This is a genomic window from Pseudomonas qingdaonensis (genome assembly GCF_018398475.1).
GTDB lineage: Bacteria > Pseudomonadota > Gammaproteobacteria > Pseudomonadales > Pseudomonadaceae > Aquipseudomonas > Aquipseudomonas palmensis.
Genome location: NZ_CP074676.1, coordinates 2,557,685 through 2,615,355 on the forward strand (window position 1 = coordinate 2,557,685; position 57,671 = coordinate 2,615,355).

Here is a 57,671-nt window from a genome sequence, read left to right on the forward strand (position 1 = left end):
GGCGCTGGCGCGCATCGTGCCCCGCCTGCAGCGCAAGCTGGGCGGCCCGCCACAGCGTCGGCGCGCCCCGGCAGCGATCAGCCGGCTGGACCTGTGCCTGCCTGTCGATCTGTCGACGCTTGGCGTGGAGCAGGCGGTGCAGGTGCACCTGGCGGCCGATGACGGGCCGGTGCACTACGTCGAGAACACCCTGTTCAACAGCCTGTTCGGGCTGCTGTGCTGGGAAGCCATCTTCGCGCCCGTGCCCGGCGCGTTCTTCCACCCGTTCCAGAGCGGCCCGCTGGACCTGCACGATGCCGGCTTCCAGGCGCGCCGCGCCGAGCATTTTGCCGCCTGCCTGGGGCAACTGGACGATGAGCGCTACCGCCACACCATCCTGGCCAACTACCAGGCCAAGCACGGCCTGCAATCACCCTTCGTGTACTGGGAACTGCTGGATGCCACGCTGTTGCAGCAGGCCCTGGACTGCCTGCCGGCGGCGCACCTCAAGCGCTGCTTCGAGCGCCTGCTGGAGGATATCCAGGCCAACCGCGCCGGCATGCCCGACCTGATCCAGTTCTGGCCCGGGCAACGGCGCTACCGCATGATCGAAGTGAAGGGCCCGGGCGATCGCCTGCAGGACAACCAGCTGCGCTGGATCGCCTTCTGCACCGAGCACGGCCTGCCCGTCGAGGTGTGCCACGTGCAGTGGGCACAGCCGGCAGCATGAGCTACAAGGTAGCGGTGCGTGCGCTGTGCGAGTTCACCGCCAAGGTCGGTGACCTGGACCTGCGCTTCACCCCATCGCCCTCGGCCCAGGAGGGCATCACCGGCCACCGCACGGTGGTCACGCGCCGGGGCCGGGGCTATGAGTCGGAGGTGGCGTTGGCGGGGCAGTTCGAGCAGTTGCAGGTACGCGGGCGTGCCGACGGCTACAACCCGGCGCTCAACCGCCTGGAAGAGATCAAGACCTACCGCGGCGACCTGGCCAGCCAGCCCGACAACCACCGCCAGCTGCACTGGGCACAGGCCAGGGTGTATGGCTGGCTGCTGTGCCAGCAGCGAGAACTGGCCGAGGTGAACCTGGCGCTGGTGTACCTGGACGTGGACAGCGACCGAGAAACCCTGGTGGAGGCCCGCCATACCGCCGCCGAACTCGAGCAGTTCTTCATCGCCCAGTGCACGCTGTTCCTGCGCTGGGCCCAGCAGCAGATGCAACGCCAGGCCTTGCGCAACAGCGGCCTGCAGGCGCTCGCGTTCCCCCACGCCAGCTTTCGTATCGGGCAGCGCGAGCTGGCCGAAACCGTGTACAAGGCGGTAAGCACCGGCCGCTGCCTGATGGCCCAGGCCACCACCGGCATCGGCAAGACGCTGGGCACACTGTTCCCGTTGCTCAAGGCGATGGTGCCGCAGCAACTGGACAAGGTGCTGTTCCTGACCGCCAAGACGCCGGGGCGGGCGCTGGCGCTGGAGGCCGTGCAGCGGGTCATGCACGCCAGCCCCGAGCTGGCCTTGCGTAGCCTGGAACTGGTGGCACGGGAAAAGGCCTGCGAGTTTCCCGGCACCGCCTGCCACGGCGAAGCCTGCCCGTTGGCCAAGGGTTTCTACGACCGCTTGCCCGCCGCCCGCCAGGCCGCCGCGCAGCAGCCGGTGCTGGACCAGGCCCGCCTGCGCGAGGTAGCCCTGGCGCACCAGGTGTGCCCGTACTACCTGGGGCAGGAGATGGCGCGCTGGGTGGATGTGCTGGTGGGCGACTACAACTACTACTTCGACCAGAGCGCCTTGCTGTTCGGCCTGGCCCAGCTCGACCAGTGGCGGGTGGCGGTGCTGGTGGACGAGGCGCACAACCTGGTGGAGCGTGCACGCCAGATGTACAGCGTGAGCCTCGATCAATGGCAATTGAAGGCCCTGCGGCGTGATCCCCCGGCAGGCATGGCCAATGCCTTGCAGCGCCTTGACCGGGCCTGGAACGCCGTGCACAAGGACCAGGACGTTCCCTACCGCGCCACCGGCCAGTTGCCCGAGGCCTTTCTCAAGGCGCTGCAGCGTTTTGTCAGCCATGTGCAGGACAGCATGAACCAGCAGCCTGCCGGCGTCGAAGGGCCGCTGTTGCAGCTCTTCTTTCAGGCTTCGCAGTTCCTGCGCCTGTGTGAGGTGTTCGACGAGCATTTCGTGTTCGACATCAGCAAGCGCGACGGCCCGGGCCGGCGCAGCCTGTCCACCCTGTGCCTGCGCAACGTGGTGCCGGCGCCGCTGATCGGCCCGCGCATGGCCGCTGCGCGCAGCGTCACGCTGTTTTCCGCCACCCTCAGCCCACGCCACTACTACGCCGACCTGCTCGGCCTGCCGGCCGACACCGCGTGGCTGGACGTGACCTCGCCGTTTGCCGCCGAGCAGTTGCAGGTGCGCGTGATCAGCAGTGTGTCGACGCGTTTCCAGCACCGGCAGGCGTCACTGGCGCCGATCGTGGAACTGATCGCCGAGCAGTACCGCCTCCAGCCGGGCAACTACCTGGCGTTCTTCAGCAGCTTCGACTACCAGCAGCAGGTGGCGCGGCTGCTGGCCGAGCGCTACCCGCACATCGTGCAATGGTCGCAGTCGCCCGGCATGGACGAGGCGCAGCGCAAGGGCTTTCTCGAACGCTTTGTCGAAGACGGGCAGGGCGTGGGCTTCGCCGTGCTGGGCGGGGCGTTCGGCGAAGGGGTCGACCTGCCGGGCACCCGGCTGATCGGCGCCTTCGTTGCCACCCTGGGGCTGCCCCAGGTCAACCCGGTGAACGAACAGCTCAAGCTGCGCATGGGCGCTCTGTTCGACGCGGGCTTCGACTACACCTACCTGTACCCCGGCGTGCAGAAGGTGATCCAGGCGGCCGGGCGGGTGATACGTGGCACTGAAGATCGCGGTGTGGTCATGCTGATCGACGACCGTTTTGCCGAGCCCCGGGTGCAGCGGATGTTTCCCGGCTGGTGGGCACCGCAGTACAAATAGTCGCGGCGGGCGGGATCGCCGCCGTCGCGTTGTGGTCGAAGTGCCAGTAAACTGCGTATTTTCATCACCCTGTACATCTTTACTTGAGGTTTTGCATGAAGCTCAGTCCCTTGGCGGGTAAACCGGCGCCAGCCTCCGTGCTGGTCGATATCCCCCAGCTGCTGACCGCGTACTACACCGGCCAGCCCGATGCAGGCGTCGCCACCCAGCGCGTTGCCTTTGGCACGTCGGGGCACCGCGGCAGCTCCGTGGACCTGGGCTTCAACGAAGCGCACGTGCTCGCCATCAGCCAGGCCATCTGCCTGTACCGCAAGGCGCAGGGCATCGACGGGCCGCTGTTCATCGGCATCGACACCCATGCGCTGTCGACCCCGGCGGCGGCTACCGCACTGGAGGTGCTGGCAGCCAACGGCGTCGAGGTGATGCTGGCCAAGGATGACGAGTACACCCCGACCCCGGCCATCTCCCACGCCATCATCTGCTACAACCGTGGCCGCAGCCGTGGCCTGGCCGACGGCATCGTGATCACCCCGTCGCACAACCCGCCGCAAAGTGGCGGCTTCAAGTACAACCCGCCCAATGGCGGCCCGGCCGACAGCGACGTGACCAAGTGGATCGAGGCCAAGGCCAACCAACTGCTGGCCGATGGCCTCAAGGGCGTGCAGCGCATGGGCCATGCACAGGCCCTCAAGGCCAGCACCACGCACCGTCACGACTACCTGGGCAGTTACGTCAGCGACCTGGTCAATGTGATTGATTTCGATGTGATTCGTGGTGCGGGCCTGCGCCTGGGTGTCGACCCGCTGGGCGGCGCCGGGGTGCGTTACTGGTCGGCGATTGCCGAGCACTACAAGCTCGACCTGGACGTGGTCAACACCGAGGTCGACCCCACGTTCCGCTTCATGTGCGTGGACTGGGACGGCCAGATCCGCATGGACCCGTCCTCGCCTTACGCCATGCAGGGCCTGATCGGCCTGCGCGATCGGTTCGACGTGGCGTTCGGCTGCGACCCCGACCATGACCGCCACGGCATCGTCACCCCGTCAGGCGGCCTGCTGGCGCCGAACAACTACCTGGCGGTGTCCATCGACTACCTGTTCCAGAACCGCCCGCAATGGCGCGCCGATGCGGCCGTGGGCAAGACCGTGGTCAGCAGCGGCATGATCGACCGCGTGGCGGCACGCCTAGGGCGTCGCCTGTACGAAGTGCCGGTGGGCTTCAAGTATTTCGCCGATGGCCTGTTCGACGGTTCGCTGGGCTTTGGTGGGGAGGAGAGCGCCGGCGCCTCGTTCCTGCGCAAGGACGGCACGGTGTGGAGCACCGACAAGGACGGCCTGATCCCGTCACTGCTGGCGGCAGAGATGACCGCCCGTACCGGGCGCGACCCAAGCCAGGCATACGAGGCGCTGACCGAGGCGCTGGGCAGGCCGTTCTCCACCCGGGTGGATGCCAAGGCCACGCCGCAGCAGAAGGCCCAGTTGGGCAAGCTGTCGCCGCAGCAGGTCAAGTCGACCACGCTGGCAGGCGAGCCGATCGAGCAGATCCTCAGCCATGCGCCGGGCAACGACCAGGCGATTGGCGGGTTGAAGGTGATGACGGCCAACGGCTGGTTCGCGGCGCGGCCGTCGGGCACCGAAGACATCTACAAGATCTATGCGGAGAGCTTCGTCGACGACGCGCACCTGCAGCGCCTGGTGGGTGAGGCGCAGGAGCTGGTGGACGCTGCCATCGCCTAAAAGCTTCGCGGGTCAAGCCCGCTCCCACAAGGTTTTGCGGCGTTCGCAAACCCTGTGGGAGCGGGCTTGACCCGCGATGACGTCGGTACCTACGCCACATCCACCAGCACAATCTCGCTGTCTTGCAGCGCCACCACCCTGAGCACCTGCTCATCCTCCACCGCCACCCCGTCGCGGGCCTCGGCGCGCAGGCCGTTGACCTCGATCACGCCCTTGGCCGGCACCAGGTAGGCCCGGCGACCCGCATCGATGCGGTACTCGGCGCTTTCCCCGGCCTTCAGCGTCGCCGCCACCAGCCGCGCATCGGCGCGGATCCCCAGGCTGCCTTCATCCCCCTCGCGCCCGCTGGCCAGGGTCACGAACCCTTCGCCGCGCTCGCCCTTGGGAAACGGCCGCACGCCCCACGACGGCGCCTGGCCCACACGCTGGGGCACAATCCAGATCTGGAAGATCCGCGTGTCCACGGCCTCCACGTTGTACTCGCTGTGGGTGATGCCGGTACCGGCGCTCATCACCTGCACGTCACCGGCTTCGGTACGGCCCTTGTTGCCCAGGCTGTCCTGGTGGGTGATCGCGCCTTCACGCACATAGGTGATGATCTCCATGTCGCGGTGCGGGTGCGGCGGGAACCCGCTGCCGGCGGCGATCAGGTCGTCGTTCCATACCCGCAGCGTGCCCCAGTTCATGCGGCGCGGATCGTGGTATTCGGCAAAGGAGAAGTGATGGTGGGCATCCAGCCAGCCATGGTTGGCGTGGCCAAGGGTGTCGAAGGGGCGCAGTTGCAGCATGCTCGTGTCCTCGGTAATCAGGTGGATGGCGCTGATGATCCTCTCGATAAACATCGAAAAAAAGCGTAAATATCGGCTAAATATGATCGTTATATTCGATATATAACCTGCGGTAGTTTCGCCGCTTCGTCGCCTAATCCACTGATCTGAAAGCATTCGGCTGGTGATTTGGTCGTGATAAGGCGAACATGGCCGCTGATTGAATTGATTGCCGGAGTCGGTGTGTCACACGAGCGTCCCAAGCTACCCACGGATCTAACCCCACCCGCGCAACTGCCCTGGGTCAGACGTCTGGCCGCACGCCTGCTGGGCCGTGGCCTGAGCCGGTTGCAGGCACAGCACCGCGATTCGTGGTTCCAGGGCCATGCCAACGGCCAGCGCACCGGGCATGCCGACGGGCTGCGTGAAGGCTATGAAGAAGGGCGAGTGGACGGTTTCGAGGCCGGGCGCCAGGTGCTGGTGATCCGCGATACGCGCCCGGATGCCCACGGCGTGCCGGGGCTGGACGATGCCCTGTTCGACGACTGGCGCCTGCCGCTGACCCCCGAGCTGAAGAAGCGCTTCAAGGCCGATGTCGCCGCGCGCCTGCCGGCCCACGCCCAGCCCAGCGCGGCGCAGTGGAAGATGATCTTCAGCGACACGCCGTCCACCTGCGTGATCGCCGGCGCCGGCGCTGGCAAGTCCACCTCGCTGGTGCTGCGTATCCTGTTGCTGCGCCATTACCTTGGCTTCGAGCTGGAGGCCATGACCGTGGTCACCTTCACCCGCGAGTCGCGCAAGGACTTCATTGCCCGCCTGGTGCAGGTGTTCGGCCTGTGGCAACTGGCCCTGAGCCCGGTGCAGGCGCGTGAGCTGGTGCGCACCTTCCATTCGCGCATCCTGCCGCTGGTGCGCAGCCTGCCGGGCTTCAGCCAGGTGCGGGCGTTCGAGACCCTGGGCAGCGAGCAGCCCGGGGGCAGCGAGGCGGGCGTGGACAGCAACCCGTTCGACCTGCGCATCAACGATGCCCAGCGCCAGCAACTCAACCTGTGCTACCGCGACCTGCTGCACACCAGCCCGCGGTTCGCCGAGCTGATTGCCGGGCTGCGTCGCGAAGCCCTGCAGCTCAAGGCCCTGGACCGCGACCACCCCGACGTGCAGAAGCGCGTGGCGGTGACACAGCTGTCGTCCGGGCGCGACGAAGAGCTGTGCGACGTGATCGAAGACCTGTGGTTCCAGGCAGGTGCCTGGCCGATCAAGGGTATCGAGCCCAGCCGCGAAACCGTCGAAATCAACGGCAGCCGCTTTCATTTCCACGGCCATATCGCCGAGCTTGACGCCTGGGTGGTGCTGGGTTTCGACCCCAAGGAGAATCAGCAGTACAAGCGCCCCGGCGCCAAGCTGCCGGTGTGGGCCGAATGGGTGATCAAGCGCACGCTGTTCCAGGCGTTCTGCGACAAGCCGGTGATCTGGCTGGAAAACTACGCGGCGGCCAAACGCCTCACCGCCTCGCTGGCCGGTGATGCAGTGGCCGGGCCAGGCTTTGACTACAAGGTAAAAGGCGAGCTGGGCGCGGCGCCCTTGCTGGATGCATTCGTCGGCGCTGCCGGGTTCATCGAGAACCTGGGGCTGGATGTGAGCGTGGCGGTGGGCGGCATGAGCTTCCCGCAGGGTGACACCGACGCGCTGTTCTTCGAGGCCCTGAGCCTGTACTGGAAGGCGCTGGAGGCGCACCTGCTGGCACAGTCGCCGCCGATCATGAGCTACAACCGCATGTTCGCGCTGTTCGGCGAGAACAACCCGGAAAACCTGCGCCTGCTGCCCGACCCGATGCTGCGCCCGTTGTCGCACCTGATGATCGACGAGTTCCAGGACGTGTCGCCGCAGATCGTCTCGTGGCTGCGCGCCTGCCTGCGCGAGATCCGCCGGCGCGGCCCGGCCATGCACGTGGGGCAGGTGGCGCAGCATTCCTCGCTGCTGTGCGTGGGGGACGACTGGCAGTCGATCTATGGCTGGCGCGGCAGCTCGCCCAAGTACTTCATGGAGTTCGCCAAGCAGTTCGTCGCCCCCAGCACCACCCGCGTGATGCTGGCCGACAACTACCGCAGCCACCAGCACATCATCGATGCAGCCGAGCATATCGTTAAGTCGGCCCCGGCAATTGCCGGCAAGAAGGCCCGTGCCTGCGGCCCGGCGGCCGAGCAGCCGGTGCCGGTGATGGTGATGGAGCGCGACGAAGCCACACTGGCCCGGCAGTTGATGGACCACTACCGCGATGGCGAGTCGGTGATGCTGCTGTACCGCAAGAGCGTCGACAAGTCGGTGATTGCCGAGCACCTGCAGCCCTTGCTCAACCACGAGGCCAGCCTGCCGGCGGCGCAGCGGCGGTTCCGCCAGCTCACCTACCACAGCGCCAAGGGCCTGCAGGCCGATGCGGTGTTCATGCTCGGTGACTGCCAGCACCTGACGCGCTCGCCGTACAAGAACCAGGTGTACCGCCAGGCCGGGCTGGGCCGCGCGGGCGACCCCGAAGGCTACGACAACGCCCAGAAGGACGAGATCCTGCGCCTGGCCTACGTGGCCATCACCCGCGCGATCAAGCACTGCTACTGGCATGTGGAGACGCCGACCGGGGAGGCGGCTAACCTGCCCCGGGCGTCTGTTCAGGTGGACGGGAACAAGGCCTGCTTCGAAGACCTGCGCGGGGCGCAGCCTCAGGACGCCTCGCGGTAGGGGTTGCGTGGGTCGTGCAGCCAGTCCAGGAACGGCTTGCCGGTGTCCTGGGGCACCATCTCGATGCAGCCCTCCACCGGGCAGGTGATCTGGCACAGGTTGCACCCCACGCACTCGGCGTCGATCACCTCGTAGCGGTGCCCGCCCTCGGCCTTGACCAGGCTGGCGATGGCCTGGTGCGAGGTGTCTTCGCAGGCAATGTGGCAGCGCCCGCAGCCGATGCAGGCCTGCTGGTCGATCCTGGCGATCACCTGGTAGTTGATGTCCAGGTACTTCCAGTCGGTGGTGTGGCCCACCGCGCGCCCGCGAAAGTCCTGCAGGCTGTGGTAGCCCTGACTGTCCATCCAGCGCGAGAGGCCGTCCTTCATTTCGTCGACGATGCGAAAGCCATGCAGCATCGCCGCGGTGCACACTTGCACCGAGCCGCAACCCAATGCAATGAACTCGGCGGCATCCCGCCAGCTGCCGATGCCGCCGATGCCACTGATGGGCAGCCCGTGGGTGGCCGGGTCGCGGGCGATCTCGGCCACCATGTTCAGCGCGATCGGCTTCACTGCCGAACCGCAGTAGCCACCGTGGGTACTGGCCTCGCCGACGATCGGCAGGGCGATCATGCGCTCAAGGTCGACGCTGGTGATCGAGTTGATGGTGTTGATCAGCGACACTGCGTCGGCGCCGCCGCGGTGCGCGGCGCGGGCCGACTGGCGGATGTCGGTGATGTTGGGGGTGAGCTTGACGATCACCGGCAGCGAGCAGTAGGTCTTGCACCAGCGTGTCACCTGCTCGACGTACTCCGGCACCTGGCCCACCGCCGCGCCCATGCCGCGCTCGGGCATGCCGTGGGGGCAGCCGAAGTTCAGCTCGATGCCGTCCGCCCCGGTGGCCTCCACCAGCGGCAGGATGGTTTTCCACGCGTCCTCCACGCACGGCACCATCAGCGATACGATCAGCGCGCGGTCGGGCCAGGCCTTTTTCACTTGGGTGATCTCGCGCAGGTTGATCTCCAGCGAGCGGTCGGTAATCAGCTCGATGTTGTTGATGCCCAGCACCTCGCGGTTGGGCCCGAAGTGCGCCGAGTAGCGTGACGACACGTTGACGGCGGCGGGGTCTTCGCCCAGGGTTTTCCAGACCACGCCACCCCAGCCGGCCTCGAACGCACGTATCACGTTGTAGGCCTTGTCGGTGGGCGGTGCGGAGGCCAGCCAGAACGGGTTGGGCGCCTTGATGCCAGCGAATTCGATCGACAGGTCTGCCATTTATGCGGCCTCCACGTTGAGGGTCAGTTGGGCATGGATGGCCTCGGCGGCCCGCTTGCCGTGCTGTACGGCCTGTACGGTGAGGTCCTGGCCCAGGTGCGTGCAGTCGCCGCCGGCGTACACGCCCGGCAGGCTGGTGCGCAGGTTGTCGTCCACGCGGATACGCTCGCCATCACGCTCCAGTTGCAGGGCCTGCGGGTCGCTCAGGGCCTGGCCGTCGAAGGCCTGGCCGATGGCCTTGAAGATCGCATCCGCCGCCAGTTCGAAGGTTTGCCCAGTGGTTTGCAGACGCCCGTCCACCAGGTGCGTGCGGGCAAAGCGCATGCCGCGCACCCGGCCCTGGTCGTCGAGCAGCACCTGCTCGGGCTGGGCCCAGGTCAGCAGCCGTACCTGGTTGGCCTTGGCGATGTCCTGTTCATGCTGGGTGGCGCCCATGTCCTGCAGGCCACGGCGGTACACCAGGTTGACGTCATGGGCGCCCAGGCGGGCCATCTGTACTGCCATGTCGATGGCGGTGTTGCCGGCGCCGAGCACGATGCAGCGTTCGGCCAGGGGCAGGGTGCTCAGGTCGTCGGCCTGGCGCAGCTCGCGGATGTACTCGGTGGCGCTGAGCAGGCCGGGGGCGCCTTCGTCGGGCAGGCCCAACTGGCGGCTGGCGGCCAGGCCCAGGCCGAGGAACACCGCGTCGAACTGCTGTTGCAGCTCGCCCAGGCTGAGGTTGTCGCCCAGCACCTGGCCGTGGCGGATCTCGATACCGCCCACCTGCAGCACGAAGTCCAGCTCGCGCTGGGCGAAGTCGTCCACCAGCTTGTACTTGGCGATGCCGTATTCGTTGAGGCCGCCGGCCTTTTCCCGTGCTTCGAAAATCACCACCTCATGCCCGTGCCAGGCCAGCCGGTGGGCGCAGGCCAGGCCTGCGGGGCCGGCGCCGACCACGGCGATGCGTTTGCCGGTGCTGGGCGCACGCTGGAACGGGTGCTCGGCGAACTCGGCATGATCGACCGCGTAGCGTTGCAGCAGGCCGATCAGCACCGGGGCGCATTCCTGGGCGTTGTTGCGCACGCAGGCCTGCTGGCAGAGGATCTCGGTGGGGCACACCCGGGCGCAACTGCCACCGAGGATGTTGGCCGAGAGAATCTTGATGGCCGCGCCCTGCACGTTGTCCTGCTGGATGTTGCGGATGAAGGAGGGGATGTCGATGTCGCTGGGGCAGGCGTCGACGCAGGGGGCGTCGTAGCAGTACAGGCAGCGCGCGCTTTCCACGGCGGCCTGGCGCGGGGTGAGGGGCGGAGCCAGGTCGCTGAAATGCGTGGCGAGGGTGGCGTTGTCGTCTTGCGGGTGCGGGAGATGGTTCAAGGCGTTGATCACGGTAGTGGCCTCTTTGTTTTTTTATAGAAACCGGGGCGCTGGCGCGCCCATCGCGGGTCAAGCCCGCTCCCACCGGGATCGCACGACACCTGTGGGAGCGGGCTTGACCCGCGATGCTTTAAAGGCTCAGCGCTTGACCGCGCCGGGCCTGCACTGCTGCGCACGCTTGCTCAGCAGGTCGAACACCGCCGGGTATGCCGGCCGTTCGACATAGCGCCCGGCGCCGCGCTCGGCGCGCAGGTCGCCGTCGGCCCACACCAGCTTGCCCTGGCTGATGGTATGGCTGGGCACCCCGCGCACTGTCTTGCCTTCGAAGATGTTGAAGTCGACATTCTGGTGGTGGGTCTTGGCCGAGATGGTGCGCGTGCCGTGCGGGTCCCACAGCACCAGGTCGGCATCGGCGCCGACCCGCAGCGCACCCTTGCGTGGGTACAGGTTGAAGATCTTGGCGGTGTTGGTGGAGGTGAGGGCGACGAAGTCCTGCATCGACAGCCGGCCGGTGTTCACGCCTTCGTCCCACAGCACCGCCATGCGGTCCTCGATGCCCGCCGTGCCGTTGGGGATACGGCTGAAATCGTCACGCCCCGCGGCCTTCTGCTCGGCGCAGAAGCAGCAATGGTCGGTGGCGGTGGTATGCAGGTTGCCCGATTGCAGCCCGTGCCACAGGGCCTCCTGGTGCCCGCGCGGACGAAACGGCGGGCTCATCACATAGCCGGCCGCCGTCTGCCAGTCGGGGTGCTGGTACACGCTGTCGTCCAGCAACAGGTGCCCGGCCAGCACTTCGCCGTACACCGGCTGGCCCTTGGCGCGGGCATAGGTGATCTCGTCCAGCGCCTCGCGGGTGGACACGTGCACCAGGTACAGCGGGGTGCCGAGGGTTTCGGCAATGCGGATGGCACGGCTGGCCGCTTCGCCTTCCACCTGCGAAGGGCGCGACAGCGGGTGCGCTTCGGGGCCGGTGATGCCCTGGGCCAGCAGCTTGCGCTGCAGGTGGTACACCAGCTCGCCGTTCTCGGCATGCACCGTGGGCACCGCGCCCAGCTCCAGGCAGCGCTCGAAGCTGCCGACCAGGGTGTCGTCGGCGGCCATGATCGCGTTCTTGTAGGCCATGAAGTGCTTGAAGCTGTTCACCCCGTGGTGGTTGACCAGCTCGGCCATTTCCTCGCGCACCTGCTCGCTCCACCAGGTGATGGCCACGTGAAAGCCGTAGTCGGCCGCCGATTTCTCGGCCCAGCCGCGCCACTGGTGAAAGGCTTCGAGCAGCGATTGCTGCGGGTTGGGGATCACGAAGTCGATGATCGAGGTGGTGCCGCCGGCCAGGCCGGCGGCGGTGCCGGTGTAGAAATCCTCGCTGGCCACCGTGCCCATGAAGGGCAGCTGCATGTGGGTGTGGGGGTCGATGCCGCCGGGCATCAGGTACTGCCCGCTGCCATCGAGCACGGTACAGCCGGCGGGGACGTCGAGGTTGTGGCCGATGGCCTGGATCAGGCCGTCTGCGCAGTACACGTCGGCCGGGTAACTCTCGTCATGGGTAATCAGGGTGGCGCCACGAATCAAAAGCGTCATCACGAAGCTCCTCGCAGGCTTGACCGGTTGCTACCGGCTCTAGATTTTTGTCGTGATCGGCGCCGGAGTAATCCTGTCATCGCCGTCAAGAATTGAATCTAGTTGGCGATCCGGGATTGGGCAAGATTATTTTTTATATGCTTATTCTGTTTTCAACTTATTGAAAAATAAGAATAAAACTTCTTTTTACGGGTTAGGAGAGGTTTCTGGCGAGTCCTGTCTTGCTTGACAGGATGCGTAAATGGTCAAGATTTCTCAGATCACCTGACCGTGATTGCCTTACCTGCACGCGCAAGACTCCGGCGCCTCATCGCGAGGTGCACATAACCAGAAAAGTGGAGCGGCCAATGCACCAGACCCGATCGCAAGTGAGCGAGCGTGACGGCTTGTTCGAGCTCGACGCCGGCACCGACGTCCTCGACAGCCCTCGCTACAACCATGACATCGCCCCGACCAAGGTGGGGCAGCGCACCTGGAACAAATGGCACATCACCGCACTGTGGGTCGGCATGTCGATCTGCGTGCCCACCTACACCCTGGGCGGGGTGCTCACGGCGTATTTCGGCCTGACGGTGGGCGAGGCGCTGCTGGCGATCCTGCTGGCCAACACCATCGTGCTCATCCCGCTGACGCTCAATGCCTTCCCCGGCACCAAGTACGGCATCCCGTTCCCGGTGCTGCTGCGCTCCTCGTTCGGCATCATCGGCTCCAACGTGCCGTGCCTGATCCGCGCGCTGGTGGCGTGCGGCTGGTTCGGTATCCAGACGATGTTCGGCGGGCTGGCCATCCACCTCTTCCTGGGCTCGTTCTGGCCGGAATGGAAGGCGCTGGGCGGCACCGGCGAGGTCATCGGCTTCATGCTGTTCTGGTGCCTTAACCTGTGGGTGGTGCTGCGCGGCGCCGAGTCGATCAAGTGGCTCGAAACCCTGTCGGCACCGCTGCTGGTGCTGGTGGGTGCCGGGCTGCTGGTGTGGGCGCTGCCCAACGTGTCGTTCAGCGAACTGCTGGCGCAGCCGCCCAAACGCCCCGAAGGCTCCAGCGTGACCGGCTACTTCTTCGCCGGGCTGACCGCCATGGTGGGTTTCTGGGCCACGCTGTCGCTGAACATCCCGGACTTCAGCCGCTACGCCCGAAGCCAGAAGGACCAGATCCTGGGGCAGATCTTCGGCCTGCCGCTGACCATGTTCCTGTTTGCCGCGCTGGGGGTGGTGCTGACCGCTGCCTCGGCCTCGCTGGTGGGCGAGACGGTGTCCGACCCGGTGAGCCTGATCGGGCATATCCAGAGCCCGCTGTGGGTGGCGCTGGCCATGGCGCTGATCATCATCGCCACACTGTCGACCAACACCGCGGCCAACATCGTTTCGCCCACCAACGACTTCCAGAACCTGGCGCCCAAGTGGATCGGGCGTACCACCGCCGTGCTGCTGACCGGGCTGGTGGGCCTGCTGCTGATGGCCCATGAGCTGCTCAAGAAACTCGGCCTGATCGTCTCGGACGTGAGCCTGGAGTCGGTGTATTCCAACTGGCTGCTGGGCTATTCCAGCCTGCTGGGGCCGATTGCCGGGATCATGGTGGTGGACTACTTCCTGCTGCGCAAGCAGACCCTCGACCTTGCCGGGCTGTACCGCGATGACGTGTACCCGGCCTGGAACGCGACCGGCTTCATCGCCTTCGGCGTGCCGGTGGTGCTGACCCTGTTGTCGCTGCACAGCCCGGCGTTCAGCTGGTTCTACGACTTCGGCTGGTTCACCGGCTCGGCGCTGGGCGGGGTGATCTACTACGCCCTGGGTAGCCTGAAGGGCGCGCGTGCCACCAGCCTCAAACCCACCGTGTAACCCCACGGCCCGCAGAGGCCGGCCAAGCAGGAGATGCTCATGCAAACCGCTAAGGACGTTCTGCAAAGTACCCAGGCCCACATCGATGGCGAGCGCCTGTGGCAGTCGCTGATGGAGCTGGCGCAACTGGGTGCCACCGCCAAAGGCGGCGTATGCCGCCTGGCCCTGACCGACCTGGACCGCCAGGCCCGCGACCTGTTCGTGCAATGGACCGAGGCTGCCGGCTGCACCGTCAGCGTGGACGGGGTGGGCAACATCTTTGCCCGCCGGCCCGGGCGCAACCCGCAACTGCCGCCGGTAATGACCGGCAGCCATATCGACACCCAGCCCACCGGCGGCAAGTTCGATGGCTGCTTCGGGGTGCTGGCCGGGCTGGAAGTTCTTCGTACACTCAATGACTTGCAAATAGAAACTGAGGCGCCACTTGAGGTTGTGGTGTGGACCAACGAGGAGGGCTCGCGGTTCGCGCCGTGCATGATGGGCTCGGGCGTGTTCGCCGAGAAGTTCACCCTTCAGGAGACGCTGGCCAAGCGCGATGCCCAGGGCGTGAGCGTGGGCGAGGCGCTGAATGCGATCGGCTACGCCGGCACCCGCGCGGTCAGTGGGCACCCGGTGGGCGCCTATTTCGAGGCGCATATCGAGCAGGGGCCGATCCTGGAGGACCAGCGCAAGACCATCGGCGTGGTGCTCGGCGCGCTGGGGCAGAAATGGTTCGACCTCACCCTGCGCGGTGTCGAGGCCCACGCCGGGCCGACCCCGATGCACCTGCGCAAGGACGCCCTGGTAGGCGCCAGTGCGGTGGTGGCGGCGGTCAACCGCGTGGCTCTGGAGCATCAGCCCCATGCGTGCGGCACGGTGGGCTGCCTGCAGGCGTACCCGGGCTCGCGCAACGTGATCCCCGGCGAGGTGCGCATGACCCTGGACTTTCGTCACCTGGAGCCGGCGCGGCTGGACTCGATGATCGCCCAGGTGCAGGAGGTGATCGCCGCGACCGCGCAGCAGCATGGGCTGACCTACACGCTGACGCCCACCGCGGACTTCCCGCCGCTGTACTTCGACAAGGGCTGCGTGGAGGCGGTGCGCAGCGCGGCGCAGGGGCTGGGCATGTCGCACATGGACATCGTCAGCGGGGCCGGGCACGACGCGATCTTCCTGGCCGAACTGGGCCCGGCCGGGATGATCTTCGTGCCGTGCGAGGGCGGCATCAGCCATAACGAAATCGAGAATGCCGACCCCAAGGACCTGGCGGCCGGGTGCGCAGTGCTGCTCAGGGCGATGCTGGCGGCGGCGCAGGCGGTGGCGCAGCGTGAAGCTGCTTAACTACATGAGTTTGTTGGCTTATCTGATTGATATATATGAAATAAAAATCACAACTTAAAGTGGTTTCTAGGTTGTGGATGCTGGCCTCTTCGCCAGCAAGGCCGGCTCCTGCAACGCCAGTAGGAGCCGGCCCTGCCGGCGAAGGGTTCACCAGGCCCGGCAACAGCCCAGCGTTTTTTTGTCGATTGCCCGGCGCAGCCTGTATAAACTGCACGCCACCTTGCTGGTCGCTACCTGAACCGGCAGCTGAAACAAGAGAGTCGAGATGGGCGCACAGTGGAAAGCCAAGCATAGAGAAGTAGCAGCCAACGCCAAGGGCAAGATCATGGGCAAGCTGTCCAAGGAGATCCAGATCGCGGCCAAGGCCGGTGCCGACCCGGACATGAACCCGCGCCTGCGCCTGGCCGTGGAACAGGCCAAGAAGGCCTCGATGACCAAAGAGACCCTGGAACGCGCCATCCGCAAGGGCGCGGGCCTGGATGGCGACGCGGTGCAGTACCACCACGTTACCTACGAAGGCTTCGCCCCGCATCAGGTGCCGCTGATCGTCGAATGCCTGACCGACAACGTCAACCGCACCGTGGCGCAGATTCGCGTGCTGTTCCGCAAGGGCCAGCTGGGCGCTTCGGGTTCGGTGGCCTGGGACTTCAACCATGTCGGCCTGATCGAAGCCAGCCCTGAAACCCCTGATGCCGACCCGGAAATGGCCGCCATCGAAGCCGGTGCACAGGACTTCGCGGAAGGTGAAGAAGAGGGCTCGACCCTGTTCATCACCGACACCACCGACCTGGACGCGGTACAGAAGGCCTTGCCGCAACAGGGCTTCAAGGTGATCTCGGCCAAGATCGGCTACACCCCCAAGAACCCGGTCAGCGGGCTCAGCGACGAGCACATGGCTGAAGTCGAGGCATTCCTGGAAGCCATCGACGACAACGACGACGTGCAGAACGTGTACGTCGGCCTGGCGGGCTGATAACCCACTTCGTCGGCAAGGCCTGCTCCTACGCCTCTTGCAGGAGCCGGCCTTGCCGGCGAAGCACCCGTTCAACCTGCGCAAAATCCGGCCTTGCCAGCACTTGCGGTTGAACACAGCTCGCCTGCAAGTCCGCCAGTTCCTCTGACGCCTCCCCGCAACACGCCAGCAGTTCCCCCAGCAACACCCCGAACGCCCGCACCTCGATACGCTGCAATGCGTCTGCAGCAGCACTGCCATCCTGCGCAAAGAACGATGCCGCGCCAAAGTCCCCGAGCACCGCGTTGCCCTGTGCATCGCACAGGATGTTGTGCGCGTACAGGTCGCCGTGGGTGATGCCGCGCTGGTGCAGGTGCGCCGCGACCGACGCGATGGCCGTCGCCAGCCGGGTTGCGGCTTGCAGGCCAAGGCACAGGTCAGGCGGGTAGACGTCTCGGGTGCAGGTTTGCAGGCTGGGCGGCCCGGCCAGGGCAGACAGGTGGGTGCCCACCAGCGCCATCAGCAACCCCGGCACCTGGTGCGGGTGGTTGGCTACCTGCCCCAGCAGCGGGATCAGGTTCGGGTGGGCGCCAGCTGCCACGCACGCCTGCATTTCGTTGAGCGGCGAGCCATCGCTGGTCATCTGGCCCTTGTACAGCTTGAGCGCCGCCTTTCGACCCGCCACCTGCACGCGGTGAATCACCCCGGAGGCGCCCTGGCCCAGCACCTCGCCCAGCTCGAGGGCGTGCCAGTCGATGGCGTCGCACCGGCCCGGCGCCTGCGGCGCCGCAAGGCCCTGGGGCAAGGGGTTGCCGGCATACGCCAGCCACGCCAGGCGGGGCATCGTCAGCAGCCACTGGGGCAGTTCGCTCAACCGGTTGGCCGACACCCGCAGCAGTTCGAGCCGCTGGCACCGCGCAAGGCTGGCCGGCAGGGCGCGCAGGCGGTTGCCCGCCAGCATCAGCTTTTGCAGCTGCTGGCAGTCGCCCAGTGCGTCGGGCAACTGTTCAAGGCAATTCTCGGTCAGCACCAGTGCCCGCAGGTTGGGGCCCAATGCGGCGGCCGGCAGGTGCGTGATGCGGTTGTTGCGCAACCCGACCATTTCCAGGCGCAGGCACTGGCCTACGCTGGCCGGCACCTCGGTGAACCGGTTGTGGGAGCAGAACAGCACCTTGAGCCGGTGCAGCCGGCCCAGGTCATGGGGCAGGCTGCTCAACGCATTGCCGCTCAGGTTGAGCACTTCGAGGCTGTCGGCCAGTTCGAAGATCTCATCCGGGAACTGCGTGAGCCCGCAGCTCAGGTCGAGGCGGGTGGCACCTGCCAGGCGGCCGCGCCTGAGGTCGTCGAGGGTGTGCATGAAGGGGCTGCAAGGGCAATGAAGACGGCGGCGATGATACCCGACTTAAGTACCATGGCAGGCGCGCAATTGGCGTCCATACTCGATATTCGCCCTTTTAATAACAACAAAGTTCAGGGTTACCGATCGATGACTTACCAGCACAGCTACGACCGCTCCATTGCCGACCCCGCCGCGTTCTGGGCCGAACAGGCTGACCACCTGGCCTGGTACCGCAAGCCTGCGCAGACCCTTGTGGCCAACCCCGACGGCACCCACCAGTGGTTTGCCGACGGGCAACTCAACAGCTGCTACCTGGCTCTCGACCACCAGATCGAGCAGGGCCGTGGCGAGCAGACCGCACTGATCTACGACTCGCCCGTCACCGACACCCGCCAGACCTACACCTTCGTGCAACTGCGCGACGAGGTGGCGCGCCTGGCCGGCCTGTTGCGCGAGCTGGGGGTGAAGCAGGGCGATGGGGTGATCATCTACATGCCGATGGTGCCGCAGGCGGCCATGGCAATGCTGGCCTGCGCCCGCATCGGCGCGGTGCATTCGGTGGTGTTCGGTGGCTTTGCCGCCAACGAGCTGGCCCTGCGCATCGACGATGCGCGGCCTGCGCTGCTGCTCACCGCCTCCTGCGGGCTGGAGTTCGACCGCGTCATCGAATACAAGCCGCTGGTGGACAAGGCCCTGCAACTGGCCACCCACCAGCCGCGCCAGGTGCTGGTGCTGCAGCGCCCGCAGGCCCGCGCCGAGCTGCGCGAAGGCCGCGATCTGGACTGGCAGGCGGCAGTGGCTGCGGCCAGCCCGGTGCCACCGGTGGCCTTGGCCGCAGGCGACCCGCTGTACATCATGTACACCTCCGGCACCACCGGCAAACCCAAGGGCATCGTGCGTGAGAACGGCGGCAACGCCGTGGCGCTGCGCTTTGCCCTGCGCCATATCTACGGCATGCAGCCGGGGGATGTGTGGTGGGGCATCTCCGACGTGGGCTGGGTGGTGGGGCACTCGCTGATCGTCTACGGGCCGCTGATGAACGGCTGCACCACGGTGTTCTACGAGGGCAAGCCGATCCGCACCCCGGACGCTGCCGCCTACTGGCGCGTGGTGGAGCAGTACCGGGTCAACGGGCTGTTCTGCGCACCCACGGCCATGCGCGCAATCCGCAAGGAAGACCCGCAGGGCGAGCTGTTCAAGCGCCATGACCTGAGCTCGCTGCGCCAGATCTTCCTGGCCGGGGAAAAACTCGACTCCAGCACCCATCAATGGCTGGAGGCGGCCAGCGGCAAGGCCGTGCACGACCACTGGTGGCAGACCGAAACCGGCTGGCCGGTGACCGCGCCCTGCGTCGGGCTGGAGGGTTGCGGAGTGCGTCCGGGTTCGAGCAACCGCGCCGTGCCGGGTTACCACGTGCGCGTGCTGGACGACGACGGGCACCTTCTGGGCCCCAACGAGCAGGGTGCCATCGTGATCGCACTGCCGCTGCCGCCCGGCTGCAGCCAGACGCTGTGGGGCGACCATGCGCGCTACCTGCAGGCCTACCTGCACAGCCACCCCGGCTACTACCACACCGGCGATGGCGGCTACCTCGACGAGGACGGTTTCGTCTACATCATGGGGCGCACCGATGACGTGATCAACGTGTCCGGGCACCGGCTGTCCACCGGCGAGATGGAAGACCTGGTGGCGCGCCACCCGGCGATTGCCGAGTGCGCGGTGGTGGGGGTGCGCGACGAAATCAAGGGCCAGGTGCCGTTGGGCCTGGTGGTGCTCAAGGACGGGGTCAGCCTGAGCGAGCAGCAGTTGCAGGCCGAACTGGTGGCCAGCGTGCGCGAGCAGATCGGCGCGCTGGCCTGCTTCAACCAGGTGCGGGTGGTCAAGCGCCTGCCCAAGACCCGCTCGGGCAAGATTTTGCGGGCGGTGCTGCGCAAGATCGCCGACCACCAGCCCTACACCCCGCCTTCGACCCTGGACGACCCGGCCGTGCTGGCCGAGATCGAAGGGGTGCTGGCCAGCCTGGCGCGGGCCAGCTGAGGGTCAACCCGGGCAGGCCACCGGGCCCAGCACATTGAGCTGGCCCAGCCGGCTGCGGGTGCGGGCCAGGTCGATGGCGCTGCCGCCCAGGCTTTCGCACAGCGAGGCCTGGCCGACCAGCACCAGGTGCTTGTCCTGGTCATACAGCACGTCCACCAGGTTGATGAAGCGCTGCTGCGCCGCCATCGAGCACTGCGCCAGGTCCGGCAGGTGCTCGATCACCCAGTGGTCGTAGCGGCGCGCCAGCTCCAGGTAGTCCATCACCGCCGTGGGTTGCTCGCAGATCGCCTCGAAGCTGAAGCCTACCGCGCGCTCCTGGCTGAACAGGGCGTGCAGCGAGCGCTTGCCCACCTGCAGCCTTACCGGCGCGCCGGCCTGATCCAGGCCGGCGGCATGGCGCTGCGCCGGGCTGCCGGGCCAGAGGTAGTGACCCTGGGTGAAGCGCTGCTGGCTGCCGGAGGCCGGGTGGCTGCGGTAGTCCTGCTCGCCGCCCACTTCAAGCACCTGCATGTGCGCCTCGATCAGGCGGATCACCGGTTCGAAGCGCTGGTGGTAGAGCGGGTTGGGCAGCAGCCCGGCAGGCGGGTAGTTGGAGGTCAGCAGCACGAACACGCGGCGCTCGAACAGCGCCTTGAACAGGCCGGTGATGAGCATCGCGTCGCCGATGTCGTGCACGTGGAACTCGTCGAAGCACAGCACCTGGCAGCCTTGCAGCAGCTCGTCCAGGGTCGCGCCCAGCGCATCGTCCTGCTGGCGATGGCGGAACATGCCCTCGTGCAACTGGGCGAAGAAATCGTGAAAGTGCAGGCGGCGCTTGTGCGGATGCTCCAGTGACTGGAAGAAGCCGTCCAGCAGCCAGCTCTTGCCCCGTCCCACCGCCCCGTACAGGTACAGGCTGCGCGCCGTGCCGTCAGCCAGGTGCGCGGCCTGCTCGGCCATGCAGGCGATCACCCGCTGCTGGCCGTGGCTCAAGGTATAGCCCTGCTCATCGGCCTTTCGTCGGAAGAATTCATCGACTTCAACAGCCGCCAGGCGCTTGGCCGGCGGGTGTGCACGGGCAGCCAGGCGCTGGCGCAGGGCGCGCAGCGGCGAACGGATCCAGGACGGCGGTAAGGCGGTCAATCTCAGGCTCCTTGGGGGTACCGGGCACAGGGGCCGGCTGAGTGGGCGGCGCTAATGTACCGAATAGGGGGTTGGGCTGCCAGTCATGTCGTGCCTGGCAGGTCATGTAGGAAGGTTCTTGTACGCGGCCTATACATTTCCGAGCTTGCTGGCAGGTTTTTCTTCGGCTGCTACCCTCTGGAACAGATGGATCCTGTATTGCAAGGAGGGTAACGGTGAAGGGACGCTCTCTGGCTGCGCTGCTCGGGCTGGTTGTCGCAGACGCTGCCGCCGCCGCAGATTTTCTGGTGGAAGTTCGCGTGGATGTACAGCGCGGTTGCCAGCTGGTGCACCAGACCCGCGATGCCGGCGCCCAGGCCCAGGGCCTGCTCGACTTCGGCCGTACCGCGCGCCTGGACGATCCGCAAGGCCCGCTGACCGGCGCCTTGCTGCAACAACGCCCCCCACGTCTGGAATGCAACCCCGACACGCTGTACCAGGTAAAGGTCGATGGCGGCCAGCATGGCGGCGTCGGCGAGGTGCGCTACCTGGCCAGCGACACGCCACAGGCCCGTCCCATCCCGTACCGCCTCTACCAGGACCCGGCCTGGCGCACTCCGCTGGCGGTGAACATCGCCCAGCATGCACGCGTACCCGACTCGGGGTCGGTGGAACTGCCGCTGTACGCCCGCATCGACACCCTGGCCCAGGTGCCCCGTGTCGGCCATTACTCGGACTTGCTCAAGGTGACCGTCACCTGGTGACCCTGTGCGTGCTAAAGGAACTGGCAGCATGAAGACATCGCAGATTCTGTTGATCAGCCTCGGGCCCTTGCTGTTGTGTCCGATGGCCAATGCCGCCCTCAGCGGGCATATCCAGGCACGCCTGGTAATCAGCGCAGCCTGCCAGATCAGCAATGTGCCGGACGACAGCCCGGCCGGTGGCGGCCTGGGCCTGCTGGACTTCGGCACCCAGGGGCCAAGCTGGGCCCGCCCGCTGAGCGCCAACCTCGACCAGACCGGCGGCAGCGGCACCCTGCAGGTCAGCTGCAACCCCTCGGTGCGGGCCTTCACGGTGAGCATCAATGGCGGCAGCAACGATGCCAACGGCGTGCGCCGCCTGCGCAACGGCAGCGAGCTCATCCCCTACCAGCTGGCGGCCGACCCAAGCGGTGCAGTGCGCTACGGCATCGGCCAGCAGCGCAACTTCTCGATCAGCAGCGCTGCGCAAATCCCCATACCGATCTACGGCGCCGTGGTGGCACACCCCAGGGCGCTGCCGGCCGGCATCTACCGTGACACCCTGATGGTGACCCTGGACTGGTAACAACAAGGAGTGACTCATGCATCCCAACGTCTCACGCATACTCTTCGCCGGGCTTGGCCTGGCCCTTGCCAGCCAGGCCCAGGCGGCCACGGTCACGGGCAACATCAACGCCACCCTGACCCTGACCGCGGCCTGCCAGGTGAACGGTTCGACCGCCACCACCGGGGTCAACTTCGGTAACCTGGATTTCGGCTCGCAGATTGCCCTGTTCACCGAGGCCAGCGCCCAGGTGATCGGCACCGGTGGTGGCGGCGCCATCAGCGTGCTGTGTTCGCCCGGTGCCACGCCGGTGGTGAAGGTGGGCGCAGGCGCGCATGACGCGGCCACCACCGGTGGCAGCCGCGCGCTGGCCATGGGCACCAACTACGTGCCCTATGACTTCTACACCGATGCCGGGCACACCAATCTGCTGGCAATCAACGGCACCATCACCCTCGCCACCAGCACCGGGGTGGCGCAGACCGTCAACCTGTACGGCCGCGCCGTGGGCAAGCCGTCGCTGCCGCCAGGGGTGTACACCGACACGGTGGCGGTCGAGCTGAGCTTCTAGGTCATGCGCCGGTTGCTCGGTGGCCTTGCGGTGCTGGCCTGGGCAGTGCCCATGCCGCTGGATGCCGCGCTCACCAGCACGCTTCAGGTCAGCGCAACGATTGCGGCAGGTTGCCTGGTGGTGGGCGGCGCCAGCAGCTACGGCACCCTGGACTTCGGCACCCGTCCGGCGCTCGGCGCCGCCAGCGTGAACACCCAGCTGGCAGGCACCACGGTGACCCTGCAATGCACGCCCGGGGTGGCCCTGAAGATGAGCGTCGACGGTGGCCTGAACAACAACGGGGTACGCAACCTCAAGCGCACCAGCGGTACCTCGCTGGTGGCCTATCAGTTGTACCGCGACGCGGCCTTGTCCCAGGTGCTGGGCATCGGTCAGCTCGTGGCGGTCAGTTACAGCGATCCGACGGCGATCAAGCTGCCGGTGTATGCGCAAGCCCAGTTACCCGGCGTGTTGCCGGCGGGCACCTACACCGACGTGGTGCAAGTGGTGTTGTCCTGGTGAGTGCGCTCCCGGGGTTGTATCGGAACAAGCCAAAGGAGAGGGTGCATGGCGCTGTACGCACGTGGATGGCAAGGGATGGGCAAGTGGCTGCTGGTGGGCGCCTTGCTCGGCGCAGGGGGCACCCAGGCGGCCACATCGGTGTTGATCTGGCCGATCGACCCGGTGCTGGAGGCCGACCAGAAGGCCGGGGCGTTGTGGTTGGAAAACCGTGGCACCACCCCGGCTAACCTGCAGGTCAGGGTGTTCGCCTGGCGCCAGGACGGGTATGACGACCAGTTCCAGCCCCAGCGCGAGATCATCGGCAGCCCGCCGGTGGCGACCATCAAGCCGGGCGAGAAACAGCTGATTCGCCTGACCCGCACCGGCCAGTCGCCGGCCGGCCAGGAACAGGCCTACCGCATCATCATCGACGAAATCCCACCCGCCCTGCCGGCCAGCGATGCGCAGACGTCCCAGGCGCAGATCCGCTTCCAGATGCGCTACTCGGTGCCATTGTTCGTCTACGGCCAGGGGCTGTGGAGCAAGCCGGACGCCGAGGGCAAGCGTGATGCAGCGGGCGTGGGCACGCCGTTGCTGAGCTGGCGACAGGTATTGCAGCAGGGCAAGCCCTTCGTCGAGATCCGCAACGTGGGGCCGGTGCATGCGCGCCTCACCGATGTGGTGATGCAGCAGGGCGCCCAGAGCAAGCCGCTGGTCGACGGCTTGCTGGGTTATGTACTGCCCGGCGCGACCATGCGCTGGCCGGCACCTGCAGCAGCCTCGGCGGCCAGTGTGCTGAAAGGGCGCGTCAACGGGGCCGAGCCGCCCCAGACCATCAACCAGGGCCACTGAGCCCGGCGCCTCAAGGGCGCATGAAGATGGAGCAGGGGCCAGGGAGGACCCGGACATGGTGGGACGGCGTGCGTGAGTACTTCTCTGGCCTGCACCCGCAGCGTGACGCTGGCGGTGCTGCTGGCGGGCAGCGCGGTCGCAGGCGAACTGCCGCCACCCCCTGCGAGTATGGAGGCTGTCGCCGATGCGCCGTTGTACCTGGAACTGGTGGTCAACCAGATGAGCAGCGCTAGCGTGGTGCTGGTGCACCAGCGGGCCGGGCGCCTGTACATGGCCACCGACGACCTGCAGGCGGCGGGCGTGCAACTGCCCGGGCAGCCCGGCCCGGAACTGGCGCTGGACGCCATCGATGGCTTGCACAGCGAGTACGACAGCCAGAACCAGCGGCTGCTGGTGCAGGTGCCGGCGGCGTGGCTGCCCAACCAGCGCATCGGCGAGCGCTCGCTGGGGCCGGCCGGCGAGGCGTTGAGCAGTTTCGGCGCCTTGCTCAACTACGACGCCTACTTCAACGACACCGATGAGGGGGGCACCTACCTGGCGGCCTGGAACGAGCTGCGGGTGTTCGACAGCTGGGGCACCTTCTCCACCACCGGGCAGTGGCGCCAGCGCCTCGGCGGGGCAGGCTACGAAGGCGCCCAGGAAGGTTTTCGGCGGTACGACACCACCTGGCGCTACACCGACGAAGCGCGCCTGCTGACCTTCGAGGCCGGCGACGTGCTGACCGGCGCCTTGCCCTGGACCAGCTCGGTGCGGGTGGGCGGGGTGCAGCTGTCGCGGGACTTTGCCGTGCGCCCGGACCTGGTGACCTACCCCTTGCCGGCCTTCGCCGGTGAAGCCGCGGTGCCCTCGTCGGTGGACCTGTTCATCAATGGCTACAAGAGCGCCAGTGCCGACCTGCAGCCAGGCCCCTATACCCTGACCAACGTGCCGTTCATCAACGGTGCCGGCGAGGCGGTGGTGGTGACCACCGACGCCCTTGGCCGGCAGGTCTCGACCACGTTGCCGTTCTACGTCACCAGCAGCCTGCTGCAACAGGGGCTGGCGGACTTCTCGGTGGCGGCCGGCGCCCTGCGCCGCGACTATGCCGTGCGCGACTTTGCCTACGGCCCCGGCGTTGCGGCGGGCAGCCTGCGCTATGGCCTGACCGACTACTTCACGCTGGAAAGCCATGCCGAGGCGGCCGGGTCCCTGGGCCTGGGCGGGCTGGGCGGCAACCTGCGGGTGGGCAACTTCGGCGTGCTCAACACGGCGCTGAGCCAGAGCCGCTTCGAAGGCCGCAGTGGCCAGCAGTTGAGCCTGGGCTACCAGTACAACAACCGCTGGCTGGGCTTCAACTACCAGCGCCTGGAGCGTCATGGCGACTACGCCGACCTGTCGCTGGTCGACAGCCCGTATATCCGCCTCAGCCAGCGCAGCGAGCAGGTCACCCTGAGCCTCAACCTGCAACGCTATGGCAGCCTGGGGGCGGGCTACTTCGACGTGCGCGCCGCCGACAACTCGCGCACGCGCCTGCTCAACCTCAGCTGGAGCAAGCCGCTGTGGGGCAACAGCAGCCTGTACCTGTCGGCCAACCGCGACCTGGACGACAGCCAGTGGGCGGTGCAGGCGCAGGTGGTGGTGCCCTTCGACCTGCACGGCACGCTGGCCCTGAGCCTGGAGCGCAACCAGCAGGGCGAGAACCTGCAGCGGGTCAACTACAGCCGCGCCGTACCCGCCCAGGGCGGCGTGGGGTTCAACCTGGGCTATGCCGGCGGCGACCGTGAAACCTACCGTCAGGCCGACCTGACCTGGCGCCTGCAATCGGTGCAGTTGCAGGCCGGGGTGTACGGCAGCAGCGACAACATGACCCGCTGGGCCGACGCCAGCGGCTCGGTGGTGCTGATGGACGCCGGGGTGTTCGCGGCCAATCGCATCGACGACGCCTTCGTGCTGGTCAGCACCGAAGGCTTTGCCGATGTGCCGGTGCGCTACGAGAACCAGGTGGTGGGGCACACCGACAGCCAGGGGCACCTGCTGGTGCCCTACGGCAGCGGCTACTACCGCGGCAAGTACGAGATCGACCCGCTGGAACTGCCCCCCGATGTGCGCTCGCCGAATGTGGAGCAGCGCGTGGCGGTAAGGCGCGGCGCCGGCTACCTGCTGGAATTTCCGTTGCGCCGGGTACTGGCCGCCAGCGTGGTGCTGGTGGATGCCGGCAACAACGAACTGGCCGTGGGCAGCCAGGTACGCCACGAGCAGAGCGGCGCGCTGGCGGTGGTGGGCTGGGATGGCCTGGTGTACCTGGAGGACCTGAGCGAACACAACAGCCTGGTGGTGCAACTGGCCGGAGGCGGCAGTTGCCGGGTGCAGTTCGAGCTCAAGGCGCAGGCCGACCAGGTGCCGCTGATCGGCCCGCTGGTGTGCCAGTGAAGCGCCGGCTGACGGGGCTGCTTGCGCTGCTGGCACTGCTGACCTGCATGCGCGCCCAGGCGCTGTGCCAGGTGCTGGCAACCACGCCGGCCACTTTCGGCCTGGTCAACTCCACCCTGATACGCACCACGGTGCAGACCACCACGGCGCCCAGTGCCGGCTTGAGCTGCACCGGTTCGCTGCTGACCCTGCTGCGTTCGGATGACTCCTTCAAGGCCACCTTCACCGCCAACAACGGCACCACCGGGCTGGTGGGCCCCACCGGCGACGTCATCCTCTACACGCTGTACGCCAACAACAGCACCAGCTACCCGATCACCCGGGGCCAGCCCTACGATTTTGCGCGCAACGGCATCATCGATGCCCTGGGCCTGCTCGGCGGCACCTCGCCCAAGACCGTGCCCATCTACCTGCGCACACAAATGACCAGCAACGTGGCGGCCGGCCTGTACCAGGAGACGTTCACCGTGGCCTGGAGCATCGACTATTGCTGGGGGCTGGGTCTGGGCAGCGCCTGCCTGGGGCGGCAGGTGTTCAACGCCACTACCACCCTGACCATCAACCTGACCGTCACCAACGACTGCCAGATCAGCTCGCCCAACATCGTGTTCGGCAGCGCGCCGGTGGTCAGCGGGTTCGCCACGGTGAGCCAGAACGTCAACCTGGCCTGTACCAAGGGCAGTGCCTACACGGTGGGGCTGGATGACGGGCAGAACGTGGCAGGCGGGCGTCGGCGCATGAAATCCAGCGCCGGCAACTACCTGGCCTATGACATCTTCAAGAGTGGCGGGGGCGTGCGCTGGGGCAGCCTGAGCAGTGCGCGGCGCGCCAGCAGCGACGCCGACATCAACCCGGGCAACGGCAATGGCAGTGGCAGCGCGGCCGGCAGCCAGGTGTTCAACTACAACGCCAGGGTCTACACCGACCAGGCCACGCCGCCGGCCGGCGACTACCTGGACAGCGTGATACTCGACGTGCAGTTCTGAGCCGGCTGGCGCACGGTGCGCCACCAGTACCCCAGTGCCAGCACATTCAACCCCGCGCCCAGCGCGCATACCAGCAGCCAGCCGCCCCAGGCGTAGGCCAGCGTCGAGGCCAGCGAGCCCAGTGCACTGCCGATGGAGTAGAACAGCATGTAGGCGGCGGTGAGCCGGCTGTGGGTATCGGCCGGCAGGCGGTAGATCAGGCTCTGGCTGGCCACGTGCAGCGCCTGCAGGCCCAGGTCGAACACCACCACCCCCAGCAGCAGTGCCCACAGCGATTGCTGGGTGAGGGCGATGGCGCCCCATGAACCGATCATCAGCAGCAGCGAGAGGCCGCTGACCCGTTGCCCCAGGCCACGGTCGGCCAGCCCGCCGGCACGCGCGGCGGCCAGCGCCCCGGCTGCGCCGGCCAGGCCGAACAGGCCCACCTCGGTTGCCGACAACGACAGCGGCGGGGCGCTCAGGGGCAGTACCAGCGGGGTCCACAGCACCATGGCCGAGGCGAAGCTGAGCATTGCCAGCAGGGCGCGCTGGCGCAGCACCGGCTGCTCGCGCACCAGTTGCCACAACGACACCAGCAGCTCGCCGTAGCCAGTGTTGGGGCGCGCAGCCGTGTGTGCGGGCAGCACGCGCCACAGCAGCAGGGTCATCAGCAGGGTCAGCGCTGCCGACAGGGCGTAGATCGAGCGCCAGCCGGCCAGATCGGCCATCGCCCCGGACAGGGTGCGGGCCAGCAGGATGCCGATCACGATACCGCTGGTGACCATGCCCACCACATGCCCGCGTTCGGTGTCGGCCGATACGCTGGCGGCATGCGCCACCAGCAGTTGCGCCACCACCGCCAACAGGCCGGTCAGGGCCATGCCGACAAACAGCCAGGCGCTGCTGGTGGCCAGCGCGATCATCAGCAGGGCCAGCACCGACAGCAGCGACTGCAGCACGATCAGCCGGCGCCGCTCGAACAGGTCGCCCAGAGGCACCAGCAGTATCAGGCCCAGGCCGTAGCCGACCTGGGTCAGGGTCACCACCAGCCCCACCAGCGCCGGGTCGATGGCGAAGTCGTGGGCCATCGCGTCCAGCAGTGGCTGGGCGTAATACACGTTGGCCACCGCCAGTGCGCAGGCGACGGAGAACAGCAGGGCGAGCCACGGCGAAAGCCGGGGCGCAGGGGAGGCGGGCATGGCGATATCCTATGTGGTTGCATAATGAAACTGGTTGTATGCTGAGAGGACCGGTTTTATATTGCAACTACTTTTTTCAGCCTGCCGAGAGCGATCATGGTTCAACGTACCCGCCTGCAAGATGCCGAATGCCCGGTGGCCCGGTCACTGGACGCGATCGGTGACTGGTGGTCGCTGTTGATCGTGCGTGATGCGTTTGATGGCTTGCGCCGCTTTGGCGAGTTCCAGCGCAACCTGGGCATGGCCAAGAACATTTTGGCCTCGCGCTTGCGCCAGTTGGTGGAGCACCGGATTCTGGAGCTGGTGCCGGCGTCGGATGGCAGCGCGTACCAGGAGTACGTGCTGACCGAGAAGGGGCGCGGGTTGTTTCCCTTGATCGTGGGGCTGCGCCAGTGGGGCGAGGCGTTTTTCTACCAGCCTGGCGAGGCGCATTCGGTGCTGGTGGACCGCCAGAGCGGGGCGCCGGTGGGCCCGCTGCAGCTGCGAGCGGCGGATGGGCGGGTGCTGGGGCCGGATGATTGCGTGCGGGTGGCGGGGCCGCCGCCGGCCTGACCTGCCTCATCGCGGGTCAGGCCGCTCCCACAGGGCACTGCAAGCCTTGTGGGGGCGGGCTTGAACCGCGATGGGGAGCGCTGCGGGGCGGCGGTGCGTCAGCCCTAGCGCAGCTCTGCGACCAGCTTCGCCAAGGTGTCGATCACTGCGCTGCCCAGCGCCTTGGAGCGTTCACCCGACCAGCCGGTCACCGCATCGGGCGCGTCGTCGTGGTCCTTGAACGGCATCTCCAGGGTCAGCGACAGGCAGTCATGCGCCTGGCCCACCGCATTGCATGCCAGGGTCATGTTGGCCTGCCCAGGCTTGCTGCGCGGGTAGCCGTGGGTGGTCTGGAAGTCCCGGGTCACGCTGCACAGGGTGCTGCGAAAACGCTCCTCCAGTGCCGCGATCCGATCCGTGTAGCCCGGGTTGCCTTCGCACCCGGCCGTGAACACATGGGGTATTTCCTCATCGCCATGGGCATCCAGGAACAGGTCCACGCCATACAGCTTCATCTGCTGCTGGGCGAACAGCACCTCAGGGGTGTGTTCGATGTTCGCATCCTGCCAGGCGCGGTTGAGGTCCTTGCCCCTGGCATTGGTGCGCAGGTGCCCGGCAGCGGCACCGTCCGGGTTCATGTTGGGGATCAGGTACAGGTCGGCGACCGCCAGCAGGGCCTGCACGGTGGCATCGTTACCCTGTATGCGGTCAATCACGCCCTCCATGAACCACTCGGCCATGTGCTCGCCGGGGTGCTGCTGGGCGATGATCCACAGCTTGCGCTTGCCCGCGCCCCCGTCGCCCGCCCGCAGCAACGGGATATCGCGCCCTTCGACGCTGCGCCCGGTGGCCAGCAGTTCGACGCCCGGCAAGGCGCTGGCGCGTTCGATCAGCTGATTGTGCCGCGCGCGCGGGTAGGGCTCGAAATAGGCGAACCAGGCCTGTGTTTCGCGGGGCTCAAGGCTGAAGTGCAGGGCCTTGCCGTCGTAGCGGGTCGGCACGCGAAACCAGTTCTGCTGGTCGTAGGACGCTACCGCCTGGTAGCCCTCCCATGCGGCGCTATAGGACGACTGGCTGGCGTTGTCCAGGCTGAAGGCGTGGGTATGCCCGGGCGTCAGCCCGCTGGCCTTGAAGTGAAACCACTGGAAATGCCCGCTGTGGGTGTCGGGGCGGATGTTCAGGTGAATCCGGGACGGGTTGCCGGCATCGACGAGCAGGATGTTGCCGGCATCGAATGCGCAATCGATGCTAACGGGGGACAGCGTCACGGTCATGGCCAGGCTCCGGTAGAGTTGTTGTGCCAACCACTCTACACCCCTGGATCACGACCAGAAACCGATCGCCAGCGCCGCTGCCAACCCCAGGCCGAGCGCCACCGAGCAGCCTCCCAGCGAAACACCGGCCCAGGCCTGGCGATACCAGTGCCCATCGCCCAGTTGCCGGGCCGGTGCCAGCAGGTTGCGCCAGCGCAGTTCGGTGGCATGGAACGCATGCAGGTGTTCGGGGGCGGCATCCAGCCAGCGGCGAAAGTCGATGCGCTCGCTGGCGGTGATGTCCGGGCTCTGCAGGCGCACATACCATTGCGCCGCCGCAGTGCTGGAGGCGCTGCGCACCGGCAGGGCGGCCTGCAGTACCTGGCCCATGTGCCGTTCCACGGTCGGTGCGCCGATGTCCAGGCGCTGGGCGATGGCGGCGAACGACAGTTGATCGAGGCGATTGAGCAGGAACACCTGCTGTACCCGGCGTGGCAACTTTTTCAGGCGCACGAGCAGGGCATCTTCGCCGAGGTCGGCGCTATCGTGATGGTGTTCAAGGGGCAGCAACAGACGGGTCATGTACGAGCTCCTTGCAGAAAGAAACGACTGAAGAGAAGGGGGCGTCTTCCCTGACGCTGCGACAGCTTAATCTACATGAGATTGATTCTCAAGTGCTGAATCGGCAAAGGCTTGTCTCGGGGTTACATATCGAGACATACATTTGCTATCATCGCTGCCATTCAAGCACCACCCGCCTTCATTAGCCTGAAGAGCCAAAAAAAAGACCCGGCAAAAAGCCGGGTCAAAAACCGTGATTAGCCTGATGAGGAGATAATCTGAGAGTCCGACCTAAGGGCTTTCAGTTATCCAACCAGTCTCGCGACCAGTTGTTTGCAATAATAATCGTTCTCATTTTCAAGTCAAATGAATTTTCTGTTATCCAGCAAAAAATTCCGTATCGCTGTGCCTGGTCGTTGAACCACGGCCTGCCCCACCGCCGTTCCCGTTGCCATCATCCCTCCCTTGATTGAAGCTCCTGCCGCCTGGCCTGTTCCGCGAGGCTGCGGTCCAGCAGCGCCCTGGCCATGTTGATCATGTGCATCACCGAGAAGGCCATGTCCCGTGAGTTGCCCTTGAGGTTGTCGGCCGACTCGTAAGCGCTGGCCGCGGCGCAGCGCAGCATGCTCGAGGCGTGTTCGGTGGCCGCTTCGGCCGAGAGGTCCTGGCGGGCGATGAACAGCTGGTCGTCCGTGTGGCTGACCGTAGATGGGGTAGGGTTGAGGTAATAGTCCAGTGCGCGGCGTGCCGCTTCGCTGTCCAGGTCGTTGAAAGGGGGTGGGGTCATGGGGCTGCCTTCCTTGTAGTGAGTAGGAAAAGATTACCCTTCAATCCTAAGTACATGTTGTATTGTATTCCATCGCTTAAATACTACAGAGTATGTATTGAGTCGCTGCTGTCAGTCCGTATCGTGCCAGCGATGAAAAAATGGAATGAACTGGCGAAAGCCAGAATGCGCGAGCTGGGCCTCACGCAGGAGAAACTGGCCGAACGCCTCGGGGTGACCCAAGGTGGCGTTGGCCATTGGATTCGGGGAAGGAACAATCCACCGCTGGCCACCATCGACGAGATCCTGCGGATACTGGGCATGGGGCGCATGGGCGTGGTCTGCGACGACGCCGTCGCGGAGCCGTCCGGGGTCTATGCCACACCGGCGCTGGGTGCATTCCGCTACCCGCTGTCGGACTGGGAGCACCTGGCCGAGCCTGTCGAAGGCGCGCCGACCGTGCTCAGCGATCACCTGGCCGATGGCCCGTGCTACTGGCTGACGGTGGAAGGTGACGCGATGAATTCGCCCATGGGCCTGAGCGTGCCGGCGGGCATGATGGTGCTGGTGGACAGCGGTCGAACCGCCGAGATCGGCGCGCTGGTGATCGCGCGCCTGCCCGGCAATCCTGTCGCGGTGTTTCGCCAGCTGGTCGAGGAGGGTGGTCAGCGGTACTTGCAGCCGCTCAATCCCACCTGGCCCAAACTGACGTGGGAGGAGGGCACCGAGGTGCTCGGTGTGGTGGTGCAGGCGTCTATCCGGCTGGGCTGAAAAGCGTCGCTGGCAAGCCGGCCCACACAGGGTTTCGTGGCGCCCACAAAACCCTGTGCAGGTGCAGCGCCGTCAGCCTTCCTGAACCTCCAGCTCCACCAGCGCGGCCCCTTCGCTGACCATCTCGCCTTCCTGGCAATACAGCGCCTTGACCGTCCCGGCCTGGGGTGCGCGGATGCTGTGCTCCATCTTCATGGCCTCCAGCACCACCAGTTGCGTGCCAGCCTCGACCACCTGACCGACCTCCACCAGTACCCGCACGATGCTGCCGTTCATGGGCGCACTCATGCCGCCCTGGTGCGCATGGCCGGCGTCCGCCTCGGCAATCGGGTCGAAAGCGCTTACCCCGTGCAGCTCGCCATCCCACTCCAGATACAGCGTTTGCCCACGGCGCACGGCCAGGTGCCTGCGCCGCACGCCTTCGTGCTCGATCACCAGGTGCTCGCCGTCCATGCGCGCGGACACCGACCCGGGGTTCAGGCTCAGTGCCCGGTCTTCGCCATTGCAGCGCAGGTGCAGGGCGGTCTGCGCCGGTACGCCCGGCCTGAAACCGGTGGCGGCTGCCCACGGCGAGTGCCGGTCATCAGCGCGCACGCAGGCGGGGCGCGATTGCTGGAAGGCCTGCCCGGCAGCCTGCCAGAACGCTGTCGGCAACGCGACGGGGGCGGGCAGCAGTTGATCCTGATAGCGCGGGATGAACCCGGTATCCAGTTCGGCCTCGGCGAAGGCGCGGTGGGCCAGGATGCGGCGCAGGAAGGCGATGTTGGTCTTCAGGCCGCCAATGGCGAAGCTGTCGAGCATCGCCAGCAGGCGCAGGCGTGCCTGCTCCCGGTTCTCGCCCCAGGCAATCAGCTTGCCCAGCATCGGGTCGTAGAACGGCGAGATGCTGTCACCTTCGCACACGCCGCTGTCGACCCGGCGCCCTTCGCCCGGCGCCGACTCGCGGTACAGCGCCAGGTGCCCGGTGGCCGGCAGAAAGTCGTTGGCCGGGTCCTCGGCGTACAGGCGTACCTCGATGGCATGCCCGTGCAGCGGCACCTGGTCCTGCGTCAGCGGCAGCGCCTCGCCGCACGCCACGCGGATCTGCCAGGCCACCAGGTCCAGGCCGGTGATCGCCTCGGTCACCGGGTGCTCCACCTGCAGGCGGGTGTTCATTTCCATGAAGAAGAATTCGCCGCGGGCATCGAGCAGGAACTCGACCGTGCCTGCGCCCACATAGCCGATGGCCTGGGCCGCACGTACCGCCGCCTCGCCCATGGCCTGGCGCTGCGCCGGGCTCAGGCCGGGGGCCGGGGCTTCCTCGACCACCTTCTGGTGACGACGCTGGATCGAGCAGTCGCGCTCGTTCAGGTACAGGCAGTTGCCATGCTGGTCGGCGAACACCTGGATCTCGACGTGACGCGGCTTGAGCACGTACTTTTCGACCAGCATGCGTGCGTCGCCGAACGACGACAGCGCTTCACGCTGGGCCGAGGCCAGGGCTTCACCCAGCTGGCTTTCCTGCTCGACCACCTTCATGCCCTTGCCACCGCCACCGGCGGTGGCCTTGAGCAGTACGGGGTAGCCGATGCGCTGGGCGGCCGCGCGGAAGGTCTCCAGGTCCTGGGCTTCGCCGTGGTAGCCAGGCACCAGCGGTACCCCGGCCACTTCCATCAGCGCCTTGGCCGCCGACTTGCTGCCCATCGCGTCGATGGCACTGGCCGGCGGACCGAGGAAGATCAGCCCGGCCTCTTCGATGGCCCGGGCAAAGCCTGCGTTCTCAGACAGAAAGCCGTAGCCCGGGTGTATCGCCTGGGCGCCGCTGGCCTTGGCCGCGGCAATCAGCCTGGGGATGTCCAGGTAGCTCTCGGCCGCCTTGGCGCCACCCAGGTCAACCCGGATATCCGCTTCGCGGCTGTGCCGCGCATCGCGGTCGATGGCGCTGTGCACGGCCACGGTGGTCAGGCCCATGGCCTTGGCGGTGCGCATCACGCGGCAGGCGATCTCGCCACGGTTGGCGACCAGCAGGGTGGTCAGCAGAGGGCGGCTCATGGGCGTGGCTCCTTGTCCGAAGCGGGGGTTTGCCAGGCTGGCGTGCGTTTTTCGAGGAAGGCGCGCAGGCCCTCCTGGCCTTCGGCGCTCACGCGGATACGCGCAATGGCGCCTTCACAGTAGCGGCGCAGGGCAGGGGTGAGCTCACCATTGCCCACTTCGCGCAGCAGCTCCTTGCTGGCGCACATGGCCTGCGGGCTGTTGAGCAGCAGGTTGTCGACCCAGCGCTCGACCTCGGCATCCAGGTGCGCGGCCGGGCAGGTTTCGGCCAGCAGGCCCAGTTCGCGGGCCCGCTCGCCGCTGAAGCGTTCGGCGGTCAGGGCATAGCGGCGGGTGGCGCGCTCGCCCATGGCCTGCACCACGAACGGGCTGATCACCGCCGGCGCCAGGCCGATGCGCACTTCAGACAGGCACAGCTGCGCGTCGTCGGCACCGATGGACATGTCGCAGCAACTGATCAGCCCCACGGCACCGCCGAAGGCTGCGCCCTGGACCACCGCCAGGGTCGGCACCTTGAGCCGCGCCAGGTTGTACATCAGCTCGGCCAGCTCGCGGGCGTCGTCCAGGTTGGTGTTGTAGTCCAGCTGCGCCGACTGCTGCATCCAGGCAAGGTCGGCGCCGGCACTGAAGTGCCGGCCGCGCCCGCGCAGCACCATGAAGCGCAGGCTGGCGTCGTTGCCGATCTGGTCGATGGCGATGATCAGTTCGCGGATCATCTGCGCGTTGAAGGCGTTGTTCTTGGCCTCGCGGCTCAGCCACAGGGTGGCGAAGCCGCGCGGGTCGCGAATCAGTTCAAGGGTAGAGAAGTCGCTCATCGGTCACATCCGGAAAATGCCGAAACGGCTCGGTTCGATCGGGGCATTGAGGGCTGCCGAGAGGGCCAGGCCGAGAATCTCGCGGGTTTGCGCAGGGTCGATGACGCCGTCGTCCCACAGCCTTGCGCTGGAATAGTAGGGGTGGCCCTGGTGTTCGTACTGGTCCAGGATCGGCTGCTTGAGCTGCGCCTCGTCCTGCGAGCTGAAAACCTGGCCGCTGCGCTCGCTTTGTTCGCGCTTGACCTGGGCCAGCACGCCTGCGGCCTGTTCGGCGCCCATCACGCCGATGCGCGCGTTGGGCCACATCCACAGAAAGCGCGGGTCGTAGGCACGCCCGCACATGCCATAGTTGCCGGCACCGAAGCTGCCGCCGATGATCACGGTGAACTTGGGCACCTGGGCGCAGGCCACTGCGGTCACCAGCTTGGCGCCATGCTTGGCGATGCCGCCGGCCTCGTACTTCTGGCCCACCATGAAGCCGGTGATGTTCTGCAGGAACAGCAGCGGGATGCCGCGCTGGCAGGCCAGCTCGATGAAGTGCGCGCCTTTCTGCGCGGCCTCGGCGAACAGGATGCCGTTGTTGGCCAGAATCGCCACCGGGTAGCCGTGCAGGTGGGCAAAGCCGCACACCAGCGTGGTACCGAACAGCGCCTTGAACTCGTCGAACAGCGAGCCGTCCACCAGGCGCGCGATCACCTCGCGCACATCGAACGGCTGCTTGGCATCGGCCGGCACCACGCCGTACAGCTCGTCGGCTGCGTACAGCGGGGCGATCGGGGTGCGCACCTGCAGCTGGCCCAGCTTGCGCCAGTTGAGGTTGGCCACGCAGCGCCGGGCGATGGCCAGGGCGTGTTCGTCGTTGTCGGCATAGTGGTCGGCCACGCCGCTGACCTTGCAGTGCACGTCGGCACCGCCCAGGTCTTCGGCGCTGACCACCTCGCCGGTGGCGGCTTTGACCAGCGGCGGGCCGGCCAGGAAGATGGTGGCCTGCTGGCGCACCATGATCGCCTCGTCGGCCATGGCCGGCACGTAGGCACCGCCGGCGGTGCACGAGCCCATCACCACGGCGATCTGCGGTATGCCCTGGGCGCTCATGGTGGCCTGGTTGAAGAAGATGCGGCCGAAGTGCTCGCGGTCGGGGAACACCTCGTCCTGGCGTGGCAGGTTGGCGCCGCCGGAGTCCACCAGGTACACGCAGGGCAGGCGGTTCTGCTGGGCGATGGTCTGGGCGCGCAGGTGCTTCTTGACGGTCAGCGGGTAGTACGAGCCGCCTTTGACGGTGGCGTCGTTGGCCACGATCATGCACTCCACGCCCTCGATGCGGCCGATGCCGGCGATCACGCCGGCGGCAGGCACGTCTTCGCCGTACACCTCGTGGGCGGCCAGCTGGCCGATCTCCAGAAACGGCGAGCCCGGGTCGAGCAGGCGGTCGATGCGGTCGCGCGGCAGCAACTTGCCGCGTGAGGTGTGGCGCTCCTGGGCCTTGGGCCCGCCGCCCTGGTGCACGCTGGCGAGCAGGTCACGCAGGCCTTGCACCTGCTCGAGCATGGCCGCGCTGTTGAGCGCGAATTCGGGCGCGCGGGGGTTCAACTGAGACTTCAGAATCATCGTGGCTCCTGGCGCAGCTTCAAGCGGCAAGCTCCAAGCTGCAAGAGTGGGTCTGCGTTATGGCGGCGTTGCCGCTGAGCGCCTCAGCGCGTCTCGTTGAACAGCTCGCGACCGATCAGCATGCGCCGGATCTCGCTGGTGCCGGCGCCGATCTCGTACAGCTTGGCGTCGCGCAGCAGGCGGCCTGCGGGGAACTCGTTGATGTAGCCGTTGCCGCCCAGAATCTGGATTGCCTCGAGGGCCATCTGGGTGGCGCGCTCGGCGGTGTAGAGGATCACCCCGGCGGCGTCCTTGCGGGTGGTCTCGGCGCGATCGCAGGCCTGGGCCACGGCATACAGGTAGGCGCGGCTGGCATTGAGCTGGGTGTACATGTCGGCGATCTTGCCCTGGATCAGCTGGAACTCGCCGATGCTCTGGCCGAACTGCTTGCGGTCGTGGATGTAGGGCACCACCAGGTCCATGCACGCCTGCATGATCCCGGTAGGGCCGCCGGAGAGCACCACACGCTCGTAGTCCAGGCCGCTCATCAGCACCTTCACGCCACCGTTGAGCTGGCCGAGGATGTTCTCCTGGGGCACCTCGACGTTGTCGAAGAACAGCTCGCAGGTGTTGGAACCGCGCATGCCCAGCTTGTCGAACTTGTTGCTGCGGCTGAAGCCGGCCCAGTCGCGCTCGACGATGAACGCGGTGATGCCGTGGGGGCCCTTTTCCAGGTCGGTCTTGGCGTAGATCACGTAGGTGTTGGCGTCGGGGCCGTTGGTGATCCAGGTCTTGCTGCCGTTGAGCACGAAGCGGTCGCCGCGCTGTTCGGCACGCAGTTTCATCGACACCACGTCGGAGCCGGCGTTGGGCTCGCTCATGGCCAGGGCGCCGATGTGCTCGCCGCTGATCAGCTTGGGCAGGTATTTGGCTTTCTGTTCGGCGGTGCCGTTGCGGTTGATCTGGTTGACGCAGAGGTTGGAGTGAGCGCCGTAGGAGAGCGCGACCGAGGCCGAGCCGCGGCTGATTTCTTCCATGGCCACCACGTGGGCCAGGTAGCCCAGGCCCGCGCCGCCGTATTCTTCGCTGACGGTGATGCCCAGCAGGCCCATGTCGCCGAACTTGCGCCACATGTCGGCGGGGAACAGGTTGTCCTGGTCGATCTGCGCCGCACGCGGGGCCAGCTCGGCTGCGACGAACGTCTGCACCTGGTCGCGGAGCATGTCGATGGTTTCGCCCAGGGCGAAGTTCAGGGTCGGATAACGCATGCTGGCACCTTTCTTGTCGATTGTTCTTTGAGTGGCGTGGTGGTTGACCCGCGATCAAGGCGCTGCGATCTGTCACCTTTACGTTAACGTAAACCCCGCACCGAACACTGTCAATCTCCCCATGACCTTTACGTTAACGTTAATTTGCGCCACATTAGGTCTCGCGTGAATCAGCACCCACAACAATCACAATACGGGGTCGTCATGAATCAACCGAGCTACACCCAGGGTCGCCAGGACAAACCGCTGCTGGCCATGACCATCGGCCAGGCCCTGGACAACACCGTGGCGCGCTTTGCCGAGCGCGAGGCACTGGTGGTACGCCACCAGCAACTGCGCTACAGCTGGCGCGAACTGGCCGACAGCATCGACCTGCATGCCCGCGCCCTGATGGCGCTGGGCCTGAAGACCGGCGACCGCCTGGGTATCTGGGCGCCCAACTGCGCGCAGTGGTGCATCGCCCAGTTCGCCACCGCCAAAATCGGCGTGATCCTGGTCAACATCAACCCGGCCTACCGCACCAGCGAACTGGAATACGTGCTGCGCCAGTCTGCCTGCCAGTGGCTGATCTGCGCCGGCACCTTCAAGACCTCCGACTACCATGCCATGCTCGGCGAACTGCTGCCGGAGCTGGCGCACCAGGCGCCAGGCCAGCTCAATGGCGAGCGCCTGCCCGACCTGCGCGGGCTGATCAGCCTCGACGACGCGCCGCCGGGCGGCTTCCTGCCGTGGGCGGCGCTGGCCGGCATGGCCGAGCAGGTCGCCCCGGCCGAGTACCAGCAGCGCCAGCAGAGCCTGCAGTTCGACCAGCCGGTGAACATCCAGTACACCTCCGGCACCACGGGCTTCCCCAAGGGCGCGACCCTGAGCCACTACAACATCCTCAACAACGGCTACATGGTCGGCGAGAGCCTGGGCCTGACCGAGCATGACCGCATGGTGATCCCGGTGCCGCTGTATCACTGCTTCGGCATGGTCATGGGCAACCTGGGCTGCATCACCCACGGCACCACCATGATCTACCCCAACGACGCCTTCGACCCGCTGCTGACCCTCGAAGGCGTGGCCCGCGAGCGCGCCACCGTGCTGTACGGGGTGCCGACCATGTTCATCGCGCTGCTCGACCAGCCGCGGCGCGGCGACTACGACCTGAGCAGCCTGCGCACCGGCATCATGGCCGGTGCTACCTGCCCGATCGAAGTGATGCGTCGGGTGATCGACCAGTTGCACATGGGCGAGGTGCAGATCGCCTATGGCATGACCGAGACCAGCCCGGTGTCGCTGCAGACCGGCCCGGACGACGAGCTGGAGTTGCGCGTGACTACGGTGGGGCGCACCCAGCCGCAGCTGGAGAGCAAGATCGTCGACGAACACGGCTGCATCGTGCCGCGTGGCACCATCGGCGAGCTGTGCACCCGCGGCTACAGCGTGATGCTGGGCTACTGGGGCAACCCGGCGGCCACCAGCGAGGCGATCGACCCGGCGGGCTGGATGCACACCGGCGACCTGGCGAGCATGGACGAGCAGGGCTACGTGTGCATTGCCGGGCGCAACAAGGACATGATCATTCGCGGTGGCGAGAACATCTACCCGCGCGAGCTGGAGGAGTTCTTCTTCACCCACCCGTCGGTGGCGGACGTGCAGGTGATCGGCATTCCGGATGAGCGTTACGGCGAGGAGATCGTGGCGTGGATCAAGCTGCACCCTGGGCACAGCGCCACCGATGGGGAGCTGCAGGCCTGGTGCAAGAGCCGCATCGCGCACTTCAAGACGCCGCGACATTTTCGTTTCGTCGAGGAGTTTCCGATGACGGTGACCGGCAAGATCCAGAAGTTTCGCATGCGCGAGATCAGCATCGAGGAGTTGTGCAACCGTTGAGCTCGGCGTTTCAGCCATCGCGGGTCAAGCCCGCTCCCACAGGTATCGCGCATTTCTGTAAACCACCGCACTCCTGTGGGAGCGGGCTTGACCCGCGATGGGCACACCGCAGTGCAACTGCCGGATCCCGGTCTACGCTTGCACCTTCACCGGCGGCTCTTCACTGGGCGGGTCGCCCACGGGCTCCTGCTCCTTGGGCGGCTCAGGCTCCTTCTCGGGCACCGGTGGTGGCAGATTGGGGTCATCGATATTCGGATCGGGCGTTTCAGCAGGAATAGGAATATTCATGGGCCGAACCTCACATAAAGGGCTGTTCAAAGGCTGACCCATTCTTCGACCGTGGCCGCGCCGCATCGCTCATTTTTTATTGAACCCCCACGCCTGCCATTGCTCTGAACCTTACCGTCACAGCGTAACGGAGCGATGTTCGATGACCCGCGATGAGCCTTTCAGCACCGATGAAACCAGCGAGCACACCCTGACCCTGGCCAGGGCGCTGCTGCTGCCGCGCATAGTGATCGAGAACACCGAACCTGTGCTCGACGCCGGCCAGCACGCGGTCAAGGGTACCGTGGGCGAACAGGTCACCGTTACCAGCAAGGTCTTCGCCGACGGCCACGACGTGCTGGCCGTGCGCCTGAGCTGGCGCCGCCTGCAGCACCCCAACTGGCACGAAGTGCCCATGACGCTGCTGGGCAACGACAGCTGGGAGGGGCGCTTCACGGTCAGCGAGGTGGGCCGCCACCTGTTCATGATCGAGGCCTGGATCGACCAGTACGCCAGCTACTGCTACGAGCTGGAGAAGAAATTCGCCGCCGGCGTCGACGTAGGCCTGGAGCTGGAGGAGGGCCGCCGCCATCTGATGCAGAGCGCCGAGCGCAGCAGCGAGCCGCTGCGTGCGCAACTGGAGGCGGTGGCCCTGCAACTGTCCAGCCTGCCTGCCCAGGCCGGCGTCGAGCTGCTGCTGCACGACGACACCCGCGCCCTGATGGGCCGCGCCGACCACCGTGCCTACCTAAGCCGCAGCGCCGAGTTCCCCCTTGAGGTGGAGCGCGAGCGCGCACGCTTTGCCAGCTGGTACGAGCTGTTCCCGCGTTCGGTCACCGACGACCCGGCCCGCCACGGCACCTTCAACGACGTGCATCAGCGCCTGCCGATGATCCGCGACATGGGCTTTGACGTGCTGTACTTCCCGCCCATCCACCCCATCGGCACCCAGCACCGCAAGGGCCGCAACAATGCCTTGCAGGCCGGCCCCGACGACCCCGGCAGCCCCTACGCCATCGGCAGCGCCGACGGCGGGCACGAGGCCATCCACCCGCAGCTGGGCAGCCGCGAAGACTTCCGCCGGCTGGTGGCCGCCGCCGCCGAGCATGGTCTGGAAATCGCCCTGGACTTCGCCATCCAGTGCTCCCAGGACCACCCCTGGCTCACCGAGCACCCGGGCTGGTTCAGTTGGCGCCCCGACGGCACCATCCGCTATGCCGAGAACCCGCCGAAAAAATACCAGGACATCGTCAACGTCGACTTCTATGCCGCCGACGCGGTGCCCGCCCTGTGGCTGGCCCTGCGCGACGTGGTGCTGGGCTGGGTGCAGGAGGGCGTGACCCAGTTTCGCGTGGACAACCCGCACACCAAGCCGCTGCCGTTCTGGGAGTGGCTGATCGCCAACGTGCGCAGCCAGCACCCGCAGGTGATCTTCCTCGCCGAGGCCTTCACCAAGCCGGCGATGATGGCGCGCCTGGGCAAGGTCGGCTATTCGCAGAGCTATACCTACTTCACCTGGCGCAACACCAAGGCCGAGCTGCAACAGTACTTCAGCGAACTCAACCAGCCGCCGTGGTCGTACTGCTACCGCCCCAACTTCTTCGTCAACACGCCGGACATCAACCCGTTCTTCCTGCACGACTCCGGCCGCCCGGGCTTTCTGATTCGCGCAGCGCTGGCCACCATGGGCTCGGGCCTGTGGGGCATGTATTCGGGGTTCGAGCTGTGCGAGGCGGCGGCGATACCGGGCAAGGAGGAATACCTGGACTCGGAGAAGTACGAGATCCGCCCGCGCGACTACACCCAGCCCGGCAACATCATTGCCGAGATCGCCCAGCTCAACCGCATCCGCCGCCAGCACCCGGCCCTGCAGACCCACCTGGGCATCCGCTTCTACAACGCCTGGAACGACAACATCCTGTACTTCGCCAAGGGCGATCCGGCCAGCGGCAGCCTGATCCTGGTGGCCGTCAGCCTCGACCCGCACAACGCCCAGGAGGCGCACTTCGAGTTGCCGCTGTGGGAGCTGGGCCTGGAGGACGACGCCGAAACCTTCGGCGAAGACCTGATGAGCGGCCATCGCTGGAGCTGGTACGGCAAGACCCAGTGGATGCGCATCGAACCCTGGCACCAGCCGTTCGGCATCTGGCGCATCACCCCGGCCCGCTAGCCCCCCGCCAACCAGAAGGAGTCGTACATGGCGAAGAAAGCCCGCCCAGCCACGTTCATCAACGACCCGCTGTGGTACAAGGACGCGATCATCTACCAGGTGCACGTCAAGTCGTTCTTCGACTCCAACGGCGACGGCATCGGTGATTTTCCCGGCCTGATCGCCAAGCTCGACTACATCGCCGAGCTTGGGGTCAACACCCTGTGGCTGCTGCCGTTCTACCCATCGCCACGGCGCGACGACGGCTACGACATCGCCGCCTACAAGGCCGTGCACAGCGACTACGGCACCCTGGCAGACGTGCGACGCTTCATCGCCGAGGCGCACAAGCGCAACCTGCGGGTGATCACCGAGCTTGTCATCAACCACACCTCCGACCAGCACCCGTGGTTCCAGAAGGCCCGGCGCGCCAAGCCCGGCTCCAGGGCGCGGGACTTTTATGTGTGGTCCGACACCGATACCAGGTACGACGGCACGCGCATCATCTTCCTCGACACCGAGCACTCCAACTGGACCTGGGACCCGGTTGCCGGCCAGTACTTCTGGCACCGCTTCTACTCGCACCAGCCCGACCTCAACTTCGACAACCCGCAGGTGCTCAAGGCGGTGATCGGGGTGATGCGCTACTGGCTCGACCTGGGCGTGGACGGCTTGCGCCTGGATGCCATCCCGTACCTGATCGAGCGCGATGGCACCAACAACGAGAACCTGCCCGAAACCCACCAGGTGCTGAAGAAGATCCGCGCCGAAATCGACGCCAACTACCCCGACCGCATGCTGCTGGCCGAGGCCAACCAGTGGCCCGAGGACACCCAGCTGTACTTCGGCGAAGGGCAGGGCGACGAGTGCCACATGGCCTTTCACTTTCCGCTGATGCCGCGCATGTACATGGCGCTGGCCCAGGAAGACCGCTTTCCGGTCACCGACATCCTGCGCCAGACCCCGGAGATCCCGGCCAACTGCCAATGGGCGATCTTCCTGCGCAACCACGACGAGCTGACCCTGGAGATGGTCACCGACCGCGAGCGCGACTACCTGTGGAACTACTACGCCCAGGATCGTCGCGCGCGCATCAACCTGGGCATCCGCCGGCGCCTGGCACCGTTGCTGCAACGCGACCGGCGCCGGGTCGAGCTGCTGACCAGCCTGCTGCTGTCGATGCCGGGCACCCCGACCCTGTATTACGGTGACGAGATCGGCATGGGCGACAACATCTACCTGGGCGACCGCGACGGCGTGCGCACGCCGATGCAATGGTCCATCGACCGCAACGGCGGCTTCTCCCGCGCCGACCCGGCACGCCTGGTGCTGCCGCCGATCATGGACCCGCTGTACGGCTACCAGTCGGTGAACGTCGAGGCCCAGGCCAGCGACCCGCATTCGCTGCTCAACTTCAACCGTCGCCTGCTGGCGGTGCGCAAGCAGCAAAAGGCCTTTGGCCGCGGCAGCCTGACCATGCTCTCGCCCAGCAACCGCCGCATCCTGGCGTATGTCCGCGAATTCACCGGCAGCGACGGCAAGGGCGAAACCATTCTGTGCGTGGCCAACGTGTCCCGCGCCGCCCAGGCGGCAGAGCTGGACCTCTCGGCCTATGTCGACCAGGTGCCGGTGGAGATGCTCGGCGGCAGCGCGTTCCCGCCGATCGGCCAGCTGCCGTTTCTGCTGACCTTGCCGCCCTATGGCTTCTACTGGTTCCTGCTCGCGCCCAGGGACCAGATGCCCAGCTGGCATGTGCAGCCCGCGCAGCCGCTACCGGAGTTCACCACCGTGGTGCTCAAGAAACGCATGGAAGAGCTGCTCGAATCGCCGTCGCGCGACACCCTGCAAGACGCCATCCTGCCGCAGTACCTGCCCAAGCGCCGCTGGTTCGCGGGCAAGGGCGCCGCGGTGGAAAAGGTGCGCATCGCCTATGGCGTGCGCTTCGGTGCGGCCACCAGCCCCGTGCTGCTCAGTGAAATCGAGGTCGACAGCGGCGGGCAGACCAGCCGCTATCAGTTGCCGTTCGGCCTGATCGGCGAAGACCAGCTGACCAGCGCATTGCCCCAGCAACTGGCCCTGTCACGGGTACGCCGGGGGCGCCAGGTGGGCCTGATCACCGATGGTTTCGTGCTCGAAAGCTTCATTCGCGCGGTGCTGGCCGGCTTTGCCGATGGCACGCGCCTGAGCTGCAGCGACGGCGAGTTGCAGTTCCAGGCCACCGAACAGCTGGCCGCCCTGGAGCTGGGCGACGAGCCGGCGGTGCGCTACCTGTCGGCCGAGCAGTCCAACAGCTCGGTGGTAGTAGGGGGCAGCCTGGTGCTCAAGCTGATCCGCCGGGTCAATGGCGGCATCCACCCCGAGCTCGAGATGAGCGCCTACCTCACTGCCGCCGGCTACCCGAACATATCACCGCTGCTGGGCTGGCTGAGCCGGGTGGACGCCACCGGGCAGCCGCACCTGCTGATGATCGCCCAGGGCTACCTGAGCAACCAGGGCGACGCCTGGGACTGGACCCAGAACACCCTGGAACGCGCGATTCGCGACGAAATGGAACCCGGCACCCAGGCCCCGCAGGCCCATGCCGATGCCTTGCAGGAGCTGCAGGCCTTTGCCGCGCAGCTGGGCCAGCGCCTGGGCCAGATGCACCAGGTGCTGGCCGCGCCCACCCAGGACCCGGCGTTCAAGCCGCGGGTGAGTAGCGCGCGCGATGGCAAGGCCTGGGGCAAGCAGGTCAGCGCCCAGCTCAACCAGGCGTTCGACCTGCTGGAGCAGCACCGCGATGAGCTGGATGCCGACAGCCAGGCGCTGGTCGACGACCTGGGCAAGCAGCGCAAGGGCCTGCTCGAACAGGTCAGCGAACTGGCCATGCAGGCGGTCGGTGGCGTGCTGATACGGGTACACGGCGACCTGCACCTGGGCCAGGTGCTGGTGGTGCAGGGCGATGCCTATCTGATCGACTTCGAAGGCGAGCCGGCGCGCCCGCTGGAGGAGCGACGCGGCAAGCACAGCCCGTACAAGGACGTCAGCGGCGTGCTGCGTTCGTTCGACTATGCTGCTGCGATGGTGTTGCGCAGCGCGTCGGGGGTGGACGTCTCGCCGCCGGCCCGCCAGGCCCGTCAGCGCGTGGCGCGGCGCTACTTGCACCAGGCCCGGCATGCCTTTGTTCAGGCCTACGATCTGGCCACCGCCGACCTGCCGCACGCCTGGGAACAGCCCGGCGGGGCACGCGCGGCGCTGGACCTGTTCAGCCTGGAAAAGGCTGCCTACGAAATTATGTATGAAGCCGAGAATCGCCCGAGCTGGTTGGCCGTGCCCTTGCATGGCCTCCATGGGCTTGTCAGTACGTGGGGAGAATGAATGAGCGCGCACAAGCGGGAACAGGCTGGGTTGGGCACAAGGGATATCGATGACCTGGTCAATGCCAGGCACGGCGACCCGTTCGCGGTGCTCGGGCCGCACCCGGATGGCGCGGGCGGGCAGTGGATACGCGCCTACCTGCCCGATGCCCTGAGTGCCCGGGCGGTGGCCCGCGACAGCGGGCAGGTGCTGCTGGAGCTGGAGCAGGGCAGTGTGCCCGGGCTGTTCAGCGGGCGGTTGCAGCAACCGCAGGCGTACGACCTGCACATCAACTGGGCAGGGGGCGAGCAGGTCACCGAAGACCCCTACAGCTTTACCCAGTTGCTGCTGGGCGAGATGGACCTGTACCTGTTCGCCGAGGGCAATCATCGCGACCTGGCCAAGGTGTTCGGCGCGCAGCCCGCGCAGGTTGACGGCATCGACGGGGTGCGCTTTGCGGTGTGGGCGCCGAATGCGCGGCGGGTGTCGGTGGTCGGTCACTTCAACAACTGGGACGGGCGCCGCCACCCGATGCGCAAGCGCGTGCCCAGCGGTGTGTGGGAGCTGTTCATCCCGCGCCTGCAGGCCGGCGAGACGTACAAGTACGAACTGCTCGGGCCCGACGGCATCCTGCCGCTCAAGGCCGACCCGCTGGCACTGGCCACCGAGCTGCCGCCCAGCACCGCCTCGAAGGTGGCCGCCGCGCTGGGCCATGTGTGGCAGGACCAGGGCTGGATGCGCGTGCGTGCAGCGCACCAGGCCACCAACGCGCCGCTGTCGATCTACGAACTGCACGCCGGTTCCTGGCAATGCGAGCTGGATGAAAGCGGTGAAGTGGCCCGCTACTACAACTGGCGCGAACTGGCCGAGCGGCTGGTGCCCTACATCCAGGAGCTGGGCTTCACCCATATCGAGCTGATGCCGATCATGGAGCATCCGTTTGGCGGCTCGTGGGGCTACCAGCCGTTGTCGATGTTCGCGCCCACCGCGCGCTATGGCACGGCCGAGGATTTCGCCGCGTTCATCGACGCCTGCCACCAGGCCCACATCGGCGTGATCCTCGACTGGGTGCCGGCGCATTTTCCCACCGACGAACATGGGCTGGCGCAGTTCGACGGCACCGCACTGTATGAGTACGCCAACCCGCTGGAGGGCTTCCACCAGGACTGGGACACGCTGATCTACAACCTGGGGCGCAACGAGGTGCACGGCTTCATGCTGGCTTCGGCATTGCACTGGCTCAAGCATTTTCACATCGACGGGCTGCGGGTGGATGCGGTGGCCTCGATGCTGTACCGCGACTACTCGCGCAAGGCCGGCGAATGGGTGCCCAACCGCCACGGCGGGCGCGAGAACCTGGAGGCCATCGATTTTCTGCGCCACCTCAACGATGTGGTGGCCCAGGAGGCGCCGGGGGCGCTGGTGATCGCCGAGGAATCCACCGCCTGGCCGGGTGTCAGCCAGCCGACCCAGCAGGGCGGCCTGGGTTTCAACTACAAGTGGAACATGGGCTGGATGCACGACACCCTGCATTACATCCAGAACGACCCGATCCACCGTGCGCATCATCACAACGAGATGAGCTTCGGCCTGATCTACGCGTATTCCGAGCATTTCATCCTGCCGATTTCCCATGACGAGGTGGTGCACGGCAAGCACTCGCTGATCGACAAGATGCCGGGCGACCGCTGGCAGAAGTTCGCCAACCTGCGCGCGTACCTGGCCTTCATGTGGTGCCATCCGGGCAAGAAGCTGCTGTTCATGGGCTGCGAATTCGGCCAGTGGCGCGAGTGGAACCATGACGCGGAACTGGACTGGTACCTGTTGCAGTACCCCGAGCACAAGGGTGTGCAGTCGCTGGTGGCCGACCTGAACCGGCTGTACCGCGACGAGAAGGCGCTGCATCAGCAGGACTGCGTGCCGCAAGGGTTCCAGTGGCTGATCGGCGACGATGCGCGCAACAGCGTGTATGCGTGGCTGCGCTGGAGCGCCGAGGGCGAGCCGTTGTTGGTGGTGGCCAACTTCACGCCGGTGCCGAGGGAGGGTTATCGCATCGGGGTGCCGTTTGGCGAACAGTGGGTGGAGGTGCTCAACAGCGATGCCCAGGTGTATGCCGGGTCCAACTACGGCAACCTCGGGGCGGTGAACAGCGAGGCCTTGCCCAGCCATGGGCAGCCGCTGTCGCTGGCGGTGAACCTGCCGCCACTGGCGGTGCTGGTGCTGCGCCCGGCTTGAGACCTTGGGCCTGCTGCGCAGGCCATTCGCGGGTCAAGCCCGCTCCCACAGGGATTGCAGTGTTTTCAGGAACTGCACTGCACCTGTGGGAGCGGGCTTGACCCGCGATTCGATCTACAGGTCCAGCACCAGCCGGGCCGTGCGCGCCCGCGACACGCACAGCATCATGCTCTGCTGCGAAGCCTTCTCTTCATCGCTCAGGTACTGGTCGAAATGCTCGGCCTCACCCTCCAGAATCATGGTCTCGCAGGTGCCACACACACCCTCGCGGCACAGGCATTCCACCTTGGCCGCCTTGGATTTCTCGATGGCCTGCAAGATGGTCATGCCTTCCTCTACCTGCAACTCCTGCCCCGAGCGCGCCAACACCACGGTAAACGCCGCACCGGTCACCGGCGCCGCGGCAAACTGCTCCCAGTGCACGCGCTGCTCGGCAATGCCCAGCGACGCTGCGGTGGCGATCACCGCATCGATCAGCGGCTTGGGGCCGCACACATACACATGCGCCGCGTCATCCAGGCCCCCAAACAGCGCGGCCAGGTCCAGCTTGCGCTCCAGGCTGTCGATGTAGAACTGCGTGTTGGCCGCATGCGGCCCGCTGCTCAGTTCGGCCTGGAACGCGCCATGCTCGGGGCTGCGAAAGGCATAGTGCAGCTCGTAGGCGGTGCTGCCGGCCTCCAGTTCATGCAACTGCGCCAGAAACGGCGTGATGCCGATGCCGCCGGCGATCAGTACGTGCCGGCCCGCGCTCGGGTCCAGTGCGAACAGGTTGTTGGGGCTGGAGATGGTCAGCACGCTGCCCACCTCGACCTGCTGGTGCATGAACGCCGAGCCACCCTTGGACTGCTCTTCAAGGCGCACGCCGATCTGGTAGCTGCGGGTGTCGCGCGGGTCGCTCATCAGCGAGTAGGCGTTGCTGAACTGGCGCCCGTCGGCGCCCTGCATCTGCACGATCACGTGGCTGCCACCGGTAAATGCCGGCATCGGCGCGCCGTCCTCACGGGCCAGGGTGAAGCGCTTGATCAGCGGCGTCGCCTGCTCGACGGCGGTTACCTGCACACTGAACATCTCGTATTTGTTGGCCATGATTCACCTCGACTGCCACTGGCTCACACGGCCAGGCACAGGTACTTGATTTGCAGATAGTCTTCGATGCCGTAGCGCGAGCCTTCGCGGCCCAGGCCCGACTGCTTGACGCCGCCAAACGGCGCCACTTCATTGGAGATCAGCCCGGTATTGATACCGACCATGCCGTACTCCAGTGCCTCGGCCACCTTGAACACCCGGGCGATGTCGCGGCTGTAGAAGTACGCCGCCAGGCCGTACAGGGTGTCGTTGGCCTGGGCAATCACCTCTTCGTCGCTGCGAAAGCGCACGATGGCCGCCACCGGGCCGAAGATCTCGTCCTGCAGCAGCTGGGTGCCCGGCGCAATGTTGGCCAGCACCGTGGGTGCGAAGAAGTTGCCGCCCAGCGCATGCGCTTCGCCGCCCAGCAGCAGGTCGGCGCCCTTGGCCACGGCGTCGTCGATCAGGCTGCGCACCTTGGCCACGGCCTTGTCGCTGATCAGCGGGCCGACCTGGCTCGCGGCGCTGGTGCCGTGGCCCACGCCCAGGGCGCGCACGCGCTCCACGAAGCGTTCGGTGAACTGCACATACACGCTGTCATGCACGTAGAAACGGTTGACGCATACGCAGGTCTGGCCGGCGTTGCGGTACTTGGCTGCCAGCGCGCCTTCGACGGCGGCGTCGATGTCGGCATCGTCGAACACGATGAACGGCGCGTTGCCGCCCAGTTCCAGCGACACCTTCTTGATGCTCTGGGCACACTGGCCCATCAGCAGCCGGCCGATCGGGGTGGAGCCGGTAAAGCTCAGCTTGCGCACGGCCGGGTGCCCGGTGAACTGGGCGCCAATGGCCACCGCATCACCGGTGACCACGCTGAACACCCCGGCCGGGATGCCCGCACGTTCGGCCAGCTCCACCAGCGCCAGGGCGCAGAAGGGGGTTTCGTTGGCCGGCTTGACCACGATGGTGCAGCCGGCGGCCAGGGCCGGGGCCACCTTGCGCGTGATCATCGCCGCCGGGAAGTTCCACGGGGTGATGGCGGTGCACACGCCGATGCCCTGCTTGATCACCAGCAGGCGCTTGTCGTTGGAAGGGCTGGGGATGACATCGCCGTAGACACGCTTGCCTTCCTCGGCAAACCATTCGATGAACGAGGCCGCGTAGCGGATCTCGCCCAGTGCTTCGTGCAGCGGCTTGCCCTGCTCGAAGGTCATCAGCCGGGCCAGGTCGTCTTCGTGCTGCAGCAGCAGTTCGAACCAGCGGCGCAGCACCTGCGCGCGGTCCTTGGCGGTGCGCTCGCGCCAGCCTTGCAGCGCGGCCTCGGCGGCTTCGATGGCGCGTACCGTCTCGGCGCCGCCCATCAGCGGCACGCTGCCCAGGCGTTCGCCGTTGGCCGGGTCGCAGACCTCGACCTGACGACCGTCGTCGGCATCGCACCAGTGGCCGTTGATGTACGCCTGTTGGCGCAGCAGTGTGGGATCGTTGAGTTTCACGCAAGGCACTCCATGCCGCCCCCGGCGTACCGGGGGCGGGCGTTGTCAGTCGTTGAGGTGGGCGACGGCGATCAGGTTGTGGAAGTGGGCGATGCCGTGCTCGCTCATGCCGCTGCGCTCACGGTCGGCCATGATCCGGCCCTGGCCACGGTAGCCGCGGGACTTGAGGCCCTTCTGCACGCTCTCGACCAGGCGCAGGTCCTCGGGGCGGAACACCTCGCGGTACCAGTCGATGAGTTTCTGCTGCTCTTCGGTGATGTCCTTGTTCAGGAAGTACACGTCGTAGTGCTGCAGGGTGGTTTCGGCGTCGACCGGGAACTCGTAGATCACGGTCATGAAGTTCGCGCCTGGCGGCACGTTGAACATGGTGCACGGCCATGCCCAGAAGCCGGCGAAGGAGGGGTCCTTGACGCTTTCGTCGAACTTGAACGACTGCTCCGACGGCTTGGCCAGGCCATATTGCAGGGTCCAGTTGCCGTAGGTGGTGTGGCTGTACTGGCCGACGTCCACCGAGTCGGAGAAGCCCGGGTGCGCCGGGGCGCAGTGGTAGCACTCCAGGTAGTTGTCGACGATGGACTTCCAGTTGGCCGGGGTATCGCTGACGAAACGTGCTGCCAGGTGCAGGTCGTCGATCACCGCGCAGGCCTGGCGCATGCGTGCCTGCAGGCCGGGCAGCTGGTCTTCGACGCTGCCGGCGTCCATGTCCATGTTGATGAAGATGAAGCCTGCGTACTCTTCCACGCGCAGCTGCACCAGGGTGGAGTTCTGCTTGTCGAAGTTGACCACGTTCTCGCAGTTGCGTGCGTGGGCCAGTTCGCCGTCGAGCTTGAAGGTCCAGGCGTGGTACGGGCAGGTGATCACGTTCTTGGCCTTGCCGCTGCCGCTGAGCAACTGGTGGCCACGGTGCGGGCACACGTTGTAGAAGGCGCGCAGCACGCTGTCGCGACCACGCACCACGATGATGCTCTCGCCGATGATTTCGCGGGTGATGTAGGCGTTGTTCTCGGCCACTTCGCTGCGATGACCCACGCAGATCCAGCTGCGCGCGAAGATGTTCTCTTTCTCGTGCTCGAACACCGCAGGCTGGGTGTAGAACTTGGCCGGAATGGTGAAGGCCTCGTCTGCGCTGGCGCAGAAATCGGCGGGCAGGCGTTTGAAGTCGTTCATTGCTATCTCCTCACGGGGGCGTCCAGCCAGGCCGGCGCACCGTTGTTCAATTGGCTTTTACTTATTGGTTTACGTGTATCTATTGGTTAACAGAACAGGCAAAAAAAAGGACCGTCAGGCCTGCATCCGTGCAGGTGGGTCGGAGTCAGCGACTCAGCGGGCCGTCGCGGTTACCGGGGCCGCTGCGGGTTGTTCAACGGGTTCAGGCTGTTCGGGCTGCTCGCCGGCCAGGCGCGCGGCCTCTTCCTCGATGCGGTGGGCCGGCACGTGGCCGTAGTCCTGCAGCATCCACTTGAAGAAGCCGTAGATCTTGATCAGCAGAATCACCATGAACGGGATCGCGGTCAGCACCACGGCGGTCTTCATGGTCGACAGCGAGGCCTTGGCGAACAGCATGGCCAGCGGTACCAGGGTCAGCACCACGCACCAGAACAGACGGTGGGTGGGGGTGGGGTCGTCGCCTTCGCGCAGGTTGCGGGTACTGGTGGCCGCCACGGCATAGGCGGCAGCGTCCATGTGCGAGGCGCAGAACACCGCCATGATGAACAGGTACACGCCCAGGAACACCTTGCCCATCGGCAGTGCTGTCAGCAGGGCACTGACCGCCGATTCGCCGCCTTGCTCGCTGAGGATCTTCGGTACGTCGATGGCGCCGTTGATGAACTGGTGCATGCTGTAGCTTTCCAGCGCGCCAAAGAAGAACCAGCAGCCCACGCTGCCACCGGCGAGCAGGGCGAACACCACTTCCTTGAGCTGGCGCCCACGGGACACACGGGTCACGAACATGGCCACGCCCGGGGCATAGGACACCCACCACAGCCAGTAGAACACCGTCCAGTTGCGGGTGAACGCGCCGTCGCCGGCCGGGTCGGTGAACAGGCTCATGCGCACATAGTTCTGCACCATCAGGCCGATGGAGTTGGCGGTGTTGTTGATGGTGAACTGGGTCGGGCCCACCAGCAGCACCACGCCGGCGAACACCAGCGCGCCGATGCACACCATCTTGCTCAGGCGCTGCAGGCCGCCATCGATGCCGATGTAGGAACTGAGCGAGAACAGGATGGCCACTGCACCGATCACCATCAGTTGCACGGTGAAGGTGTCGGGGGTGCCGGCCAGGTCATGCAGGCCGCGGGTCAGGGTCGAGGCGGTGAGCGCCAGCGACACGGTCAGCGCGCCCATCATGGTCAGCAGGAAGATCAGGTCCACGCTGCGACCGATCGGGCCGGTGGCCTTGAAGCCGGTCACCGCCTCGACGATCGAGGCCAGGTTCAGGCCGCTCTTCTTGCGCACGTGGAAGTGATAGGCCATGGCCAGCGAGGCCAGGGCATAGATCGACCAGGCGCTGATGCCCCAGTGGAAGAACGAGTAGCTGACGCTGTATTCCAGCGCCTGGCTCGATTGCGCGGCAATGTTCAGACCAGGGGTCTGGTAGTAGTAGGCCCATTCCATCACGCCCCAGTACAGGGTCGAGGACCCCATGCCGGCACAGATGAACATGAACACCCAGGTGGGGGTGGAGTACTCGGGCTTGCCGCTGCCGAAGCGGATGTTGCCGTACTTGCTGAACGCCAGATACAGCACGGCCAGCGAACTGCCGAATACCAGCACCTGGACACTGGTGCCGAAGGTACGGGTGGCAATCTCGAACAACTGGTTGGCGGCCTGTTCGGCCTGGGAGGGAAACACGGCGAGGCCGATCACGGTGAGCAGCACGGCAATCAGGCTCACGGTAATCAGGAACACATCTATCTGTTTTTTATTCTTGTGCGACATCATCGTCTCCTGGACGTTGGCGTTCTTATCTGTACCCGGCAGGCAATCCGGGGGGGTAGTGCGGTAAAGCGTCCTCCTTCTGTTAACTATAAGTTAACTACTATCTTTTGGTTAACAGATTCTGCCTAGAATCTTGTGGGCTCGCAAGAGGTGACGGGCCGGATTGTCTGGCAATTCAGACAACCGGCCCGTTGTTTCACCCTTCGATCAGCGCGGTGATGGCCTGGCCGACCTGTTGGGTGGACTTCTGCCCGCCCATGTCGCGGGTGGTGTCGCCGGCGGCGATCACGCGCTCGATGGCGCCAAGGATGTCGTCGTGGGCGGCGCGGTAGCGCGGGTCGGCGCCGTCATTGCCAAGGAACTCCAGCATCAGCGCCCCGGACCAGATCATCGCGATCGGGTTGGCGATGTTCTGGCCGAAGATATCCGGCGCCGAGCCGTGGACCGGTTCGAACAGCGACGGGAACCTGCGCTCGGGGTTGAGGTTGGCCGACGGTGCGATGCCGATGGTGCCGGCGCAGGCCGGGCCCAGGTCGGAGAGGATGTCGCCGAACAGGTTGGAAGCCACCACCACGTCGAAGCGGTCCGGCTGCAGCACGAAGCGTGCGCAAAGGATGTCGATGTGCTGCTTGTCCCAGCTGATCTCGGGGTAGTTGGCGGCCATCGCGGCGGTGCGCTCGTCCCAGTACGGCATGCTCACGGCCATGCCGTTGGACTTGGTGGCCGAGGTCACGTGCTTGCGCTCACGGGTCTGCGCCACGTCGAAGGCATACTTGAGAATGCGGTCGACGCCGCGGCGGGTGAACACCGACTCCTGCAGCACGAACTCGTTTTCGGTGCCTTCGAACATGCGACCGCCCAGCGAGGAGTACTCGCCCTCGGTATTCTCGCGGATCACCACGAAGTCGATGTCGCCCGGCTCGCGACCGGCCAGCGGGCAGGGTACGCCGGGGAACAGGCGCACCGGACGGATGTTCACGTACTGGTCGAAGTCGCGGCGGAACTTGAGCAGCGAGCCCCACAGCGAGATGTGGTCCGGCACCTTGTCGGGCCAGCCTACCGCACCGAAGTACAGCGCATCGAAGCCCTTGAGCTGCTCGAACCAGTCATCGGGCATCATCTTGCCGTGGGCCAGGTAATAGTCGCAGCTGGCCCACTCGAAGAATTCGAACTGGATGTTGAGGCCGTGCTTGCGCGCGGCGGCTTCGACCACGCGGATGCCCTCGGGCAGCACTTCGTTTCCGATACCGTCGCCGGGAATGGCGGCAATCTTGAAGGTCTTGGTCATGGCGGCTCACTCGTTGTTGTTTGGGAACAGGTGAGCGCATGCTATAAGCCATTGGGTCAGAGATAATCTCGCCCAACATGAATTCTTTGTGCACATATCGTGAATAGTCTGCCCAACCTCGAAGACCTCAACATTTTTGTCCAGGTGGCCAAGCGCGCCAGCTTTGCCGCGGTGGCCGAGCAACTGGGCATGTCGGCCGCGTTCATCAGCAAGCGTGTGCGCCTGCTCGAGCAGCAGATGGGCGTGCGCCTGCTGCACCGCACCACGCGGCGGGTGTCGCTGAGCGAGGAGGGCGAGCGGGTCTACCAGTGGGCCTTGCAGATCTTCGAGACGGTGCAGCGCATGGGCGACGACATCAGCACCCAGCACCGCGTGCCGGTGGGCCAGTTGCGTATCGCCAGCAGCCTGGGCCTGGGCCGGCGCTTCGTGGCGCCGGCGCTGTCGGAGCTGGCCGAGCGCTACCCGCAGCTGGATATTCGCCTGGACGTGCACGACCGCCTGGTGGACCTGATCGAGGAGGGGGTAGACCTGGATATCCGCGTGGGCAACGTGATTGCCCCGCACCTGATCGCCAAGCCGCTGGCCCACAACCGGCGCGTGCTGTGCGCCGCACCGGGCTACCTGCAACGGCGCGGCACGCCGCGCCAGCTGGCCGAGTTGAGCAGCCATGACTGTTTGGTGATCAAGGAGCGTGACCACCCGTTCGGCGTCTGGCAACTACAGGGGCCGCAGGGCGAGCAGAGCGTGCGGGTGACCGGCGGGCTGTCGACCAACCACGGCGAGGTGGCGCACCAATGGTGCCTGGACGGGCGGGGGATACTGCTGCGTTCGTACTGGGATGTGCACGACAGCCTGGCCGATGGCCGGCTGGTGCCGGTGCTGGAGGACTATCACCAGGCGGCGGACATCTGGGCGGTGTACACCTCGCCCCTGGCCAGCTCGGCGAAAGTACGCGTGGCGGTCGAGTTCCTGCGCCAGTACTTCGCCGAGCGCTACAGCCTGCCGGCGCTGGGCTAGCCCTTGGCGGGCACGATCTTCTTGATGGTGCCGTTGGTGATTTCGATCAGCACGTAGTTGTCCTGGATCTTGACCCACTGGCTGTCTTCGTCGGGCTGGCTCAGGCCCTTTTCCTTCCAGCCGCGCAGGGCCATGTCGTCGCGCTTGTAGAGGTCGGGGGCCTTGTCGTGCACCTTCAGCTCGCGGGTCGGGGACTCGGGCGCGACCACGCTGGGCTCGGCGGCCTGGGCCGGGAGCTGGACCAGCGCGACACTGCCGAGCAGGGCAAGGGTGGTGAACAGTTTGCGTGCAGTCATGCGGTACTCCTGATGGCTGGGGCTTGAAGAATCGGACTGCGCGCTGCTGCAAACATTCCATCGGCTGTATATCTGCGGCGTTGCCTTCGCTGGCAATGCCAGCTCCCACAGGGTTTTGTGAACGCCCGACACGGTTTCTGTGACACAACCCGCACCCCAGAGCCTTCGTCTGAACTTTTTGAAACGCCCGGGGTTCGAAAGGTCGCATTCGACCCCGAGTGCCTTTCACATAAATGGAGACTGAAAGTGATGTCCAAGCGATTCGGCAACCTGCTGCTCAAGACCTCGGCCCTGGCGGTACTGGCCGCCCCCCTGAGTGCGCTGGCCGCAGCCCCCACCGACCCGATTGCAACCTTTGGTGTTCTCGGCGCCTACAACAAGTTCAAGCTCGAAGGCGGCAGCGAGTCCGATACCGACCGCATGGGTGAAGGCGGCCTGTTCTTCAACTTCGGCAACAAGCTCACCGCTGAATCCGGCTTCATCTACCAGGCCGGTGTCGACCTCAAGTACGGCGACCACAACGACACCAAGCTCAAGGAAGGCCAGGCCGACGTGGACCTGGGCTGGCGCGCCGCGATCGATGCGCGCAACTCGGTCGACCTGATCGTGGGCGGCGGCTACAACTGGTCGCGCTACGAGCTGGAATCCAACGGCTACGACATGAAGCTGACCGGTCGCACCCCCTTCGCCAAGGCCGCGCTGGGCTACAACCACCAGTTCGACGACATGACCCTGCGCCTGGAAGCCGGTGCACGCCGTTCGCTGGACAGCAAGGCCAAGCTGCATGTCGAAGACGTGGGCAACGACACCGTCGACCTCAAGGACCGTACCAACCCCTATGCCGAAGTCAGCCTGCTGATGAACCAGAAGGGCTCGATGCCGGTGATGGCCGGCCTGTACTACACCCGCACCGAGTACAAGCTGGACGAAGACTCGGAAGTGGCCGACAACATCAAGCTCAAGCGTGACGAGTTCGGCATCAAGGTCGGCCTTGCGTTCTAAGGGCTAGCGCCCGCGCTTGCGCGACACCACCGCCTCGATGTTCTTGCGCCCGATCAGCCTTGGCTGTTCGGGCGCAGTCATTTCACCCAGCCACTTGTACATCACCAGGCAGTCGACCAGGCCCAGGCGGGCATGCTGGTAGGCCCTGGGCAGGCGCCCGACGGTCTCGAAGCCCAGCGCGTGCCACAGCGCCACGGCCACCTCGTTGCTGGCCACCACCGAGTTGAACTGCATGGCCAGGAAGCCCTCGTTGCGTGCCAGGCGCTGGGAGTGCTCGCACATCAGCCGCGCCACGCCGCGCCCGCGGGCGGCCTCGGCGACCATGTAGCCGCAGTTGCTCACATGGCTGCCGGGGCCTGCG

At 66.3% G+C, this 57,671-nt stretch carries 45 protein-coding genes (2 of these 45 running past the window's edge); 23 read left to right on the forward strand and 22 right to left on the reverse strand.

Annotation, left to right across the window (positions count from 1 at the left end; translation table 11 throughout):
- The 3 genes from KH389_RS11660 to pgm all read left to right on the forward strand — a co-directional run.
- Positions 1 to 709, forward strand: the 3' end of a protein-coding gene (locus KH389_RS11660; protein WP_058540292.1) for a VRR-NUC domain-containing protein. The gene continues 944 nt to the left of window position 1, outside the view; the window shows 709 of its 1,653 coding nt (coding positions 945–1,653); the start codon falls outside the window, past its left edge; it ends in the stop codon at positions 707 to 709.
- Positions 706 to 2,967 (forward strand): ATP-dependent DNA helicase, encoded by a 2,262-nt coding sequence (locus KH389_RS11665; protein WP_213607382.1) that lies wholly within the window; start codon positions 706 to 708, stop codon positions 2,965 to 2,967. The genes KH389_RS11660 and KH389_RS11665 overlap by 4 nt, the downstream gene beginning before the upstream one ends.
- Before the next feature lie 95 nt (positions 2,968 to 3,062).
- The gene (gene pgm, locus KH389_RS11670; protein ID WP_123753106.1) at positions 3,063 to 4,703 is read left to right on the forward strand and encodes a phosphoglucomutase (alpha-D-glucose-1,6-bisphosphate-dependent); all 1,641 of its coding nucleotides are present in this window, start codon (positions 3,063 to 3,065) and stop codon (positions 4,701 to 4,703) included.
- Positions 4,704 to 4,792: 89 nt separating this feature from the next.
- On the opposite strand, the gene KH389_RS11675 is transcribed toward pgm, so the two are convergent.
- Positions 4,793 to 5,491, reverse strand: coding sequence for a pirin family protein (locus KH389_RS11675; protein ID WP_043864092.1), 699 nt, complete (start codon positions 5,489 to 5,491; stop codon positions 4,793 to 4,795).
- 222 nt (positions 5,492 to 5,713) lie between these two features.
- Here KH389_RS11675 and KH389_RS11680 point away from each other — a divergent pair, with 222 nt between their 5' ends.
- A complete protein-coding gene (locus KH389_RS11680) occupies positions 5,714 to 8,203 on the forward strand; it encodes a UvrD-helicase domain-containing protein (RefSeq protein ID WP_081315098.1) in 2,490 nt (829 codons plus the stop codon).
- Here KH389_RS11680 and preA read toward each other — a convergent pair.
- From preA to hydA, 3 genes are all read right to left on the reverse strand, one after another.
- Entirely contained in the window at positions 8,185 to 9,459 is a 1,275-nt protein-coding gene (gene preA, locus KH389_RS11685) for an NAD-dependent dihydropyrimidine dehydrogenase subunit PreA (RefSeq protein ID WP_043863980.1), read from the reverse strand. The two genes, KH389_RS11680 and preA, sit on opposite strands and share 19 nt — an antisense overlap.
- Complete coding sequence (locus KH389_RS11690) at positions 9,460 to 10,827, reverse strand: NAD(P)-dependent oxidoreductase (protein ID WP_043863979.1); 1,368 nt, start codon at positions 10,825 to 10,827, stop codon at positions 9,460 to 9,462.
- A 126-nt stretch (positions 10,828 to 10,953) separates the two neighbouring features.
- A complete protein-coding gene (gene hydA, locus KH389_RS11695) occupies positions 10,954 to 12,393 on the reverse strand; it encodes a dihydropyrimidinase (protein ID WP_054914390.1) in 1,440 nt (479 codons plus the stop codon).
- A gap of 347 nt (positions 12,394 to 12,740) precedes the next feature.
- On the opposite strand from hydA, the gene KH389_RS11700 reads away from it, so the two are divergent.
- From KH389_RS11700 to KH389_RS11710, 3 genes are all read left to right on the forward strand, one after another.
- Positions 12,741 to 14,228: an NCS1 family nucleobase:cation symporter-1 gene (locus KH389_RS11700; RefSeq protein WP_116053813.1), complete on the forward strand. Its 1,488-nt coding sequence runs from the start codon at positions 12,741 to 12,743 to the stop codon at positions 14,226 to 14,228.
- 39 nt (positions 14,229 to 14,267) lie between these two features.
- Positions 14,268 to 15,548, forward strand: coding sequence for a Zn-dependent hydrolase (locus tag KH389_RS11705; RefSeq protein WP_054914391.1), 1,281 nt, complete (start codon positions 14,268 to 14,270; stop codon positions 15,546 to 15,548).
- Between the two features lie 265 nt (positions 15,549 to 15,813).
- Positions 15,814 to 16,521, forward strand: a complete 708-nt coding sequence (locus KH389_RS11710; protein WP_043863975.1) for a YebC/PmpR family DNA-binding transcriptional regulator — start codon at positions 15,814 to 15,816, stop codon at positions 16,519 to 16,521.
- A 28-nt stretch (positions 16,522 to 16,549) separates the two neighbouring features.
- Here the strand turns inward: KH389_RS11710 and KH389_RS11715 are convergent, their stop codons facing one another.
- Positions 16,550 to 17,857: a leucine-rich repeat-containing protein kinase family protein gene (locus KH389_RS11715; protein ID WP_213607383.1), complete on the reverse strand. Its 1,308-nt coding sequence runs from the start codon at positions 17,855 to 17,857 to the stop codon at positions 16,550 to 16,552.
- Between the two features lie 129 nt (positions 17,858 to 17,986).
- Between KH389_RS11715 and KH389_RS11720 the strand changes: the two genes are divergently transcribed.
- Positions 17,987 to 19,876 (forward strand): propionyl-CoA synthetase, encoded by a 1,890-nt coding sequence (locus KH389_RS11720; RefSeq protein ID WP_054914393.1) that lies wholly within the window; start codon positions 17,987 to 17,989, stop codon positions 19,874 to 19,876.
- Positions 19,877 to 19,879: 3 nt separating this feature from the next.
- On the opposite strand, the gene zapE is transcribed toward KH389_RS11720, so the two are convergent.
- Positions 19,880 to 20,998 (reverse strand): cell division protein ZapE, encoded by a 1,119-nt coding sequence (gene zapE / locus KH389_RS11725; protein ID WP_167400187.1) that lies wholly within the window; start codon positions 20,996 to 20,998, stop codon positions 19,880 to 19,882.
- A gap of 215 nt (positions 20,999 to 21,213) precedes the next feature.
- Between zapE and KH389_RS11730 the strand changes: the two genes are divergently transcribed.
- The 7 genes from KH389_RS11730 (at position 21,214) to KH389_RS11760 (ending at position 27,580) form a co-directional block, all read left to right on the forward strand.
- The gene (locus KH389_RS11730) at positions 21,214 to 21,741 is read left to right on the forward strand and encodes a Csu type fimbrial protein (protein ID WP_078481712.1); all 528 of its coding nucleotides are present in this window, start codon (positions 21,214 to 21,216) and stop codon (positions 21,739 to 21,741) included.
- Between the two features lie 28 nt (positions 21,742 to 21,769).
- Positions 21,770 to 22,303, forward strand: a complete 534-nt coding sequence (locus KH389_RS11735) for a Csu type fimbrial protein (protein ID WP_043863971.1) — start codon at positions 21,770 to 21,772, stop codon at positions 22,301 to 22,303.
- Between the two features lie 16 nt (positions 22,304 to 22,319).
- Positions 22,320 to 22,853: a Csu type fimbrial protein gene (locus KH389_RS11740; protein WP_043863970.1), complete on the forward strand. Its 534-nt coding sequence runs from the start codon at positions 22,320 to 22,322 to the stop codon at positions 22,851 to 22,853.
- A 3-nt stretch (positions 22,854 to 22,856) separates the two neighbouring features.
- On the forward strand, positions 22,857 to 23,354 hold the full coding sequence (locus KH389_RS11745) for a Csu type fimbrial protein (RefSeq protein WP_196933064.1): 498 nt from the start codon (positions 22,857 to 22,859) through the stop codon (positions 23,352 to 23,354).
- A gap of 75 nt (positions 23,355 to 23,429) precedes the next feature.
- Positions 23,430 to 24,185, forward strand: coding sequence for a fimbrial biogenesis chaperone (locus tag KH389_RS11750; RefSeq protein WP_244988721.1), 756 nt, complete (start codon positions 23,430 to 23,432; stop codon positions 24,183 to 24,185).
- Between the two features lie 168 nt (positions 24,186 to 24,353).
- On the forward strand, positions 24,354 to 26,594 hold the full coding sequence (locus tag KH389_RS11755; protein WP_102063831.1) for a fimbria/pilus outer membrane usher protein: 2,241 nt from the start codon (positions 24,354 to 24,356) through the stop codon (positions 26,592 to 26,594).
- Positions 26,595 to 26,641: 47 nt separating this feature from the next.
- On the forward strand, positions 26,642 to 27,580 hold the full coding sequence (locus tag KH389_RS11760; protein WP_100632862.1) for a Csu type fimbrial protein: 939 nt from the start codon (positions 26,642 to 26,644) through the stop codon (positions 27,578 to 27,580).
- Here KH389_RS11760 and KH389_RS11765 read toward each other — a convergent pair.
- The gene (locus KH389_RS11765; protein ID WP_213607385.1) at positions 27,544 to 28,758 is read right to left on the reverse strand and encodes an MFS transporter; all 1,215 of its coding nucleotides are present in this window, start codon (positions 28,756 to 28,758) and stop codon (positions 27,544 to 27,546) included. The genes KH389_RS11760 and KH389_RS11765 overlap by 37 nt on opposite strands.
- 96 nt (positions 28,759 to 28,854) lie before the next feature.
- On the opposite strand from KH389_RS11765, the gene KH389_RS11770 reads away from it, so the two are divergent.
- Positions 28,855 to 29,310, forward strand: a complete 456-nt coding sequence (locus tag KH389_RS11770; protein ID WP_043863967.1) for a winged helix-turn-helix transcriptional regulator — start codon at positions 28,855 to 28,857, stop codon at positions 29,308 to 29,310.
- Between the two features lie 104 nt (positions 29,311 to 29,414).
- On the opposite strand, the gene KH389_RS11775 is transcribed toward KH389_RS11770, so the two are convergent.
- From KH389_RS11775 to KH389_RS11785, 3 genes are all read right to left on the reverse strand, one after another.
- The gene (locus KH389_RS11775) at positions 29,415 to 30,563 is read right to left on the reverse strand and encodes a M14 family metallopeptidase (protein WP_210014728.1); all 1,149 of its coding nucleotides are present in this window, start codon (positions 30,561 to 30,563) and stop codon (positions 29,415 to 29,417) included.
- A 48-nt stretch (positions 30,564 to 30,611) separates the two neighbouring features.
- Positions 30,612 to 31,124 (reverse strand): DUF4880 domain-containing protein, encoded by a 513-nt coding sequence (locus KH389_RS11780; RefSeq protein ID WP_043863965.1) that lies wholly within the window; start codon positions 31,122 to 31,124, stop codon positions 30,612 to 30,614.
- Between the two features lie 433 nt (positions 31,125 to 31,557).
- Positions 31,558 to 31,890 (reverse strand): DUF6124 family protein, encoded by a 333-nt coding sequence (locus KH389_RS11785; RefSeq protein WP_054914395.1) that lies wholly within the window; start codon positions 31,888 to 31,890, stop codon positions 31,558 to 31,560.
- A 132-nt stretch (positions 31,891 to 32,022) separates the two neighbouring features.
- On the opposite strand from KH389_RS11785, the gene KH389_RS11790 reads away from it, so the two are divergent.
- The gene (locus tag KH389_RS11790; RefSeq protein ID WP_078481708.1) at positions 32,023 to 32,640 is read left to right on the forward strand and encodes a LexA family protein; all 618 of its coding nucleotides are present in this window, start codon (positions 32,023 to 32,025) and stop codon (positions 32,638 to 32,640) included.
- A gap of 72 nt (positions 32,641 to 32,712) precedes the next feature.
- Here KH389_RS11790 and KH389_RS11795 read toward each other — a convergent pair whose 3' ends face one another.
- The 4 genes from KH389_RS11795 to KH389_RS11810 all read right to left on the reverse strand — a co-directional run bounded on the left by KH389_RS11795 (position 32,713) and on the right by KH389_RS11810 (position 38,341).
- Positions 32,713 to 34,671, reverse strand: coding sequence for an acetyl/propionyl/methylcrotonyl-CoA carboxylase subunit alpha (locus KH389_RS11795; protein ID WP_104572528.1), 1,959 nt, complete (start codon positions 34,669 to 34,671; stop codon positions 32,713 to 32,715).
- On the reverse strand, positions 34,668 to 35,486 hold the full coding sequence (locus KH389_RS11800; RefSeq protein WP_213607386.1) for a gamma-carboxygeranoyl-CoA hydratase: 819 nt from the start codon (positions 35,484 to 35,486) through the stop codon (positions 34,668 to 34,670). The genes KH389_RS11795 and KH389_RS11800 overlap by 4 nt, the downstream gene beginning before the upstream one ends.
- A 3-nt stretch (positions 35,487 to 35,489) precedes the next feature.
- The gene (locus KH389_RS11805; protein ID WP_213607387.1) at positions 35,490 to 37,094 is read right to left on the reverse strand and encodes a carboxyl transferase domain-containing protein; all 1,605 of its coding nucleotides are present in this window, start codon (positions 37,092 to 37,094) and stop codon (positions 35,490 to 35,492) included.
- Between the two features lie 83 nt (positions 37,095 to 37,177).
- Positions 37,178 to 38,341: an isovaleryl-CoA dehydrogenase gene (locus tag KH389_RS11810; RefSeq protein ID WP_213607388.1), complete on the reverse strand. Its 1,164-nt coding sequence runs from the start codon at positions 38,339 to 38,341 to the stop codon at positions 37,178 to 37,180.
- Between the two features lie 204 nt (positions 38,342 to 38,545).
- Between KH389_RS11810 and KH389_RS11815 the strand changes: the two genes are divergently transcribed.
- The gene (locus tag KH389_RS11815) at positions 38,546 to 40,219 is read left to right on the forward strand and encodes an AMP-binding protein (protein ID WP_043863958.1); all 1,674 of its coding nucleotides are present in this window, start codon (positions 38,546 to 38,548) and stop codon (positions 40,217 to 40,219) included.
- 132 nt (positions 40,220 to 40,351) lie between these two features.
- On the opposite strand, the gene KH389_RS11820 is transcribed toward KH389_RS11815, so the two are convergent.
- On the reverse strand, positions 40,352 to 40,507 hold the full coding sequence (locus tag KH389_RS11820; protein WP_167400188.1) for a hypothetical protein: 156 nt from the start codon (positions 40,505 to 40,507) through the stop codon (positions 40,352 to 40,354).
- A gap of 142 nt (positions 40,508 to 40,649) precedes the next feature.
- On the opposite strand from KH389_RS11820, the gene KH389_RS11825 reads away from it, so the two are divergent.
- Genes KH389_RS11825 through glgB form a run of 3 tightly spaced genes read left to right on the forward strand, consistent with a single transcriptional unit; the run spans position 40,650 to position 48,206 of the window.
- Positions 40,650 to 42,656, forward strand: a complete 2,007-nt coding sequence (locus KH389_RS11825) for an alpha-1,4-glucan--maltose-1-phosphate maltosyltransferase (protein ID WP_213607389.1) — start codon at positions 40,650 to 40,652, stop codon at positions 42,654 to 42,656.
- A 27-nt stretch (positions 42,657 to 42,683) separates the two neighbouring features.
- On the forward strand, positions 42,684 to 45,992 hold the full coding sequence (treS, locus tag KH389_RS11830; protein WP_213607390.1) for a maltose alpha-D-glucosyltransferase: 3,309 nt from the start codon (positions 42,684 to 42,686) through the stop codon (positions 45,990 to 45,992).
- Entirely contained in the window at positions 45,993 to 48,206 is a 2,214-nt protein-coding gene (glgB, locus tag KH389_RS11835) for a 1,4-alpha-glucan branching protein GlgB (RefSeq protein WP_100632682.1), read from the forward strand.
- A 114-nt stretch (positions 48,207 to 48,320) separates the two neighbouring features.
- On the opposite strand, the gene KH389_RS11840 is transcribed toward glgB, so the two are convergent.
- The 5 genes from KH389_RS11840 to KH389_RS11860 form a co-directional block, all read right to left on the reverse strand.
- The gene (locus tag KH389_RS11840) at positions 48,321 to 49,292 is read right to left on the reverse strand and encodes a PDR/VanB family oxidoreductase (protein ID WP_213607391.1); all 972 of its coding nucleotides are present in this window, start codon (positions 49,290 to 49,292) and stop codon (positions 48,321 to 48,323) included.
- Between the two features lie 23 nt (positions 49,293 to 49,315).
- Positions 49,316 to 50,764, reverse strand: coding sequence for an NAD-dependent succinate-semialdehyde dehydrogenase (locus tag KH389_RS11845; RefSeq protein ID WP_213607392.1), 1,449 nt, complete (start codon positions 50,762 to 50,764; stop codon positions 49,316 to 49,318).
- Between the two features lie 45 nt (positions 50,765 to 50,809).
- On the reverse strand, positions 50,810 to 51,931 hold the full coding sequence (locus KH389_RS11850; RefSeq protein WP_043863952.1) for an aromatic ring-hydroxylating oxygenase subunit alpha: 1,122 nt from the start codon (positions 51,929 to 51,931) through the stop codon (positions 50,810 to 50,812).
- Positions 51,932 to 52,084: 153 nt separating this feature from the next.
- Positions 52,085 to 53,707, reverse strand: a complete 1,623-nt coding sequence (locus KH389_RS11855) for a BCCT family transporter (RefSeq protein WP_213607393.1) — start codon at positions 53,705 to 53,707, stop codon at positions 52,085 to 52,087.
- Positions 53,708 to 53,903: 196 nt separating this feature from the next.
- The gene (locus KH389_RS11860) at positions 53,904 to 54,995 is read right to left on the reverse strand and encodes a tartrate dehydrogenase (RefSeq protein WP_213607394.1); all 1,092 of its coding nucleotides are present in this window, start codon (positions 54,993 to 54,995) and stop codon (positions 53,904 to 53,906) included.
- Positions 54,996 to 55,094: 99 nt separating this feature from the next.
- On the opposite strand from KH389_RS11860, the gene KH389_RS11865 reads away from it, so the two are divergent.
- The gene (locus tag KH389_RS11865; protein WP_104572521.1) at positions 55,095 to 56,012 is read left to right on the forward strand and encodes a LysR substrate-binding domain-containing protein; all 918 of its coding nucleotides are present in this window, start codon (positions 55,095 to 55,097) and stop codon (positions 56,010 to 56,012) included.
- Here the strand turns inward: KH389_RS11865 and KH389_RS11870 are convergent.
- Positions 56,009 to 56,308, reverse strand: coding sequence for an RcnB family protein (locus tag KH389_RS11870; RefSeq protein ID WP_043863948.1), 300 nt, complete (start codon positions 56,306 to 56,308; stop codon positions 56,009 to 56,011). The two genes, KH389_RS11865 and KH389_RS11870, sit on opposite strands and share 4 nt — an antisense overlap.
- 249 nt (positions 56,309 to 56,557) lie before the next feature.
- Here KH389_RS11870 and KH389_RS11875 point away from each other — a divergent pair, with 249 nt between their 5' ends.
- Complete coding sequence (locus tag KH389_RS11875) at positions 56,558 to 57,310, forward strand: outer membrane beta-barrel protein (protein ID WP_043863947.1); 753 nt, start codon at positions 56,558 to 56,560, stop codon at positions 57,308 to 57,310.
- Between the two features lie 3 nt (positions 57,311 to 57,313).
- On the opposite strand, the gene KH389_RS11880 is transcribed toward KH389_RS11875, so the two are convergent.
- Positions 57,314 to 57,671, reverse strand: partial view of a GNAT family N-acetyltransferase gene (locus KH389_RS11880; protein ID WP_043863946.1) — the 3' portion only. The gene runs 209 nt beyond the window's last position; 358 of the gene's 567 nt are visible here — the last part of the coding sequence; its start codon lies off the right edge, out of view; it ends in the stop codon at positions 57,314 to 57,316.

Excerpts from the sequence above, each read along its gene's own strand:
- KH389_RS11665 (WP_213607382.1), top strand. The coding sequence starts at position 706 with ATGAGCTACAAGGTAGCGGTGCGTGCGCTGTGCGAGTTCACCGCCAAG.
- pgm (WP_123753106.1), top strand. The coding sequence starts at position 3,063 with ATGAAGCTCAGTCCCTTGGCGGGTAAACCGGCGCCAGCCTCCGTGCTG.
- KH389_RS11675 (WP_043864092.1), bottom strand. The coding sequence starts at position 5,491 with ATGCTGCAACTGCGCCCCTTCGACACCCTTGGCCACGCCAACCATGGC.
- preA (WP_043863980.1), bottom strand. The coding sequence starts at position 9,459 with ATGGCAGACCTGTCGATCGAATTCGCTGGCATCAAGGCGCCCAACCCG.
- hydA (WP_054914390.1), bottom strand. The coding sequence starts at position 12,393 with ATGACGCTTTTGATTCGTGGCGCCACCCTGATTACCCATGACGAGAGT.
- KH389_RS11700 (WP_116053813.1), top strand. The coding sequence starts at position 12,741 with ATGCACCAGACCCGATCGCAAGTGAGCGAGCGTGACGGCTTGTTCGAG.
- KH389_RS11705 (WP_054914391.1), top strand. The coding sequence starts at position 14,268 with ATGCAAACCGCTAAGGACGTTCTGCAAAGTACCCAGGCCCACATCGAT.
- KH389_RS11710 (WP_043863975.1), top strand. The coding sequence starts at position 15,814 with ATGGGCGCACAGTGGAAAGCCAAGCATAGAGAAGTAGCAGCCAACGCC.
- KH389_RS11715 (WP_213607383.1), bottom strand. The coding sequence starts at position 17,857 with ATGCACACCCTCGACGACCTCAGGCGCGGCCGCCTGGCAGGTGCCACC.
- KH389_RS11720 (WP_054914393.1), top strand. The coding sequence starts at position 17,987 with ATGACTTACCAGCACAGCTACGACCGCTCCATTGCCGACCCCGCCGCG.
- KH389_RS11735 (WP_043863971.1), top strand. The coding sequence starts at position 21,770 with ATGAAGACATCGCAGATTCTGTTGATCAGCCTCGGGCCCTTGCTGTTG.
- KH389_RS11740 (WP_043863970.1), top strand. The coding sequence starts at position 22,320 with ATGCATCCCAACGTCTCACGCATACTCTTCGCCGGGCTTGGCCTGGCC.
- KH389_RS11745 (WP_196933064.1), top strand. The coding sequence starts at position 22,857 with ATGCGCCGGTTGCTCGGTGGCCTTGCGGTGCTGGCCTGGGCAGTGCCC.
- KH389_RS11750 (WP_244988721.1), top strand. The coding sequence starts at position 23,430 with ATGGGCAAGTGGCTGCTGGTGGGCGCCTTGCTCGGCGCAGGGGGCACC.
- KH389_RS11755 (WP_102063831.1), top strand. The coding sequence starts at position 24,354 with ATGGAGGCTGTCGCCGATGCGCCGTTGTACCTGGAACTGGTGGTCAAC.
- KH389_RS11760 (WP_100632862.1), top strand. The coding sequence starts at position 26,642 with ATGCGCGCCCAGGCGCTGTGCCAGGTGCTGGCAACCACGCCGGCCACT.
- KH389_RS11765 (WP_213607385.1), bottom strand. The coding sequence starts at position 28,758 with ATGCCCGCCTCCCCTGCGCCCCGGCTTTCGCCGTGGCTCGCCCTGCTG.
- KH389_RS11770 (WP_043863967.1), top strand. The coding sequence starts at position 28,855 with ATGGTTCAACGTACCCGCCTGCAAGATGCCGAATGCCCGGTGGCCCGG.
- KH389_RS11775 (WP_210014728.1), bottom strand. The coding sequence starts at position 30,563 with ATGACCGTGACGCTGTCCCCCGTTAGCATCGATTGCGCATTCGATGCC.
- KH389_RS11780 (WP_043863965.1), bottom strand. The coding sequence starts at position 31,124 with ATGACCCGTCTGTTGCTGCCCCTTGAACACCATCACGATAGCGCCGAC.
- KH389_RS11785 (WP_054914395.1), bottom strand. The coding sequence starts at position 31,890 with ATGACCCCACCCCCTTTCAACGACCTGGACAGCGAAGCGGCACGCCGC.
- KH389_RS11790 (WP_078481708.1), top strand. The coding sequence starts at position 32,023 with ATGAAAAAATGGAATGAACTGGCGAAAGCCAGAATGCGCGAGCTGGGC.
- KH389_RS11795 (WP_104572528.1), bottom strand. The coding sequence starts at position 34,671 with ATGAGCCGCCCTCTGCTGACCACCCTGCTGGTCGCCAACCGTGGCGAG.
- KH389_RS11800 (WP_213607386.1), bottom strand. The coding sequence starts at position 35,486 with ATGAGCGACTTCTCTACCCTTGAACTGATTCGCGACCCGCGCGGCTTC.
- KH389_RS11805 (WP_213607387.1), bottom strand. The coding sequence starts at position 37,094 with ATGATTCTGAAGTCTCAGTTGAACCCCCGCGCGCCCGAATTCGCGCTC.
- KH389_RS11810 (WP_213607388.1), bottom strand. The coding sequence starts at position 38,341 with ATGCGTTATCCGACCCTGAACTTCGCCCTGGGCGAAACCATCGACATG.
- KH389_RS11815 (WP_043863958.1), top strand. The coding sequence starts at position 38,546 with ATGAATCAACCGAGCTACACCCAGGGTCGCCAGGACAAACCGCTGCTG.
- KH389_RS11820 (WP_167400188.1), bottom strand. The coding sequence starts at position 40,507 with ATGAATATTCCTATTCCTGCTGAAACGCCCGATCCGAATATCGATGAC.
- KH389_RS11825 (WP_213607389.1), top strand. The coding sequence starts at position 40,650 with ATGACCCGCGATGAGCCTTTCAGCACCGATGAAACCAGCGAGCACACC.
- treS (WP_213607390.1), top strand. The coding sequence starts at position 42,684 with ATGGCGAAGAAAGCCCGCCCAGCCACGTTCATCAACGACCCGCTGTGG.
- glgB (WP_100632682.1), top strand. The coding sequence starts at position 45,993 with ATGAGCGCGCACAAGCGGGAACAGGCTGGGTTGGGCACAAGGGATATC.
- KH389_RS11840 (WP_213607391.1), bottom strand. The coding sequence starts at position 49,292 with ATGGCCAACAAATACGAGATGTTCAGTGTGCAGGTAACCGCCGTCGAG.
- KH389_RS11850 (WP_043863952.1), bottom strand. The coding sequence starts at position 51,931 with ATGAACGACTTCAAACGCCTGCCCGCCGATTTCTGCGCCAGCGCAGAC.
- KH389_RS11855 (WP_213607393.1), bottom strand. The coding sequence starts at position 53,707 with ATGTCGCACAAGAATAAAAAACAGATAGATGTGTTCCTGATTACCGTG.
- KH389_RS11860 (WP_213607394.1), bottom strand. The coding sequence starts at position 54,995 with ATGACCAAGACCTTCAAGATTGCCGCCATTCCCGGCGACGGTATCGGA.
- KH389_RS11870 (WP_043863948.1), bottom strand. The coding sequence starts at position 56,308 with ATGACTGCACGCAAACTGTTCACCACCCTTGCCCTGCTCGGCAGTGTC.
- KH389_RS11875 (WP_043863947.1), top strand. The coding sequence starts at position 56,558 with ATGTCCAAGCGATTCGGCAACCTGCTGCTCAAGACCTCGGCCCTGGCG.